The organism is Bacillus sp. 22475, assembly GCF_052044835.1.
Taxonomy (GTDB): domain Bacteria; phylum Bacillota; class Bacilli; order Bacillales; family Bacillaceae_G; genus Bacillus_A; species Bacillus_A cereus.
This window is the reverse complement of sequence record NZ_JBQENW010000006.1, coordinates 170,869-227,042: the sequence shown is the minus strand read 5'-3', so window position 1 is coordinate 227,042 and position 56,174 is coordinate 170,869. Positions and strand designations below refer to the sequence as shown.

Here is a 56,174-nt window from a genome sequence, read left to right as displayed (position 1 = left end):
TTTTGTTTTTTCAGCGATCTCATTTGGATCTACTTGACGGCGAGCTACTCCTGTCTCCATTGCTGCTTTTGCAACGTAAGCCGCTACTTGAGGCGCTACACGCGCGTCAAATGGTGCTGGAATGATATAGTCTGCATTCAACTCATCTTCTGCTACAAGCTCAGCAATAGCCTGTACAGCTGCCATCTTCATTTCTTCGTTAATTTGTGTCGCATGTACGTCAAGTGCACCGCGGAAAATACCAGGGAACGCCAGTACATTATTTACTTGGTTCGGGAAGTCAGAACGACCTGTTCCAACAACAGCTGCGCCCGCTGCTTTTGCCAATTCTGGCATAATTTCTGGAACTGGATTTGCCATTGCAAAAATAATCGCATTGTCATTCATTGTACGAACCATCTCTTCTGTTAATGCACCTTCTGCAGATACACCAATAAATACGTCCGCACCTTGTACAACATCAGCTAAAGAACCTTCTATACGATTCTTATTTGTATATTTTGCAACTTCATCCTTCACCGGATTCATACCTGTAGGACGACCATCATAGATTGCCCCTTTACGGTCACACATAATAATGTCGCGTACACCATAGCGATATAAAAGTTTAATAATTGCAATACCTGCTGCACCTGCGCCATTTGCGACAACTTTAATGTCAGACATTTTCTTTCCAACTAATTTCAGTGCATTTACAAGACCTGCTACTGTTACGATAGCTGTTCCGTGTTGATCATCATGGAAGATAGGAATATTTGTTTCTTTTTTCAAACGCTCTTCAATAATGAAGCAGTTTGGTGCTGCGATATCTTCTAAGTTAACGCCGCCAAAAGTTGGCTCCATTAATTTTACAGTTTCAACAATTTTATCTACATCGTTTGTATTTAAGGCAATCGGGAATGCATCTACACCAGCAAAGCTCTTGAATAATACAGCTTTACCTTCCATTACTGGAAGAGATGCTTCAGGTCCAATGTTACCAAGACCAAGTACAGCCGTTCCGTCTGTCACAACTGCTACCATATTTCCCTTCATCGTATATTCATATACCTTACTTTTATCGTCATAAATTTCTTTACAAGGTTCTGCAACCCCTGGAGAATATGCAAGACTTAAATCTTTTGCATTTTCTACTTTTACTTTTGATACAGTTTCTAATTTTCCTTGATGCACTTTATGCATGTGAAGTGCTTCTTCACGAAGTGTTGACAAACTATCCACTCTCCTCAAATTATTCTTGCTGATATCAATTTCTCCAAGTGGTCTGACCACGAACACTACTACTATAATAATCGAAGTGTAGGGAAATTGTCCATTATATTTTCACAACTACATTTTCTTCCCCGACAATTTCACGAAGTGCTCCTAAACATTCTTCACTTGGATGAATCGATAAACTCCGAGATAATTGTACCATTTTATGTTCCTTTTCATAATAAATTAGTACTTTCGCAAAACCTGAATAGTCGAACAATATTTTCGTAACCTGATTTAAAAGCTTTTTCTCATACTGAGACGGCCATTTCACGTAAACAGATGCGTCTTTCTTTTCTTCATAAACATCCATTTCCTCTAGCGGATATAGCCCATTTACAATCCATTGCAGCTTATGATTTCTTAGCTCAATCGTACCGTCAACTAAAACAATTGCTCCTTCTTGTAACTTGTCCGAGAAATGTATATACGTTTCCGGGAAGAGGACTGCTTCCATTTCATCATTTTGATCACAGAATGTAATAAATGCCATCTTTTGAAACTTTTTCGTACGAATCACTCTCACACTTGTTATATACACAATAGCTCTTTGTACTTTTTTCTTGTGTCGCATCGCCTGAGCGAGAGATGGAATTTCTAATTCTTTTGCTAACTTTACATACTGCGCTGTCGGATAACTTGATAAATAAAAGCCAAGTGCTTCTTTCTCTTTATTTAGTTGTTCAATAAAAGATAGCTCTTCTCCTTGTACGTATTTTGATTTTGGAACAGCATCTCCTAAATCACGTGCGAGATTCGCGTACTCTAATGCCCCTTTAATACTTTTCCATAAATTCGTTCTCGAAACACCAAAATCATCAAAACATCCCGACCAGACGAAAGCTTCTAAATTGCGCTCCGTTACAAACTTTGACGGCAAACGGAGACAAAATTCAAACAAATCTTCGAACATTTTTTTCTCTCGTTCTTCTAATAATGCCGTCACTGTAGCCATTCCAATATTTCGAATCGAAAGTAAACTGTAACGTATCGCATTCCCCTCTATTTGGAAGTTGTAACCACTTTTTTGAAGAGACGGCGGCAAAACGTGAAAACCTTTCCGCTTCGTTTCTCGTATATACTGTACAATTTTATCTTCATTTCCAATTGCACTTGATAATAGTGCCGTCATAAATTCCAGCGTATAGTTCGCTTTTAAGTAGGCAAGTTGATATCCGATCATACTGTAAGCTACAGCGTGACTTCGGTTAAAACCGTAATTCGCAAATCTTACAATTAAATCGTAAATTTTCTCAGCAGACGTCTCATCGTAACCATTTTGCAAACAACCTTGGACAAAATGCTTACGTTCCTGATCTAAAATATCACGATTCTTTTTACTCACTGCACGGCGCAGTAAATCTGCTTCACCAAGCGAAAACCCTGCTAACTTCGATGCAATTTGCATAATTTGTTCTTGGTATACAATGACGCCGTATGTTCTTTCTAAAATTGGCTTTAAATCCGGATGTAAATATTCAATTTTTCTTTTTCCATGTTTCGATTCAATAAAGGTCGGTATCTGTTCCATCGGTCCCGGTCTGTATAATGAGTTAACAGCTACGATATCTTCAAACTCATTCGGTTTTAACCCGCGAAGTACATTTCGCATACCACCTGACTCAAGCTGGAATACACCTGTTGTATCCCCTCTCCCTAATAATTGGAACGTCTTTTCATCTTGAAGAGGTAAGTTTCTTATATCGATTTCTTTCCCTGTTTTGTTCGCGATAAATTTTACAATATTTTCAAGTAACGTTAAATTACGTAATCCTAAAAAGTCCATCTTAAGCAACCCAAGTTCTTCTAGCGCATCGGCTGGATATTGCGTAACATAAACATCGTTATGTCCTTCTTGAATTGCTACACTGCCTGTTAGCGGTTCTTGACTCATAATAACGCCAGCCGCATGAATAGACGTATGACGTGGTAAACCTTCTACACGTTTTGCGATTTCAAACACACGCTCATGCAGAAGATTCCCTTGTATAAACTCACGAAGTGATTGTGATTCTTCATATGCATCTTTTAACGTTATACCAAGCTTTGATGGGATAAGTTTTGAAAATATATCAATATCTCGCGGCGGAAGCCCCATTACGCGGGCAATGTCTCTAATTGCCGCTTTTGCTGCAAGCGTACCAAACGTTACAATTTGCGCAACACGGAGCTGACCGTATTTATCTTTCACATAGCGAATCATCTCATCACGTCTTACGTCTGGAAAATCAATATCAATATCGGGAAGCGTCACACGTTCAGGATTTAAAAACCTTTCAAATAATAGATCGTATTCAATCGGATCAATATCTGTAATTTCTAATACGTATGAGACGAGTGAACCAGCTGCCGATCCACGACCTGGTCCTGTTAAAATATGATTTTCATGTGCATACTTCATAAAATCCCATACGATGAGGAAATAATCACTAAATCCCATACGAGAAATAACATTTAATTCATGATTTAAACGCTTTATATGCACTTCTTTCGGCGCACCATATCGTTTCCGCAAACCTTCTTCACAAACACGACGCAAGTATATATCACTCGTTTCATTAGACGAAACAGGAAACTTCGGAAGTTGATTTACATGGAACGGTATTTCTACTTGGCAACGCTCTGCAATTTTCATTGTATTTTGGATTGCTTCCGGCGCATGGGAAAATAGTGCTTCCATTTCATCCGATGACTTTAAATAATATTGATCTGTTTTCAGCCTCGGCCTATCTGGATCAGTCATTTTCGTTCCACTTTCAACAGATAGTAAACATTCGTGAACAAGTGCGTCACTTTGATTGATATAGCGCACATCGTTTGTTGCAACGACTGGAATATTAACCCTACTAATAAATTCAGGTAGTTTCTCTTGTAAAAGCAACTCATCTTGAATCGCATGATGCTGCAAACTCATATAAAAATGGCCGAACATATTTTGATATGTGCGAGCTACTTCTTCAGCCTGACTCTCATTGTCTTCTAGTAATAATTGCTCAATTTCGCCATCTTTACCTGGTGAAATAGCAATTAATCCTTTCGCATAATGCGCAAGCCACTTCTTAGGAATACCTTCTTTGGATTTTGTCATAATACTGCTAGAAATCTTTAATAAATTTTGGTAGCCTATTTCATTCTCAGCAAGTAATACAAGCGGATAAGACTTTTCTTCTTCTTCACTAAAAATAGAAGCGGTTAATCCAATAACAGGCTGTATACCATGTTTCTTACATGCTTTATAAAACGGAATAACGCCATACATAACATTTTCATCCGTAATAGCCAGCGATGAAAAACCAAGTTCTTTCGCCCTGACTACAAGCTCATCAATTTTACAAGCACTTTTTAATAAACTAAAAACGGTTTGACATTGTAAATGCACAAACTTCACTGTTGTACCCTCTCTTTACCTATTTGACTACTTTTATTATAGGTGATGAGGAAAGCGGAAATCAAAACATACTTCTTATACTTTGTCCATATATATGAAGAAGAAAGGGGAATGACGATGGATGTAAGAGAACATACTTTTTTCTCTCTGCTTATTATTAGTTATTTTATTGCCTTTGGGGTTATACTTGGCGGTTCATTAATTGGTGGATTTGGTGCGTTTCTTATCGGAAAACCAGCTCTAACTTACATTAATCAATTCGCCCAAAATTTAAGAATTTGGGCACTCGTTGCAGCAATCGGTGGAACATTCGATACCTTTTATAGCTTTGAAAGAAGTTTCTTTGGCGGAGATATGAAAGATATCGTAAAACAAATTCTCCTTATTTTTTTCGCAACTGGTGGTATGCAAACAGGTCTCATTATTATTAAATGGCTAACGCAGGAACATGTATGAGAGTACCAAGTGCCAATACAGCAAAAAGATGGTACTTAGTATTAGCTGGTGCTGCTGTTGGAGGCGTGTTGAGCTGGTTTATTTTTTTGTACATATACGGTGTTTTTCAAGAAGAACAAGCTAGTAAAATAGCAGAACAAAGAGAAATTATAGAAAAACAAGAAGCAAAACTCCACGTCCTTCTCGAAGATCAAGAAAAATTGAACACTGAAAATAAACGGCTCTTAACCATTCAAGAGATTAAAATAAAACTTATCAATCGAGAAAAATACGATTTAGACAATCTTACACTCGAAAATATGACTACATCTATCCATAATGATCTCCAGCATCTTTTAACGAAAAACATTCAAAGTATCGCAAAAAATAAAGACCTACTCAAAAAGGTAATCGAAAACAAAACGTACAAACATTACGATCGACTATACCGTTTTAAAGTCGATACAATATCTTTTGATACAGTGCTTGAAATTAGCATTACTATAGAAAAGGAAAAATAAAGAAGGAGGGCTTTAGCGCCGCTCCTTCTTTTCGTTCTAACATATAGTCCCTTATTTACAAATCTCACGTAAATCAGCAAAAAGACGATCCGCTTCTTCCCAAGAAGATGCCTTTGCACCAGAAGCCATCGGATGTCCTCCGCCGTTATATTGCATTGCCAATTTGTTTATAACTGGTCCTTTTGAACGAAGACGCACACGAATTACGTCGTCTTCCTCTAAAAATAGAACCCACGCCTTTAATCCATCAATATTGCCAAGCGCTCCAACAACACCAGATGCTTCAGAAGGAAGTACATCAAATTCTTCTAATACTTCTTTCGTTAATTTAATGTAAGCTGCTCCTTCTTCTACCATCGTAAAGTTTTGTAAAATATAACCGTTTAAACGAGCAATTTTTTCTTTTGTCTTATACATTTCATTGTATAAATCTGTGAATTTCACACCCATGTCAACAAGCTCACTTACGTAACGAAGTGTTTTTGCTGTCGTATTTGGGAATAAGAAACGACCTGTATCTCCAACAATTCCTGCTAAAATAAGGCGGGCTGCTTCTTTTGTTATTTTTAATCCTTTATCTTTTCCATAGTTATAAAACTCATAAATCATTTCACTTGTCGAACTCGCTGTCGTATCTACCCACGTAATATCTCCATATGGATCTTCATTTGGATGATGATCAATTTTAATTAACATCTTCCCTTTTGTATAGCGTTGATCGTCAACACGTTCTTGATTCGCAGTATCACAAACAATAACAAGCGCATTTTCGTATACACTATCTTCAATATCATCCATTACTCGTAAGTATGCTAACGACGGTTCATTGTACCCAACCGTATAAATATTTTTCTCTGGAAACGATTCTTTTAGAATTGTACCAAGGCCACCCTGTGAACCTAATGCATCTGGATCCGGACGTACGTGGCGATGAATAATAATTGTATCAAACTCTTTAATTGCTCCTAAAATTTGCTCATGCATATGTATAATCTCCTTTTTAATCAACTTCTTCACTTTATCTCTCATTATAACGGAAAGTATTTCATACATGCGAACAATTGCTTTATAATAAAAGTTAGAAAGTTTAGATATTTCTTTTTTCTCCACTATTTTTTTCATAAAACGATGGGAGTGTTCATTATGCCAGTATTAGTCTTCTGTATTATCGTCTCATTTATGTTGTACCTCTTTTACAAAACAAAATACTTTCGTACAAACCGCCCAATGGAAAAAGGTTGGCTCTCAGGAAAATCCGCAATGGCACTCGGTTCATTCGTTTTATTTTTCGGGATAAACCAATTCTTTTTAGAACTTTCAACCGCTCGTATTATCGTTGGTATCTTATTCGTTCTATTTGGTAGTGCAAGTGTATTTAATGGATTTCGCCAATACAAACATTTCTTACCATTAGCAGTTAAAGAAGCAGAAGTCTATGAAACAACGTAAAAAAGCATCAAAATTGTGATGCTTTTTTACGTCCTCTAACTTTTAAAATCATATATGCGACAAACGCAGATGGTATATTAAATGGGTTACCTTGTACGTGAAAATGTAATTGTTCTTCTCCAAAAGACATTTTTTCATATAGCTCTCGCTGAGATAATCCTGTCTTTTCCTTTTTTTCATGTAAACCTTGTAAATATAAATATTGGATCGGTATCATTACAAGAAAATAAAATAGTGCGATACTACCAAAAAAGAGTACGGCTGACGACATAATGTATACCACCTTTCATAAATCCATTTTCTTACAATATAATCATAACACAATATACAACCGAATTGAATTACTATTCTGTCTTTTCTTGCGTTACTTTTCCACTCCACCCCATACATATTTCACTAAAACTCTCATCTAAAATCATGCCTTTCAAATTTAAAACAACAAAAAAGATGGAACAAATCAAAACGATTTGTTCCATCTTTTTATTTATCAATTAACTGAACCATAAGTAATGCTTTTCCAACGACATTACCTTCATGATGCACCTCTACATCAACCTTACCAAATTTACGCCCAATTTCTAATACTTTCGGATGAACGGATACAACATTATCAATTTGAACCGGCTTTACGAAATAAATTGTTAAGTTTTCAACAATTAAATCGCTTTTCTTTTGCGCACGAATAACGCGATTTGTCGCTTCTGTCACAATTGTTGCAAATACACCGTACGATAACGTTCCGATTGAGTTCGTCATTTGCGGCGTCACCGAAAATTGATATAGATGCTCATTCTTCGCTTCTTTTGGCGTCATAAATTGATTCGTTACAATATCATCAATTGTTTCTCCAACTTGTGGCTGACGTTGAATCATTTGCAGTGCCTGAAGTACATCTTGACGGCTAATAATACCTTGCAGTTTATTTCCTTCCTCAACGACAGGAAGTAATTCAATTCCTTCCCACACCATCATACGTGCCGCAGCTGCGACAGACATTTTACCGTTCACTGTAATTGGGTGTTTTGTCATTACTTTATCAATTGATGTTTCTTTCGCTACACCGATCATATCTTTTGAAGTTACGATTCCTAGCACCTTTTTATTTTCATCAACAATTGGATATCTTCCGTGCATTGTCTCTTCGTTATATGCATGCCATTGCTGTACAGTATCATTTGGCTTCAAATATAACGTTTCTTCAATTGGCGTTAAAATATCTTCAACGAGTACAATTTCTTTCTTAATAAGTTGGTCATAAATTGCACGGTTAATTAACGTTGCAACCGTAAATGTATCGTAGCTACTTGAAATAATCGGCAGCTTTAATTCGTCTGCTAATTTCTTCACATGATCTTCCGTATCAAATCCGCCCGTAATTAATACAGCGGCTCCAGTTTCTAGCGCTAATTGATGTGCATTCGTACGGTTACCAATAATGAGTAAATTCCCAGCTTCTGTATAGCGCATCATCGCTTCTAATTTCATAGCTCCGATTACGAATTTATTTAATGTTTTATGTAGTCCTTCTCTGCCCCCAAGTACTTGACCGTCGACAATGTTAACGACTTCTGCATATGTCAGTTTTTCGATATTTTCTTTCTTCTTTTGTTCAATTCGAATTGTTCCGACACGTTCAATTGTACTAACATATCCTTTATTTTCTGCATCTTTAATTGCACGGTAAGCTGTCCCTTCACTTACACTCAAATCTTTCGCAATTTGTCTTACAGAAATTTTATGGCCTACTGGCAGGCTATTAATATGTTCTAAAATTTGGTTATGCTTGGTAGCCAAATGGTTTCACCATACTTTCTTTTCCCTAAATTCTTCATGTGTTGTACTTTCAGTATACTATATTTTCAAAACTGTTACACTCTCTCTTTGCATACCTGTACTATTTTTTTTATAACAAAATGACTTTTACATTCCACCAGTCATTCTATTACAACAATGTAATGCTATTGTCATCTCATTCGATAGTTCGCCCACTTGATTCCCTATACAATGAAGACAAGAAATAAAACAAAGGAGCGTACACATGATGAAAAAATTTTTAGAGGTTGTAGGTGCTGTATTTTTAGCTTTCGTAGATGGGAAAAAAGTTGCAATGGAATTGAATGAAACACCTGAACAACCACGTACAAAAAGAAAAGAATCACCAAAACAAATACAAGCATTAAAAGCTGTCCTACACACGTAAAAACCCTTCACTTTTCTTTTCAAATGAAGGGTTTCTTTTCTATAGTGTAATACTTTCTCCAGCTTCTAATACTTTCCCTGTACAATTTTGTAGCTTTTCTACAAATTGATATGGATCTTGTTCAATAACTGGGAACGTATTGTAATGCATCGGTACAACAGTTTTCGCATTAATCCATTTTGCCGCTAGTACAGCATCTTCTGGTCCCATTGTGAAATTATCACCAATTGGTAAAAATGCTAGATCAACTTTATTTAATTCCCCAATTAACTTCATATCAGAGAATAGTGCAGTATCTCCTGCGTGGTACACTGTTTTCTCTTCTGCTGTAAATAAAATACCTGCTGGCATACCTGTATATGTAATCGTCTTATTTGCTTCATCAATATAACTAGAGCCGTGGAATGCTTGTGTAAACTTCACTTTTCCGAAGTCAAATTCATGTGAACCACCAATATGCATCGGATGTGTATTTACACCTTGCCAACTTAAAAATGTTGCTAGTTCAAATGGCGCTACAACAACTGCATTATTTTTCTTCGCAAGTTCTACTGTATCTCCAACATGATCACCGTGTCCATGCGATAAAAGGATTGCATCCACTTTTACATCTTCAGCTTTTAAATCTGTTTTCGGATTACCTGTTAAAAACGGGTCAATTAAAATAACTTTTCCATTCGCCTCAATTTTCACAACTGAATGCCCATGATAAGATACTTTCATTATTACATTCCTCCCCTATTCACATTCTCACTTTTTATTCTACATGATTTTTCAATTCCCTGTCTTTTCTAACATCTATTTACTTGTCATAACGCTTTCTTCCGAGTTAAAGTTATATTTGTAATTAAATATCTCGGGGGTGCCAATCGATGAATGCTAGATTAGAAAATTTAATGCAATGGCTAAAAGAAAAAAACGTAGAAGCTGCGTTCTTAACTTCTACACCGAACGTCTTCTACATGACGAACTTCCACTGTGAACCGCATGAAAGATTACTTGGTATGTTTGTATTCCAAGAAAAAGAGCCTATTTTAATTTGTCCTAAAATGGAAGAAGGTCAAGCACGTAACGCTGGCTGGGCACATGAAATTATCGGATTTACTGATACTGACAGACCATGGGATATGATTGCAAAAGCAATTAAAGACCGCGGCATCAATGCAAATGCAGTTGCAATTGAAAAAGAACATTTAAACGTAGAGCGCTACGAAGAATTAACGAAATTATTCCCAAATGCAGCTTTCAAATCAGCTGAGGAGAAAGTTCGCGAACTTCGTTTAATTAAAGATGAAAAAGAACTTTCTATTTTACGCGAAGCAGCTAAAATGGCGGACTACGCTGTTGAAGTTGGTGTAAATGCAATTAAAGAAAACCGTAGCGAGCTAGAAGTATTAGCAATTATTGAACACGAATTAAAAACAAAAGGCATACATAAGATGTCATTTGATACGATGGTATTAGCGGGTGCAAACTCTGCTCTTCCACACGGTATTCCTGGCGCAAACAAAATGAAGCGCGGTGATTTCGTACTATTTGATTTAGGTGTAATCATTGAAGGTTATTGCTCTGATATTACACGTACAGTAGCATTCGGTGAGATTTCTGAAGAGCAAACTCGCATTTACAACACTGTACTTGCTGGACAACTACAAGCAGTTGAAGCATGTAAACCAGGTGTTACACTTGGCGCAATCGATAACGCTGCTCGTTCTGTTATCGCAGATGCAGGTTACGGAGACTTCTTCCCGCACCGACTTGGTCATGGACTTGGAATTAGCGTACACGAATATCCAGATGTAAAAGCTGGTAACGAGTCTCCATTAAAAGAAGGTATGGTCTTCACAATCGAACCTGGTATTTACGTACCAAACGTAGGTGGCGTTCGTATTGAAGATGATATTTACATTACAAAAGACGGATCAGAAATTTTAACGAAATTCCCGAAAGAATTACAATTTGTAAAATAATAAAAAGGCAGCGTGAATGCTGCCTTTTTTTATTCCTCTACTATTTCAAATTTCTCTACAATCATTCTTGCTGGATAGCTTTCAAGTATTTGAGAAAACCATACTTTTATTTTATCCCCTGTTTTTAACTGTTTATATGCGTTTTTTTCCTTAAAGCTCAAGACTATATGTGATGGATGCTCTTTATTCATTTGTTGTTCTATATAATTTTGTAACTCTACTTTTGTTTCAAACGTTTTATCATCGGCAAAAAACACCGTGTCATTTCTTAATATGATATACCCTTCTTTAGGGACTTCTTTTACCGTTACTTGCTCTACTTGTTTTGTAGTACACGCTGATAATATGACTAGAAATACACTTAAAAACATAACAATTTTCACATGCCTATTCATTTTTAACTCCTCACTCTAGGCTATTTCAAATTTAACACCATCTTCTCCTCATACTTATCATCCCATTTAATTACAACTTCTATCGGTTCATCTTTAGATAGAGGAGCACAACTTACACAAGAAGATTTTATTTCAACCCTTGCTCCTTTATGAACTTCTGACGTTTGTGTCATTGTACTAAAGGCTCCATTAATAGCAATCTCTAAGTTTTTAAATTCTGTCTTTCCATCCCCACCCTTATATTGAAACGTAAACATTCCATCTTCACTGTCATCCTTAATATGCCCTTTATATTGTCCAGTCCAACTTTTGCTCTCGCTAGAAAAATTAACATACGAAATGGAACAGCTTCCTAAAAAGAAAATACTAATGAAAAAGAATAATGCTCTCTTCATAATGCCCCCTCCATTCAAATGCACTTATTTATCCCGCATTTATGGACAGTAAGATCCCCACATCAAAATTCGGTGAAAGCAAAGAAGTTAGGTGGGGAATCCCCCCCACTAATTAAAGTTTCACTTCATTGCCTATTCCTTCCTTTTATTATACTATTAAAATACAGAATTTTCTAAAACAGGAGGATTTATATGTTACAACAACAATTAGAAGAAATTCGTAATAATAATTACATACTGGATAACACACTTAACATTGATTCTTTAAGTTCCAATATGCTTGAACATATTGGCGATACTGATAGCTATTTAAGGGACAAACTCATCTACTCTACTTTTTATCATCTCATCAAAAATCGCTACCTTTCACACACACAATTACAGAAACTATTATTAGAAAGCATCGGTGAAAAATATTTATTGTATAAGATTCATTCAGATGATGAAGATGCTGTATTTACTCGTGCATTTACGACCTTATTAATTGCGCTCATTATAGATGCAGATACAACTCATAATTTCTTATCACAGAATGAGATTTTAACTGTAAAAGATCAATTAATTCTATATATGAACAATGAACATGATTTCCGCGGATATGTGCAAGACCACGGCTGGGCACATAGTATAGCACATGCTTCCGATACATTTGAGGCGCTTGTTCATAGTCCTAAACTAGAAACTTTACATTACGAAGAGATATTAAAAACTTTGTTAAACAAAGTTTTTGTCCATTCTATTTACTATAAATACGAAGAAGACGAGCGTCTCGTTTATCCGATTGTCGCAATGCTGCAAAATGGCCTGAAAGAAGAAATACTCATATTAGCCCTTCGTGACTTAGTAGCTCAATTACCGGTCCAAAAACAAGCACTACCTATTGAATCGTACGAGTTTTTATATGGAAATACAAAATCTTTCTTACGTAGCTTATTTTTCACACTACGCACACTTTCTATATGTGAAGAAACCGAATTCGAAATTGAAAAATTGCTACAAGAGCTTCCAAAATATTATTAAAAAAGAAGGCCACTCAAAAAGTGCCTTCTTCTATTTCACTAATATTTAATTGAAATTTCACGATCCAAACTGAGAAAAGGTGGACAAGAAGCGCAAACGCCATACATGCTCCACTTAAAAAAGTTAGTATAGGATGCGAATACACGTGCCCCAACCCATAGGATATCGCCACGAAAAACATTGTTATGTAAATATAAATTGCTCCATGTATTTGCCTCATATAAACCTCCTTTTCCCATATTATAACATAAATTTTCTGATTATTCACATTAATTACTTGTAATCAATATTTCTCAACCGTTACACCTCTTACAGCAGCCTTAATATACGGTGACCCTTGTAAACTTTGTAAATCCTCTGTTTTTCCTGTTACGACTATACCGTATATTGGTAGGTCTTTTGGTTTGGTGTTTTTTATTTCTTTATAATATTGTTCAAAATAATCACTTGGTATACCTTCACTATTTTTTGTTAAATACTTCATTTGGTACAGAAACTCTTTTGAGTTTATTGTTAAATCGTTTTTCACATCTTCTTTTACTTTTGCATAACTTCCTTCAAATCCAAAAACATTTCTAGCCATTTCCGCATTTAATACTGCGCCATTTTTAGGATCTTTTAACCCTACATAAGAATCACTTTTCTTTTCATTATATGTATCTACCCAAAACCAAACTGGCTGTACACTTTTCGGAAGCATCTCAATAATTTGTTCAGCTGTATACGATTTATCAAAAGATAAGGCTACTTCTGCAACTTTATTTTGCAAATCTCCAATATTTTTCAGGTCATCCACATAATTTTTATAAGTAACGAAAGGTAAATAAAACCTCATTTCCCTCTGCATTGTTTGCACATTATAATCTGGTATCGTAACAGCCTCTTCACCCCTTTTTTCCTCATCTAGACTAACAAGTTCACCATTGTAATGCTTCATACTATAACTCCATATACCAGATTCGTATATATCATTTACCCATTTCACTGGTTGACCAGCTATATTTTTATAAGAGTTATATATTACTGTACTTCCTGTCATACCAAGACTTAAATACATGCTTCCGCTGAAACGGATATTAGGCCCTTGAACCATATGTAGTGCATTCATTTCTCTTTCCATTTTTCTAAATGTTTGCTGAGAAAAGTAAGTTGCACCCAAAAACAAAGTTACTATAACCATAATGGACGCACAAATAGAAATAAGCCAGTTTCTCCAAAACTGCTTCCTCTTCGCTCTCTTCATCAAAGTCTTCATCTGCTTATCATTCATATTCAAATCAAAGTCCTTCCGACTCATCATTTCTCCTCCTATACAGTTTTTTAAATTGATTTCTTGCACGGTACAAGCTTGTTTTTACTGTATCTTCTTTCATACTTAATAAAATGGCAATTTCCTTATAAGATAGTTCATACTCATATTTCAACAGTAAAATATGACGATATTCCTCCGTCATCGTCTCCAATATTTCTTGTACTTCTCCTTGTAACTCACTTGTTAAAAGCACTTCATCTAATGACTTTTGCCCAATAAGAACGACTGATTCAATTGCGATTGGATTTAGTCTTTTTTCTTTCCGGTGCAAATCTCGGTGCTGGTTGATTGCAACTCTAAATAGCCACGGTGCTAAATGTCCTAACGGTATTTCCTCCATAAGCAATAAAGCTTTATACAACGTATCTTGCACAATATCTTCTGCTTCTTTTCTATCTGCTCCAATCTTAATTAAGTATCCAAACACAGCTTTTGATTTCTCTATTAATAACGATTCAAACGTATCATGACTCATTCGGCTCTCCTCTCTATATACTCAACGTTTGAGAGCGTAAAATGTATACAGCTTTTCTAAAAAAATTTCCATAATAAAAAGCACATCCATTTTGATGCGCTTCTCTGAAATACTATTCTATTATTTCATCGCTTCCTTCACAACATCTTGAATCATAACAACTTCTGTTTTCATATCAATAGACGGTGCTTCTTCATCGATACATTCATACCAAAATGCTAAGTGCTTTTTATCAATTTCATGATGCGAATTTTCGACAAAAATACCACCTTCCCCTTGCACAGAATACCAATATAAGTACTCTTCTCCATCTCTTATTTCCCAGAAAATTGTCTCAACGTACATCTTTTCGTCGTTTAATGTCAAAAGCACTTCTTTCAAATTGTCATTAAGAAGCTGCATCCATTCATCTACTCGATGACTCTTACCAGGCTTAACTTTAAATCTCGTTAATTCTACATTCATTTTTATTCCCCCGTTTTCTTACGTACAAACAAACTATATTCTATTGGATGATAAAAACTTAATTTACTAGCTAATTTTCGCGAAGGAATATTGTCTACATAACAATCCCAGCTCGGTATAATATCATTTTGCATGCAATGTTCAATGAACCGTGTTGCAACAGCTTGAGCTAATCCTTTCCCTTGATGCGCTTCATGTGTTGCAATATCTATTTCAGCAAAACCATTCCCGCTAAATATTGAGACACATTCAGCTACAATTATCCCATCTTGTTCTATACAAAATCCAAAACCACTGTTCAAAAAAGTTTCTTTTGATCCCCAATATTCTTTGTAGTACTCCTCTTTAAATTCACTGCTTCGCTCTATATCTCTTCTATCAATACGCTTCACTTCATATGTATTTTTGTTAAAATCTCGTTGTCTCTCTTCAAAGGTTACGCTTTGAAATTTCATTCGCGGGATGTTCCGAAGTACATTACTAAAACGCTCTTCTATCATCATTTCCCACTCTTCACTCGAAGTGAAGAGTGTAAATCGCTTCTCTGTTTTTTCAATAGCCGTTTTTAAATATGAAAATAACTCTTCGTTATAATTTTGATCATCCGTATCACCAAATAAATAATAGATACCGTTAGCTGTAATAATTAATCCTGCTGTTAATTGCCCGTTTATAAAAACCTCACCATCTATCATTTGATCACATACCGCATAAGCAAACGTCGTCGTTCTTGTATTACCTTCTAAAACCGGAAGAACTTTTCTATAATCGGCTACAGATAATTTTTTCATAATTGCTCCACTTTAATCGTATCAGCCTCTATATGTTCAAAACAAAGATTTACCGTTCTCTTTAATGCTCTCGTTCTATGAATCGTACATACTGGAATTAAAATAGAATCATTTGGCTTTAAAACCGCTGTTTCTCCATCTTCAAAATCAATAAGTAATTCTCCCTCTAGCACAATAAATAATTCATCCGAATTAGAATGATAGTGCCAATCATATTCACCAGTAAATACAGCGATTCGTAAACAATGACTGTTTATATTTGAAACGACGAAGTTTTTATGTTGATCTTGAATGTCCTTTGTTAATTCTATTAAGTTCACAGTTTCCATCTTTCGTCTCATCCTTTCATTAGTCGTTCTTCTGAAAAATTAACTTAATCTCCACCATCACTTGAGCTACTACAATCACTGCTACTGTAGTGACCGAATCCACTTGATGAGCTTGAAGCGTATGAAGATTTTTTGCTTCTTTTTCTATCTTTTTTACTTTCATGACTAGGCCATACTGTAGCAAAGAGTATAACGAATAAGGCTAATTCTATTACAACAAGTATAAATTCTAGAATGCTCTCAATAATATTGGGAGTTATCCCAAAACTGTAAAACACTCCAAATGAATACATACACAAAATTACATACAGGGCCATACAAATATACCGGAATGTTTTTTCTATCATAATGACTACTTTTTGTGAAAAAGGTATGTTCTGTTCCTGTTTTTTCTTTATGTACTTTTGTCTTTTAGCTTGCTTTTGCTTCCTTTTTTTACTCCCCATTGAATCCCCTCTTTTATTATATAATTCTAAATTATCATAATAAAAATCGATTTACACCAATAAATAACAATTATTCACATGTTATTTCCCCATATAAAAAAGACCCTCCTTATGAAAAGGAAGGTCTCAAATGTATTTCTATTATGATAAAGCAGGAGCTTTTTCAAGTAGCTCTTTCGCATCAGCGTATTGTAAGCCGTGAGCTTCTGCAACTGCTTCGAATGTTACATATCCATCTAATGTGTTAATACCTTTTAATAATGCAGAGTTACCTAGGCAAGCATCTTTATAGCCTTTGTTAGCAATTTGTACTGCATATGGTACTGTTACGTTTGTTAATGCAAGAGTTGACGTACGTGGAACCGCACCTGGCATATTAGCAACTGCATAATGAACAACGCCATGTTTTTCGTAAGTTGGGTTGTCATGAGTTGTAATACGATCAGTTGTTTCGAAAATACCACCTTGGTCAATCGCAATATCTACAACGACAGATCCTGGTTCCATTGATTGAATCATTTCTTCAGTTACAAGTTTTGGCGCTTTTGCACCTGGAATTAATACTGCTCCAATAACAAGGTCAGATTCTTTAACAGCTTCTGCAATGTTGTATGGATTAGACATTAATGTTTTTACTTGGTTACCGAAAATATCATCTAATTGACGAAGACGTTCTGCACTTAAGTCAATGATTGTTACATCTGCACCTAAACCTACTGCAATCTTAGCTGCATTTGTACCAGCTTGACCACCGCCGATGATTGTTACTTTGCCGCGTTTTACCCCTGGAACGCCTGCAAGTAAAATACCTTTACCGCCTTTGTTTTTCTCAAGGAATTGTGCACCGATTTGTGCAGACATACGACCAGCTACTTCACTCATAGGTGCAAGTAATGGTAAAGAACGATTGTCTAATTGTACTGTTTCGTATGCAATTGATGCAACTTTGTTATCGATTAATGCTTTCGTTAATTCTGGTTCTGGAGCTAAGTGTAAGTATGTGAATAAAATTAAACCTTCACGGAAATAGCCGTATTCACTTGCTACTGGCTCTTTTACCTTCATAACCATATCTTGATTCCATGCTTCTTCAGCAGTTTCTACAAGTTTCGCACCAGCTTGTACGTATTCTTCATCCGTAAAGCCAGATCCTAAACCTGCTCCTTTTTGAACAAAAACTTCATGACCATTTTGTACTAAATGTACTGCTCCCGCTGGCGTCATTGCCACACGGTTTTCATTGTTTTTAATTTCTGTTGGAATACCGATACGCATGATTAGTTCCCCCTTGAGTTATGAAATGACCCCTGAATCATTTTTTAAAGCGCTTTCTACGCTCTTATATTTTAACATAATATCTCAATATTTGACAAAAAATAATACAAGTTTTCCGATAGATTTAATTTTATATTAAAAGACAGTATTATCCGCACCTCTCAGCACAATGGATAAACTGTCCAATTATTTGAAACTTCATCTTATTTTATTCTATCGATGTCTATGAATAACATCCACTGCACCAGTCACTTCAATAATTGTACCGGTAATCATATCGGAATCGTCCTCACATAAAAACGAAATGGTTCTTGCAATATCTTCACCTGTTCCAGATCTACCAATCGGTGTGTTATGCTCTTTTAGCTGACGTGCTTCTTGAATAGTCGCCTCTTTCATATCGCCAATAATATCACCAGGACATACCATGTTCGCAGTAATACCATACTCCGCTTCTTCATAAGCAACTGTTTTCGTTAATGAAACAAGTCCTACTTTCGCCGCTGCAAAAGCTGAACGATAAATCCATCCCGGTGCACTATCCGCCCCTTGAAATCCGTAATTAATAATACGGCCAAAGTTCTGTTTTCTCATGACCGGAACGACAAGTTTTAATAAATGAAATACCGCTGTTAAATTTCCCTGAATCATTTCATTCCATTCATCTTCTTCATAATCAACTAACTTTTTTCGTTCAAATACATATGGACCAGCATTATTAATTAAAAAGTCAATTTTGCCAAAACGGCTCATCGCTTCTTCTACTATTTTATGTAAATCTTCCTTCTTCGTGACATCTGCTTGCACGAATTGTAGACGCTCTTCCACATCTTTATATGTTTCTTTCATCGTTTCCATAGCCGTGATATCGCTATGGTACGTTACTGTTACTGAATAGCCTTTAGCCAATAACTTTTCTGTTACTTGCTTTCCTAAACCTTTCGTACCGGCTGTAATGAGCGCATGTCTCACAAAACTGCCCCCTTTTAAATTGCTATACTTCATATGTAACAAGTTCTCGCTCCAATTACAACTAAAATGAATTGAAACAGAGTTTTCAAAATTCTGTAACGTTTCTGGCAAGCACGTTACCAAAATTTGTTTTATAATTAAGTTGTAAACAGTTATAAAACAGATTGGGAGGAATTTACTATGAATAATACATATACAAATATTTTAATCGCGGTGGATGGTTCTAAAGAAGCAGAAAAAGCCTTTAAAAAAGCAATTCAAGTCGCAAAGCGCAACAATGCAACATTAACAATCGCTCATATCGTTGATGTAAAAGCGTACTCAGCAGTAGAGGCTTATAGCCGTGCAATTGCTGAACGTGCAAATCTATTTGCAGAAGACTTATTAGAAGACTACAAAAAAACTGCGCTTGAAGCTGGTCTTGAAAAAATTGAAACTGTATTAGAATTTGGTAATCCTAAATCTAAAATTTCAAAAGAAATCGCTCCAAACCATAAAGTAGATTTAATTATGTGTGGTGCGACTGGTTTAAATGCTGTTGAACGCTTCCTAATCGGTAGCGTCTCTGAACATATTATTCGCTATGCGAAATGCGATGTCCTTGTTGTTCGTGGTGATGAGGAGCAAGGTGAGCTTTAATTTATAGATAAAACACCAAGTCCACATATTTTACCGAAGGATAAGGAAAATTAAGTTCGAGGCTCGAATGAACAATAAACACATATTGTTAAACAATGATAATAAACTAAAAAAGGGGGTGGGAAATCCACTCCTTTTTTCACGACATGCCTTTATTTTTATTCATGGGAATAAATCTTCTCTGTTTTTCTCTACTCTTGTATGGATTTTAAAATATCAATCCACTCCACAAAATCAAAGAACACTTCAAAATCCCCATTTTCCAATTGATTATTTAATAAAATTTAAACTGTATTCTACTTAATTCTTTGAGCGATTGGATGGTCATCTTTTAGTTGTAACAAATCCCATAAATTCCCGTATAAATCTTTGAATACTGCAACTGTTCCATATTCTTGCTCTTGCGGTTCTCTCACAAATTCTATTCCTCTTGAGATCATTTCATTATAATCTCTCCAAAAATCGTCAGTATTTAAGAAAAGAAAAACTCTACCGCCTGATTGGTTACCGATAAAAGAATCTTGCTCAGGTTTAGATGCTCTAGCCAGTAGTATTGTCGTGCCGACTGAACCAGGAGGAGATACCACTACCCATCTTTTATTTTGCTCTGGCTGATATATATCTTGGACCAATGTAAAATTTAGTTTCTTTGTATAAAACTCTATTGCCTCATCGTAGTCTTTTACTACTAATGCGATATGAACTATTGATTGAACCATTATTATTCCTCCTATTATTACTAAACAAATTATAGTATAACATTTCTTACTTTAATCTATCTGTTAGTTTAATAACACTGGCTCTTGTTTTTCTTCTTATAACAATACATGAAAGACTGTATTCAGTAGCATGTAGTTATTAAATAGGTTATTCCTTTCTTAAATCATTACAGAAACGACTTTATTGTTACTTTGATGAATGTAGTGATAAAAAACAAGCGTATCAAGCTAAGTGTTTCTACACTTTAAAACTACATTGTTAAACAACATGTGTCTTCGTGTAGTATATCTTATATATTTTTAACTATTTTAAATTCAGTGTTACATATTAGGCTTCGTGTTTTCATTTTATAAACTTCACTATAAATACAAGACAAGCCACAATAACAACAGTAATTGCTAATACATAGGGAGGAAGAAACTTCAAAGACCATAATGCCATCATAATCGTCGCAACCGTTAAGTATGTTTGCTTTGCATCTTCTGTCATTTTTTTACAAAGTAAGAAGACGTACAAATAGCCAATTGGCGGCGTAATGAAACAAAGAACATATATGATTTTTGATTTTAAATACCATTTTTGTTCTCCAAGTTTCTTTATATCCCCTTCTATTCTCTTATGCTCTTGTTCTTTCGCTTCTTCTACAAGCGGATTTCCCTCTTCTCCTCGCTTTTCTTTCATATAAGGAAGAAAGTGCATAAAAAAATAGTATGCGAATACGAACGCTCCAAATCCAATATTTAATCTTTCTAATGGAATATGCTCACTAAAAAAAGCAGCAGTAAGCACTAAAGACAAACAGTACGTCATCATCCAAAATGAACGTTTTCTCTTTTTCCGTTCCATTTCTTTTTTACCTTGTATATCTTTTCTTTTCGAAAGCCATATAGAAATAAAGCAATCTACTACAAATAGAGAAAAGATAAATATCGCAACATGTACTGTTTCTACATTTCCAAATGAAATTACGTTTGGGAATGCAACATGCAATACAATTAGCGTGTACAAAATTAGCCCTATAAAATAAATACGTCTCATTTCTCATCCCTTTCTTATTTCCTAACATTACGTTAACATACATTTTTTAGAAATAGACGGACAAAATATATATGTATAAAAAAGGAGGATGCTATATGGATGATTCTGAACGCATTATTTTAGACGTAAACGGAAAAGAAATTGAAATGCTAGATACAATTCGCACTCATTTTAAAGAGAAACACGGCGTTGAACTAAGTAATGGTGCATTACTTCGTGATTTGATGGATATTGAGTATATTCCAATTACAGAAGATCGACATAAGTATAATTAAAAGAAAACGACTGCAGGCGAATGCCATCAGTCGTTTTCTTTCTTTATTTATTTAAGCTCTTGATGCTTCCCGCCCATACCACCTGGCTCATTACTATCTTGGTGTACAGTTAGTTTATTTGTTTTCGCATCTTTTAAAACTCTATATGTATATGATTCATTTGGTTCATCTTTAAACTGCACATTCATACCATACGAATCCATTTTGCTATAAAAGGCCGGTTTTATATATAAAATATCACTTTCTTTATATCCTTTATCTTGCAAATGCCACATCGTTGCGATAACCGCTTCTTCTCGCTTTTCTTTTTCACCAACATACATATATTTGTCCAAAAGAAACACTTTAGCATTTGCAATTAAACTAATTACCAGTACAATGATAAACACTATTTTTTTCATAGACTTCCCCTAAATTGTTATTTTTTACTATATTGTAACTTAAATATTAGTAAAAAACAAAGTACGCCAGACTTTACTAGACTGGCGTACTTCCCAACTCAATTCTTAATAAATTCTTTCGTTAACCCCTTCGCCTTCTCCAAAGCGTTTTTGATTTGTTCAAACCCTGTCCCACCAGCACTATTACGACGCTTTACAGCCGCATATGGTGAAAGAACTTCATACAAATCTTCTTCAAATAAAGAGCTCATTTCTTGATATGTTTCAAGCGGGACATCTAATAAATAAATTCCTTTTTGTGTGCAATGTAGCACTAACTTCCCAACAATTTCATGAGCTTGACGGAATGGTAGTCCTTTGTTCGCTAAATAGTCGGCAATTTCTGTTGCGTTGGAGAAATCTTGCGTCACAGCTTGCCCCATTTTTTCTTTGTTTACAGTCATCGTCTCTAACATGCCTGCCATAATATGAAGGCATCCTTCTACTGTTTTTACTGTATCAAACATTCCTTCTTTATCTTCTTGCAAGTCTTTATTGTAAGCGAGCGGTAATCCTTTCATTACTGTAAGTAAACTGAATAAATTACCGTATACTCTGCCTGTTTTACCACGGATTAGTTCCGCCATATCCGGATTTTTCTTTTGCGGCATAATGCTGCTTCCAGTTGCGTATTGATCGCTCATTTCAATAAATTGAAACTCTTGGCTACTCCATAAAATAAGTTCTTCACAAAAGCGCGATAAGTGCATCATAAGCATAGATGAGTTACTTAAAAACTCCAGGATGAAATCACGATCACTTACTGCATCTAAACTATTTTCATATATTCCATTAAATCCAAGAAGTTCCGCACTATATTCTCGGTCGATCGGGAATGTCGTCCCAGCTAACGCTCCTGCTCCTAATGGGGAGATATTAATACGCTTTAATGAATCTTCATAACGATTCACATCACGCTCTAACATCCAAAAGTAAGCAAGAATATGATGAGCAAATGAAATCGGCTGGGCACGCTGCAAGTGCGTATAGCCCGGCATAATGGTTTCAATATTATTTTCTGCTTGTTGAACAAGAACAGTTTGCAATTGTTTTGTAGCTTTTATAATATGTTCTACCTTTTCTTTTAAATACAAATGCATATCTGTCGCCACTTGATCGTTACGACTTCGGCCTGTATGAAGTTTCCCTCCTACTTCACCGATTTTTTCAATTAACATCTTTTCAATATTTAAATGAATATCTTCAGCTTCAACCGAAAAATGTAATTTATTTTGTTTCGCTTCTTCTAATAAATATTGAAGACCTATCTTTATTTTCTCTGCCTCTTCTTTCGTAACGATGCCTTGCTTTGCTAGCATCGTTACGTGTGCAATACTCCCATTTATATCTTGATTTACTAATTGTTGATCGAAGGAGATGGATGCTCCGAACTCTTCAACCCACGCTTCCGCTTCTTCTGTAAAACGTCCGCCCCAAAGTTTGCTCACGCTTCCACCTTCTTTTGATTCACTTGGCTGTATACTTTCGTCGGTAAACCAAATAATGAAATGAATCCAACCGCTGCATCATGATTAAATTCATCTTGAGCGGTATATGTTGCTAATTTTTCATCGTATAAAGAGTATTCAGATTTACGTCCTTCTACAATCGCATGACCTTTAAATAATTTTACACGCACTGTACCTGTTACATTCTTTTGCGTTTCTTGTAAAAATGCATGAAGCGCTTGTTTTAAAGGAGAGAACCATAAACCGTTATAAATAAGTTCTGTTATTTTCTGTTCAATCACTGGTTTAAAATGCGCTACTTCTTTTACGTGTGTTAAATCTTCCAACTCTTTATGCGCAGTGATTAACGTCATTGCTGCTGGGCATTCGTATACTTCACGAGATTTAATACCGACAAGACGATTTTCTACGTGATCAATACGTCCAACACCGTGTTTTCCAGCAAGCGCATTTAACGTTTTAATTAATTCTGAAAGTGAATATGCAGTACCATTTAAAGTAGTCGGTACGCCTGCTTCAAATCCGATTTCTACAAACTCTGGTTTATTCGGTGTATCTTCTAATGCCAATGTCATCTCATATGCATCTTCTGGCGGCGCTGCCCATGGATCTTCTAAAATTCCACATTCGTTGCTGCGTCCCCATAAGTTTTGATCGATTGAAAACGGGCTATCTAAATTAATCGGAATTGGTACATCGTTTTCTTTTGCATATGCAATTTCTTCTTCACGTGACCATTTCCATTCACGTACAGGCGCAATCACTTCTAAATAAGGATTTAATGCTTGGATAGAAACTTCAAAACGAACTTGGTCATTTCCTTTCCCTGTACATCCATGTGCAACTGCAGTTGCACCTTCTTGTTCTGCGATTTCTACTAATTTCTTCGCAATAAGCGGACGAGATAATGCAGAGACAAGAGGGTATTTCCCTTCGTATAATGTGTGTGCTTGCATCGCCATCAATGCATATTCGTTTGCAAATTCTTCTTGAACATCAATCATATATGATTTAATTGCACCTACTGAAAGTGCCTTTTCTTTTACAAATGCTAAGTCTTTACCTTCCCCTAAGTCTAAACAAAGCGCGATAATATCATAATTCTTCTCTTGTAACCATTTAATTGCAACGGAAGTATCAAGACCTCCGGAATATGCTAATACAACTTTTTTCTTCTCCATTTTGCATCCCCCTAAAGAATAAATATTCATTTTCTTTTATAATAATTCACACTTTAACACCTTTCACAAAATGTATCAAGAGTCATTTTCAATTTTTTTCAAACAATTCCGTCGAACTTCTTTCTGTTTTTCTGTACAATATAAGCAGGACAACGGGGGTGAACTTATGGAAAAGTATTTCTTATACGATGAACATCTAGGAATTGAAATTCCACATTTACAAGAAGACTGGGAAGAAATCCCCGAAAAAATGCAACATGCTATTTTACTAAAATGGGAACAAGTTCGCGGGAAAATTCCTGATCGTATAAAAGAACTTGAGCACTATATTAATACAAAACAACATTATTTAAATAACGAAGAAGACTTCGAAATTTCTTGTAAACTAAATTCGGAAATTGCCGACCTTGCTTCCATCATTAATGATCTTTGGCTTTGGTATCGACTCACTCAAAATGTATCTGAGGGAAAAGCACACCAATGAAAAAAGCATGCCCCTCTATTACTTTGGGTCATGCTTTTTTGTCGTAACACGATTTACAATATATCTCTTGTGCTGTTTTCGCCAAACACACATCAAATGGGCCAACTAATATACTTCTTTCTTTCGGCAACTTTACAAAAGCAACAAGCTCTTCTTCATATTGAATTTTTTTCTGACATGAAATGCATATTAACTCTTTTCTTTTGAACATGTCTTTTAGCATATCTTTCCCCTCCCCTTCATCTATCTATATTAATATACTCTCATAATAGTTAGAGATTGTAAAAAATTGACACATTCCGAACTGAATTATTCATATACTATGTACAAAAGGAGGTCTCAAACCTATGCGTGCTTTCGTTATTATCGCTTTAACTTTTTTAAGTGTAATTAGCTGGGATGCATTTTTTAAAGATAAAGGTGATGAGAAGAATACAACTGAATAAAACCCTTTTTTCCTTACTTATTGGACAAACCGTTAAAAACTGTCCAATCCTCCCAAATAACTTAGGCTTTTCTACAAAAATATTTAAACATAACAATTTTTGTAGATTCCCTCCGTTTATTGTCGGTTTCCATCCGCATACATTTTTTGAAAGTATGATATAATAGTATAAATCTTGAAGGAAGGGATTTTGATATCATGATCGCTCGAAGGAGCATGTGGCATCGTATTGACGAATCATACACGTAGCGTATTTTTCAGCTCAGATACTTTAGTCTAGCGAAAAAAATACGAGAGTGGGGAAATTATGATTGCCCGAAGGATAATTTGGCAAAAAAAAGACTCTTCTTACACATAGCGTTTTGTTTAGGACTTAATTGTTACTAGCTAAACAAAACAAAGAAGAGCAGGATTGCTAAATGACGAATCCTACTCCACGTTTTGTTTAGTCGTTTTAAGACTTAAACTAAAACGAAGGTAGGGAGAATTGATGGACGAGAGGATTATTCGTTATTTCTTCAGCGACATATAGCGTAGTTAGTTTTTTTCGTAAACTAACTGAAAGCTACATGTGAGCTCGTAGTTAGTTTACAACACAAAAAGGACTACTAACTACGGAAAGAAGGAATAACGATGAGGAACATCCAAAGTCGGCAAATTATTAAAGAAATTTTTATGGTTTTAATCGGTTCATTTATTTTAGCAGCAGCGCTATATCACATTCACTTCCAAAACCACTTAACAGAAGGTGGCTTTGTAGGGATTGCACTATTCATCCAAAATTTTTATGATATTTCACCATCTATTTCAACTGTATTAATGGATATCCCCATTATTTTACTGTGCGCTTCATTTTTAGGTAGAAAAATGGTTGGTTATTCATTCCTAGGTTCTATTTCATTCGGAGTATTTTATTCCTTAATGGAAAATTATTCTCCATTTACGGTAGATTTATCAAATAATTTATTTATAGCTGCGATAGTTGGCGGTGCGTTAGCTGGTATTGGACTCGGTTTTATATTGCGATTTGGCGGTGCAACCGGTGGAGACGATATTTTAACAATTGTATTAAGTAAACGAACTCGTTTTACAATTGGGCAAATTTTCTTCGTCTTTGACGCGATTGTTCTTGCGCTTTCATTATATTATTTAAATTGGACAGAAATTGCTTTTACTATTCTTTCTATTGCCGTACAGGCAAAAACATTGGATTTAATTTATTATCCAAAAACAGAAAAAACAGCAGAAAAGCAACCAGTATCTGTTCCAATGTCCAAAAAACATGCAACAAATTAAAAAAGCGAAAGGCTTCGGCCTCTCGCTTTTTTTACGCTCTTTTTTCTCTCTCAACTATATGGCGCACTTGATAAAATCTATTTGCAAATTCAGTAACATTTCTTGTTAAACGATAGTTCACTGTAGATCCAATTGCCATCCCAATCACCGGAATACCTTGGAATAATTTACGACGAAGAGCATAAATCGAAAATGTTTTCAAAATTTGTTTTAACACAACCTCAGTAGAAGCTGTTTGTAACACTGCTTCGTCTCCTTCGTAAAAGAATGAATCTTCTTGCTCCAGCTCTTGCAGTAAATTGTACCATGCGTATTGCTGAAGTCTTCCTGGTAGTAATGACGCATGAAATACCTTTAACGCAAGCATCATTTCATAAGGCTTGTTCACATCATGCCCAAATGATGTTGCAATAAGTTGAACAGCCTTCACATTTAACGCGATCATAACCGGAAAATCAGCCGTTAATAATAATAAACCTCCAGCACCTGTTGCCCCGCCTTGTACAAATGAATATAGACGATGACGTGCTGTTTGCTGCTCTGCTATGTATGTTAATTGATCAATAGATAATGCTTTCAAATCTTCAAGCTGTTCAATCGATTCATCAAATAATCTTGATGTTCCTAAAATCCGATTACGTGCATCTAACTGTGCTTGTGAACTTTGAATAAATGCATGCAAATGAAAGAGCCATCCATCTGCTTTCGTGAAGAATTCTTTTCGCTTTTTTTCAGGTAATTTCGCAACTGTAGTATGTAACCATTTATCAAACACTTTTTGAAAATCGGTCGCTTCTTGCTCAACTAATTGCGCTTCCCATTCTTTTATATTGTCTAAAATGGCTTGTTCTCGCTTCGATCGCATCGTAACAACCACCTCGTTCGATTTTTTTCTATTGTAACATATTTCTGCTTCTTCTTTACAAATATGCTTGTATATCTCTTTTCACATACCCTTTATGAGTGACATAAAATAATAGCAAAAAGGATGAGATACTTCACATGAATCTATCCAATCTAAAACAAAATTATAACGCAGTATTCAGCTTAGGACAAAACTGTTGGCCTGCTTGGGCATTATATCAATTAGAATTATCACCATTTTTTGGCGTTATTGATTTTATGCTAAGTCCTTCATTAACGAAAGTAAATTTATTATTACAAAATCGATTTGACCGTTTTTTAAATTTCGAAACTCTATCCTTCATCTCATTTTGGGATGATGATGCCAAATTAAGATTAAGGGACAACCTTTATGAAATTGACTCCTGTCATGACTTTAAAACAGATGTAAACACACCAACTTATTGGCCTTCTTATACAGAAATTAAGTTAAACTATGAACATCGAATTAATCGTTTTCTAACTACAATTGAAACGGCAGAATCCATATTGTTTATTCGAACTGGAGGAACATATGAAGAAGCATGTTCCCTAGAACAAATTTTATCTCAAATCGTTACACATACATTCTCTGTCCTATTACTAATTCCTGCCGATATACCAACTATCACCCAAGAAGATTGGGGATTACAACGTACTTGCGTTATGAAATGTCCTATTATGGATGTATACCAATACAATGAAGCATTTTGGAAAGACTTATTTGATGGAATTACAGTTAGACCACACACTTAAATACACGATACTTTTATCACACCATACATTATAATCGTCCTTATACAAAACAAATAAGGAGTGATTCTATATGTATCCACGTGCAAAAGCTTTCGGTCTTGCTGTACATCAAGATTGCCTTCTCGTACAAGAATATCATACAGAAGGCGAAACATATTATCGTCCTCTTGGCGGTTCCATTGAACTTAGTGAAAAATCAGCACATACTGTTATTCGGGAGTTTACAGAAGAGCTTCATACGGAGATAGAAATCATCAATTATTTAGGTTGTTTAGAAAATGTCTTTCATCTAGATGGGGGCATTGGTCATGAAATCATTCAACTATATTCTTTGCGCTTATTAGACATATCACTATATGAAATGAAAATATTAAATATACAAGATGAGCAAACAGTAGCGTATGCGAAATGGATTCCTATTACGGCATTCATTCAGAAAGAAAAAATATTATATCCGGATGGAATTTTAAAATACATCCAAAAGAAAAAAGACGAGATCCTATAAGATCTCGTCTTTCATTTCATATATTAACCAATATCTCCAAGACGTAGTACGTCACGAGCAATCATAACTTCTTCGTCAGTTGGAATTACGATAATTTTTACTGGAGAGTGTGGGAAGCTGATGAATGCTTCTTCACCGAATACGTTATTACGTTTTACATCGAAGTATACGCCCATGTACTCAAGGCCTTCTAATACGCGCTCACGAATAATCGCACTGTTCTCACCTACACCAGCTGTAAAGATGATTGCGTCTACACCTTTCATACGAGCTGTGTAAGAACCGATGTATTTGTGGATACGGCTTACGAATACATCAAGTGCTACTTTCGCACGGTGGTCGCCTTCTTCTTCTTTCGCAATGATGTCACGTAGGTCACTAGAGTAACCAGTAAGACCTAACATACCACTCTTCTTGTTTAATACGTTAACTACTTCTTCTACTGTTTGGCCTGTTTTTTCCATGATGTATGGAATTAACGCAGGGTCAAGGTTACCAGAACGTGTACCCATTGTTACACCAGCAAGTGGAGTGAAGCCCATAGAAGTATCGATAGATTTACCGCCTTCTACTGCTGCGATACTTGCACCGTTACCTAAGTGACAAGAAAGTAAGCTTAAGCTTTCAATTGGACGACCTAATAATTCAGCTGCACGCTCAGTTACATATTTATGAGAAGTTCCGTGGAAACCGTATTTACGGATGCCGAATTTTTCATAGTACTCATATGGTAAGCTGTATAGGAATGCAGATTCCGGCATTGTTTGGTGGAATGCTGTATCGAATACTGCTACTGCTGGTACGTTTGGTAATACTTCTTGGAATGCTTTAATACCAACAACGTTTGCTGGGTTATGAAGTGGTGCTAAATCGCTTAATTCTTCGATATCAGCTAATACTTCATCAGTAATTAAAACAGAGTCAGCAAATTTTTCGCCGCCGTGAACAACACGGTGACCGATACCGCCAATCTCATCTAGAGATTTAACGATTCCGTTTTCAGTTAATTTTTTTAGAAGCATATTAACTGCTACTGCGTGATCTGGAATGTTTGTAATTTCTTTTTGTTTTTCGCCATCTACAGTAATAGTGAAGATACTATCTTCTAAACCGATACGTTCTACTAAACCTTTTGTTAATACTGTTTCACTTGGCATTTCAAATAATTGGAATTTTAAGGAAGAGCTTCCTGCGTTAATCGCGATGATTTTTGACATCTAGTCTTTCGCCCCTTTTTCTCTTGGTAGTTGTGTGGATGTTTCCACAAACCGCTCGATTTTATCTGATCAAATTCACTAAATATGAAAACGTTTCATCATTAGCAAATTTTATACTCACGATTTTAATTTAAACATCGTCCGACATATATTTCAAGTGAAAAAATTGTAACACCAAGAAAAAATATATATTACAGATTTCAAAAAAATTCAGTTAAATCTAGTATATATTTAAAAATATGACATATTATATAAAACTGTACTACATGAATCACTAACTCTGTTACATATACCCAGCTTTATTTATGTGTTGCAAACCAAGTATTTAATTGATCCATAATGTTCTCCATCGCCTTCATGTTAGAGAATTTAGGCAACTCCACTAATAACGCCTGTTTTGGCATTGTTACATTAGAGCCTTTCTTTTGGAGAACAAATATACTTTTTGCATTTTTCTCGTTTTTAAACATGGAAACAGGTAGCTGTAATAACCCTTGAATAAAGCATGTTTCTTTAATAAATGCATGTAATTTTGGTGCCTGGTCACTTTCAAAAATGAAGTTTGGTACTAAGAAGAATAAGTACCCGCCCTCTTTCGTATGTTTCACACTTTGTTCAATAAATAAGTGATGAGCATACGACATTCCTTCATCTGCTTTTAATTTATATTCACTGGCACCGATTTCGTTTGGATAGTAACCAATCGGTAAGTCTGAAATGACTGCATCAACTGGATCGATATAAAGTGGTGCTAGTCCATCTTGATGGAAGAATTCGATTGCATGCTTTTGTAAATTTGCATTTACTAAAGCAAGTTTAATTAGCACTTCATCCACTTCTACACCAAATCCACTCATTGTTAGTCCTTCTTTGGCGCTATTAAACACTGTAGTCATTAAGTTACCTGTTCCAATTGCAGGATCTAAAACTGTAATTTCATTTTGACCTTGCATAAATTTATGGAATAAGTAACTCATGAACATTCCAACTGCATCAGGTGTCATTTCATGATTCGCTTGTACGCCTTCTTTCATTCCTTTTAAGATGGCTAACTGAAATGCTTTACGAATTTCTTCACCTTTATATGTTTCTTCATTAAACGTACTATATTCACGATTCAGCCTTTCAATTGCTGATTCGGATAATTCCTCTTGTAAAATCGCTCCCTCAAACAAGTTATCACCTGTCTCTACAAGCGCCTCTAAATATGTTACATCTAATTCTTTACGTAAAACTACCGCAGAAGAATCAAAAATAGAAAATAATGTTTCTACTGTCTGACTCACGTACACTCCTCCTTCTCTCTTTTACACATAACTTATATCATACCACAAAGTGATTTTTTCCAAAAAGAAAAAGCGACCTCCTGTAAAGAGCTCCCCTTTATTTATATATGATATAACGTTTTTTCTCATATATCGATGCTGTTACAGAGCAATATATGAGAAAAAACGACCTCTTTATAAGAGGTCATTTTCATCACATTACTTCGCAGATTTAGCTGCTTCTAATGCTGCTTCATAGTTTGGATGGCTTGTACCTTCGCTTACGTATTCTGCGTAAACTACTTTGTCATTGCTATCTACTACGAATACTGCACGAGCAAGTAAACGAAGTTCTTTCATTACTAAGCCGTAAGCTTCACCGAATGAAAGATCACGGTGGTCAGAAAGTGTTACAACATTTTCTAAACCGTTTGCTGCACACCAGCGTTTTTGAGCGAATGGTAAATCAGCGCTAATTGTTAATACTTTTGCGTTTTCAATACCTGCTGCATCTTGGTTAAAACGACGTGTTTGTGCATCACACACACCTGTGTCGATTGAAGGTACAACACTAATTAATTTTACTTCGCCTTTGTATGTTTCTAAACTTACTGGAGATAAGTCGTTTGCTAATACTTGGAAGTTTGGCGCTTGATCGCCAACTTTAACTTCTGTTCCAACTAAAGTCATTGGATTACCTTTAAAAGTTACGTTTGCCACTTGAAAATCCTCCCTTATTTAAACAAAATATGTACAATGTAAATGATAGTTTGTCCCTATCGATAATGCAAATAAAATCGCTTTATTTACAAAAAAATTAAAGAAGCTAACCTATTGATTAGCTTCTTTATTCGTTAAATTTGAAATTCAGGATCATCTTCTTTTCGTTTATCCATCATTTCTTTCACTTTATCAACAGCTTGTGGAGCTAATTCAATTATTTTATCGATGACGTGTGTTTGTTTATCTAAGTGCAATACTTTCACACCATCTCCATTTATAACAAGAAAGGCAACAGGATTAATAGAAACTCCTCCGCCACTTCCCCCGCCAAATGGATGGCGGCCTGAATGTTCTACTTTACCAAATTCACTTCCACCAGCAGCAAATCCAAAACTTACTTTCGAAACAGTAAGAATTACACTTCCATCTGCCGCTTTAATTGGGTCACCAACAATTGTATTTACATCAGTCATTTGTTTCAAATGCTGCATTGCGGTTGTCATTAAACCTTGAATTGGATGGTCCATTCTATATCCCCCCTATGCTTGAACAGATTTTTCTGTCATACCAGATTTTTGCTTCCTCATAAATATGAGCAATTTCACCGCTGTTTTTATAGTGCGGAATATACGAAAAGATGCTGTTAACTCACATCTTGACGCAAATCCTTTCCCTTGAAAAACAGGAGTAATTTCAAATTCTGGTACATCGACAATATGCATATATTGTCCGACAACTCCAGCAGCCATACCTTTTGTCCCCCATGCATATCCAGTGACAATTCCAGTACTAGCTGCGTCGCCTGCTCCAATTTGTGTATGCCATTTCCAACCATTGATTTTCACTCGTTTGAGAAAATCTTTAACAATAGTATGAACTTCTTGAAGCTTTTTTATCAGTTCACCAATGCTGTCAAGTTGCGCCATAATTTTATTATCGAGTCCGCCGTCCTCTTCAGCTTTTTCGATTTTCTGTCCTGTTTTTTTCTGCTGTTTTTCAATTCTTTCCAATACATCAAATGTATATCGAATCATCCATATTTTCACTTGAAATAAACATTGCTTTTCCATTTCTGAATATAAAAATGTCACCTTAAGCGATATTTTCGACAATAGTATAAGCAAAATAAAAAGGAGAAGAATTATTATTCCAATTACGAGCCACTTCATACGTATCATCCTTTCACTCCGTACCCATTATCGACAACTTTATTCATCATTAAACAGAGTTCCATAAGATTGAATATAAAAATTTTTCTAAAAATAAAAAGGTATTTTGACAATTTGTATCGAAATATATTATTTGAACATATCATCAGGGAACGGACTCTAATGATATGTAGCACGAAAAACAGAAAATTTAACTGCAGTGGAGGGATACATAATGGCAGATCGTCGCAATTTATTTTTCTTTTATGGTGATGACAAAGCAACGCTCGTTGAAAAAATGAAACCAATCTATCGTATTTTAGAAGAGAATGGATTTACCATATTAGATCATCCAAAAAATGCAAACGCTATCGTCAGTGTTGGAGATGATGCAACCTTCTTACAAGCCGTTCGTAAAACTGGTTTTAGAGAAGATTGCTTATACGCAGGGATTTCTACGAAAGATGAAACTTCGTTCTACTGCGATTTTCACATTGATCACATTGATACAGCCCTTCAAGAAATTACAAAAAATGAAATTGAAGTGCGAAAATATCCAACAATTCAGGTAGATGTAGATCATGGTACATCTTTCTATTGTTTAAATGAGTTCTCATTACGTTCTAGCATTATTAAAACATTCGTTGTAGATGTTCACGTTGATGATTTATATTTCGAAACATTTAGAGGGGACGGTTTAGTAGTTTCTACCCCAACAGGAAGTACAGCTTACAATAAATCATTGCATGGTGCAGTTGTTGACCCACTTATTCCATGTTTCCAAGTAAGCGAACTAGCATCTTTAAACAACAACACTTACCGTACGCTCGGTTCACCGTTCATTTTAAATCACGAACGTACATTAACTTTAAAACTAAGACCAGACGGTAACGATTATCCTGTTATCGGCATGGATAACGAAGCGCTTAGCATTAAACAAGTGGAAAAAGCTGTTGTACGCTTAAGCGATAAACAAATTAAAACAGTTAAATTAAAAAATAATTCGTTCTGGGAAAAAGTACAGAGAACGTTTTTATAGGATTAAAATAACCGCAGAATTATGGAATTCCATAATTCTGCGGTTATTTATTTATCCCGATTGGCGCGGACAATAATCTCTTACTATCCGACCGTTATTCTTGCCAGTTTTTGTCGGTAAGTCGATATATTCCGAAAATCGCTGATATATTTTTACACATCTTTTCTATAGACAACTCGGCCATCTATTACGGTCATTTCTGCTTGTACTTCTTTTATTTCTTCTGCCTCAATTTCAAAAATATTGCGGTCTAATATTGTAAAGTCTGCTTCATATCCTTTTGTAATTTGCCCTCGTTTCGCTTCTTTTCCGATTGCATAGGCACTTCCTGTTGTAAATAAAGAAACAGCCTCATATACCGTTAATCTTTCCTCAGGCATATAGCATACACCGTCAATAAAACTTCTACGTGTAACAGCGCTATATATGCCTAGAAATGGATTTACTTGTTCAATAGGAGCATCTGAACCACCATTACAATGTAGTCCTGCTTCCAGTAATGTCTTCCAAGCATACGCATAACGAAGACGGTGTTCTCCCAGTTTTTCAATGACTGATGGAAAATCTGATGAAAGAAAGACTGGCTGTATATCGATAATGGCTTGCAAGTTTTTCATTCTTTCTATCAACTCTTCACGAGCAAGCTGACAATGAATAATACGGTCACGTAACCCTTCTGCTGGTGGATATAATTCGAGTGCATCAATGACATATTCAAGCGACAAGTCACCGATAGTATGAATCGCAACTGGCATATGTAAGTCTCGTGCTTTCTTCACTAATTCTGCAAGTTCTTCACGCGAGAAAATTGCAACCCCATCCGTTTCCTTTGCATCTTCATACGGTTCACTTAATAATGCTGTTCTTCCTCCAAAAGAACCGTCAGAAAAAATTTTCATTGCCCCAAATTCAATATAATGTTCATTTTCATATTCTTTTCGTTCATGTGCTACTTCATGGTGAACGAGCAAATGTGCTTTAAATGGCATTTCTTTTATAACGTGAGAAAACGCATTATATGTTTTTCTAAAACCACCGTAGTAATTTAAATCTTCCGTATGCCCGCCTACAAGTCCGTATTTCCAGCAATCTTTAATCGCTGTTTGCAAAGCTCTTTGTAAATACGCTTCATCAATTTCAGGCTGAACATGTTTAATTAATTCTTGTCCTTGTTCATATAAAAGTCCTGTTAACTTATTTGATGAATCCCTACCGATTTTCCCGCCTTTTGGATTTTGCGTCGCTTCTGTTATGTTCGCTTCTTGCAATATGTATGAATTCACCCATGTAACGTGACGACAAACTCGCTTTAATAAAATGGGGTGTTCTTTCGAAATTTCATCTAAATCACGCGTGTGAACATCTTTCGTATCTGTAAAGTTATTTTCATTCCATCCTTCTCCAATAATCCAAGAGCCCTTTGGAGCTTCTTCCACTCGCTTCTGAACAAGAGTAAGCACTTCACCATAAGATGTACAATTTGATAAATCTAGACGGAGTAATCTCTCTCCATGCCCAATAAGATGCATATGACTATCAACGAGACCTGGAATCATTGTTTTTCCTTCTAAATTATACAATTTCCCCATCGAATATTGGGCTTCTAGCTCTTCTTTACTCCCAATATCAACGATTATGCCGTTTTCAACGTAAATCGCATCCGCTGTTTCAGTTTCTTCCTTCATCGTGTAAATAGTGCCGCCGTACCAAATTTCTCCCATATATTTCATCTCCTCTACTTTATTGTATAGAAAAAAGCACCATTTCAAAACATGGTGCTTTTCTAAAAATTACTTTTGTTCAGTAGTAGACGTTGTAACTTGCCATTCAATATTAAATTTATCTTTTACTTGTCCGTATGCTGGGCTCCAGAATGTTTCTTGAAGTGGCATGATAACTTCTCCACCTTCTTGTAACTTATCGAATACTTCTTTTGCTTTTTCTGCATTACTAATTTGAATTGCGATTGTTACTTGAGATCCGATTGCATGCCCTTGACCTGGGAATGTATCAGAAATCATAAGATCCGTATTACCAACTTTTAAAGTAGCGTGTAAAACGCGCTCTTTTGCTTCAGCTGGAATCGGGTATTCTGGATTTTCAGGCATGTCACCAAAAGTTTGCATGACTTCTACTTTTGCATCTAAAGCCTCTTTATAAAACTGTACAGCTTCTTGCCCACTACCATCTAAAACTAAGTACGGATTAATCCCTAAAATCATACGGACACCTCTTTTTTAAGTTTATAAAATCGAACTTGTGTTCGTTTTTATATTATCATTGTTTTGCATTTCATTCAACTATTTACTTCACTGTTTTCAAAATTATTTTGACGGAATCTCCATCTCTTGTTTTCTAAGTTCAATACGGCGAATTTTTCCAGAAATCGTTTTTGGTAGTTCATCTACAAATTCAATTTTGCGAGGGTATTTATATGGTGCAGTGAGTTCTTTGACATGTTGTTGGAGTGTTGGAATTAATGTTTCTTCGTTCTTTTCTATATTCTCTCTTAATACGATAAATGCCTTCACGACACTTCCACGAATTTCATCAGGACTTGCGACAACTGCACATTCTCTTACGTAAGGATGTTTTACAAGTGCATCCTCTACTTCAAACGGCCCGATTGTATAACCAGAGCTAATAATGATATCATCACCGCGCCCTTCAAACCAGAAGTAGCCGTCTTCATCTTTCTTCGCTTTATCACCTGTAATATAATAATCACCGCGGAATTGCATCGCTGTACGTTCATCGTCTTTGTAATATTGTTTAAAGAGGGCCGGCGTTTCAATGTGAACTGCAATATCACCAACTTCGCCTACTTTAACTGGAGTACCTTCCTCATTTACGATATCGACGTGGTTACCTGGCGTTGGTTTCCCCATTGAACCTGGTCTAATATCCATCCCTTTCATTACACCAACAAGTAATGTATTTTCCGTTTGCCCATACCCGTCTCTCACTGTAATATGAAAGTGCTTTTGGAACGTTCCAATGACTTCTCTATTTAACGGCTCACCTGCTGATACAGCGCTATGTAATGCCTCTAAATTGTACTGGCTTAAATCTTCTACCTTTGCCATTAATCTATACTCAGTCGGTGTACAACAAAGTACATTCACCTTATTATCGTCTAATAAGTTCAGGTACGTTTTCGGTTCAAACTTACCGTGATATACAAACCCTGTTGCCCCTGATCCTAGCGTTGCTAAAAACGGGCTCCAAATCCACTTTTGCCAGCCTGGACTAGCTGTTGCCCATACAATATCATTCTCTTCAATTCCGAGCCAATTTGGAGCGCTCGTACGTAAATGAGCGTATGCCCACGCATGTGTATGAACGACACCTTTCGGATTCCCTGTCGTTCCTGACGTGTAAGATAAAAAGACCATATCTTCTTTATCTGTCTTCGCCATTTCTAACATGTCACTCTCTGTTTCTAACGCTGTTTTTAAATTGATCCATCCGTCTACTGACTGCTCGCTCAGGACGAATTTTTGAAGAGATTCCATTGCTTCTATATCATCAAACTGTCCAATGTACGGCTCATAACTTACTATCGCTTTTACTTCTCCATGTCCAATTCGATATTCGATATCTTTTTTACGTAACATTTCCGAACTCGGAATTACGACAAATCCTGCTTTAATCGCAGCGATATACGTCATGTAAGCTTCGATTAAACGTGGCATCATAATAAGGAGCTTGTCCCCTTTTTGTAAGCCACTTTTTATAAAAGCGTTTCCAATTTTATTTGCACCTTGCATTAATTCAAAATATGTAACTTCTCGTCTATTCCCTTTATCATCTTGCCAAATTAAAGCAAGCTTCTCTTTATCGTCTGTATATTTCTCTATTTCTGAAACTAAATTATAAGATGATGGTGCCAACAATTCCTCTCTCTTCATAAACATCCTCCTTTTTCTTTATGCCTCCCTTATATAATAAAGAATTTTCAGTAAATTTTGAACCCTCTTCTTTTGACAATTTTTTTATGCTTTTGTCGAAATGAATTTATACTAATATGAACAACAAAAAGAAAGAGCGGGAGAACCCGCTCTTTCTAAGCCATCATATGGGATTATTTTTGGTAACCGCCTAATTGTTGCTCAGCTAGTGAAACTAGACGTTTTGTAATTTCGCCACCAACAGAACCGTTAGCGCGAGATGTTGCATCCGCTCCAAGTTGAACACCAAACTCTTGAGCGATTTCGTATTTCATTTGGTCTAATGCTGATTCAGCACCAGGAACCGCTAATTTATTTGTGCTACGTGCCATGTTATATCACCTCCTTGTGAGTATAGAGTGTGATAAATAACATGACTTCATACACATTTTAGATATGGTAATTTATGGTTTTAGAAAAGTTCTTCGAATTTTTCTTCTTCCGCCACTACTTCAACTGTTTGTAATACCATTGTTTCTTTGTTCGCTACAGCTTCTTCGATTAACGGTGTGAAATCGTATTTCGCTTCAAATCGATTTGCTTTTTCACGCTTCGGTTTCGTCGCCGGGCTAGCTGGTGTGAATACTGTACAGCAATCTTCGTATGGACGAATTGAAATATCATACGTGCCGATTTCTTCAGCAATTTTAATAATTTCTAATTTATCCATCGTAATAAGCGGACGAATAACTGGGTAGTTTGTTACTTCGTTAATCGTATGCATGCTATCTAATGTTTGGCTTGCTACTTGTCCAAGACTTTCACCAGTTGTGATTGCAAGTGCGTTACGCTCCTCAGCAATCTGCTCTGTAATACGCATCATCATACGGCGCATAACCGTCATTGAATAGCTAGATGGGATTTCTTTATTAATCGTTTTTTGCACTTCTGTAAACGGAATAAGGTGAAGCGTTACACGTTTACAGTATTTCGTTAACTCTTGTGCTAAATCGATTACTTTTTGTTTTGCACGCTCACTTGTGAAAGGTGGGCTATGGAAGTGAACTGCTTCCACAGATACGCCGCGTTTCATCGTTAAGTACGCTGCTACTGGGCTATCAATACCACCAGAAAGAAGTACCATTACTTTTCCGCCAACGCCAACTGGTAAACCGCCAGCTCCCATGTGCTCACCACACATAATATAGCTGTAACCACTGCGAATTTCTACACGTACATTCACATCTGGATTATGGACGTCTACTGTGATATCCTCTGTATTTTCTAAAATGTGCCCACCGATTTCTGGAAGTAACTCCATCGTCTTCATTGGGAAGCGCTTATCAGAACGGTGCACTGTAATTTTAAATGTTTTCACATCATCTTTTACTTGTAAGAACGCTGCTAATGCACCTTTTTTAATGTCTTCTAATTCTGATGGTACTTTCATCGCTAAGTTAAACTTATGAATACCAAATACGTCTTTCAATCTTTCAGAGATTGCTTCATGATCTTCACCATTTAACTGGATGTACATACGGTCATGCGTTGCATCAATTTTAATATTTGGGAACTTTTTCAGTTTGAACTTCACGTTATCTTTTAATGTGCTTACAAATTTAGAACGGTTTTTACCTTTTGTCGTCATTTCTCCGTAACGCACTAAAATATATTCATATGTCATCATATTTCTTTACCTCATCACTTCATATAATTTTGGCATTGTCTCTTTTACAATACCTTCAAATTGTTTTACTTCTTCCATCGTGTTGTCTGGTGCCAAACTAATACGAATAGCGCTTGCAGCTACTGCATGCGGCACTCCCATTGACACTAACACTCTGCTCACTTCATTTGCTTTTGAAGAACAAGCTGATTTCGTTGATACATATACACCGTGTTCTTCTAAAGCATGAACGACTACTTCTGGTTTTAAACCAACAAATGATACATTTAAAATGTGCGGTGCTGCATATGCAAGCGATGTATTAATTGTCACATCTTCCATCTCTTTAAAGAAGCTGACAAGCTCTGCTTGTAAACTTTGCAAATGAGCTACCTTTTCTTTCACTTGTTCCATTGTCATGCGAAGAGCTTTCACCATCGCTACAATGCCAGGTAAATTCTCTGTACCAGAGCGATACTTAAGCTCTTGTTGACCACCTGATAAAATCGGATCTAATCTTACGCCATCACGTATATAAAGAAGACCCGTTCCTTTTACACTGTGGAATTTATGTCCAGATATTGAGCAAAGATCAATATGAGAAGCATACAAATCAAGCGGTACTTTTCCTATCCCTTGTACATGATCTACATGGAATCTTATTTTCGGATGATTCGATAATAACGTTCCAATTTCAGCAACGGGCTGAATTGCTCCAGTTTCGTTGTTCACATGAATAATTGATACAAGAATCGTATCTTCACGAAGTGCTCGTTTTACATCCTCTACCGATACAACACCATGCTCGTTAACCGGTAAATATGTTACATCAAATCCGAGTTCTTCTAATTGCTTATATGCCTCAAACACAGACGCGTGTTCAATATTTGTTGTAATGATATGTTTGCCGCGCGAACGATTCCTCATCGCTATCCCTTTAATCGCAAGGTTGTTCCCTTCCGTTCCACCTGATGTGAAAATAATTTCAGAAGGTTTAACGTGAAGAAGCTGCGCTGCAATCGTTCTTGATTGTGTTAATAGACGCTCTGCCTCTCCTCCAAGCGAATGAATAGAAGAAGGATTACCAAAATATTTCCCAGCAACCGTCACGTACGATTGAAGAGCTTCTGGATATGGCTTCGTCGTCGCACTATTATCAAAATAGATCATCGTTCTTCCCCTTTCAGCGCTATCACATCATATAATCATATCATAAATACGTGTCATTACGCTAAGACTACGCAAAGGTTCCGTTTTATCCCGATTAGTGAATAATAATTAGTGAGATACCCCCACTGATTACAGTTTCACTTTACCCCGCATTAACGGGCAGTAAGACTCTCACCTCAAAGTTCAACTAGAGCAAAGAAGTTAGGTAGGAGATCAACTGCCCGTAAATGCCCGATTGGTTCAACTAGTAATCAGTGGAGGATGAATCCCCCCACTGATTACAGTTTCACTTTATTTTGAAACGAATAACCTTACTGTATTCCGCTATTCATTATAGCAACATCGCCTGCAAAATTACACAAAAAAACAAACCCTTTTATGAAAGGGTTTGTTCATTGTCTACATATTCAGCTATTTTTTGAACAACACCAGGTTCAAGTTGCTCTAGTACAGAAGCGGCTTGTTCTAAAGCTGCATCGTATTGATATTCACGGAATAATTTCTCCGCATAATTTAAGCTTTCTGCAAGGCTTTCATCATGACTGCGGTAACGGTTACCGTATTGAATTAATTTTTCAACTAAATACGCTTGTCCAATTAAATCTTCTGTCATTTCAGCTACACCGTTCACAGTTGTGTATGCTTCTTCTAAACTGCTATTTACAGCGTTCATATTTAACGGCTTCACTTCTAATTGTTCATATACAGCTTGCATTGCCATTTGCCCTCTTTTTAAATCTTCCATAATACTCTCTGGGAGACCTGGCAAATTCGACTTTTGCATAAAGCGTTTCGTTTCAAAAATAGTATTTCGCATTTCTTGTAACTTCTCACGCGCTTCAAATTCTTCTTTACGCATCGTTTGCAGCATTTCTTTATATTCTGCATGAAGTACTTTTAACGTTTCACATTGCTCATAAACCTCTTCTAGTTCCTCACGAATAATAGAGAAGGCAATATCTTGTTCAGCAACGCGTAATTGTAGCATTTCAAAACGTTTCGTTAAAATGTGCATTTGCTTTTCAATTACTTTTTGAGATTCAATATCCTTATCTTGCAATTGATAGCTTTGTTTCACAAGTTGTGTTTCTGTTTTCGTTTCAATCGTTTCGATACGTATTTCTTCTAAGTCTTCATAAACAGAAAGTGTTTTTTGCTCCACATAATGTCTCGCATGCACCTCTTGCTCAAGTTGATCATAGAAACCATCTAAACGAGTTTTTAAGTCTTCCACTTTTTCAGCCGCTTCTGTTATATGAAGCTCCTGTATATCCATTAAACATGTGTTTAGTTGTGTCGTCATATCACGAACTTCTTTAGGGATTTCCAAATACTCTAATACATAACCTTGTCTTACCATATCATTATGACCCTGTAATAAATCTTCCAGTTGAACTGGTAGCGTCGCTTGACACTCTACTAATAAATCTGGAATTTGGTGAATAATGATTTCTAAACTTGCTAAACCTTCTTCTAAACTAATAACAATTTCTCTCGCTTTTAAGTAGTCACCATTATCTGTTGCTTCTTCAAAGCTTTTAAATTTATTAGATTCAGCGTCTAGCATCTCTTCGATTTTCTGCTCTGCTGCTCCATACATATGTCTATGAGCAAGAACACTCTTTTTCATACTACGATATGTATCACGTAACCCTTCAATTTCCGAGCTATTTTTCTCATGGCTTTCTAACAATTGCTGTAATTCATTTAAAACACCTGTAATACGATTATCAGCGTCATCTAAACCACTTATGGATTCGTTCATCGCATGCTTTGCTTTTCGGAAGGAGAATTGCGAGGCGAATTTTCGCGCTTGCGCTAAATCTTTGTCAGCTTTCGGAAGGGTTGTTGATACAATTTCATCCCATTCTTCACGCCATTTACCAAACAGTTCTTCTGTTTGACCCGTCATGTTTAAATCTTTTACCCGTTTTAGTTCATCTGCCACAGGTTTATCTTTTATCTCTTGTTTCCACTGCTCCAGTGCTTCAATATCTTTATATGAACGATTTCTTATCACAAGCTCTATCATGAGCAGCACTAGAATAGAGCTTACTACAATGATAACGATCGTCAGGATAGAATCCATGCAAAAAAGCCTCCTAGTTATATCTCTTTTTTTGTCCGTTCCGTTTATGAAATGGAAGGCATTATGTATAAAAAGGGAATTCCCCTATATTTAACAACTAACAATGTACTAATCATACCATGTAATGGCTTGTTTTTGACCTAGTTTTTTTTAAAATTTCATGTTTCTTTCAATGCGATTGTAATCTTTCTCAATATTCCGCCTACCTCACTACCTATCCTCAAATGATTGTAATAACAAACAATCTTTCGTATGAGATACGAAATAAATTTTCCGCATGAGTGGTGGTTCAACAGAAATTCCATGTACATTTCCCTGCCTTACAGACTGCTCTACTGCCCTTTCTGGAAGTAAAGTGATGCCAAGGCCAGCTTTTACCATTGCAAGCATCGGTTCTGCGTAAGATGTTTCCACAGCTATAGTTGGTTTTACACCTATCTCATGAAACATGTTCATAATCATTTTCCTTACATCACATATTTCTGGATATACAATTAATTTTTCATTTTGCAGCTCTTCTATTTGAATGACTTTCTTCTCTTTATACGGATGATTATTTGAAATGACACAAACAATTTTCTCTTGTTGCACTTCTTTTATATACGTAGCACCTTCTACTACTGAATCGATGAACATCGCGTCAATCTCCCGCGCTTTAAATAAATCTCTTAATACTTCCGTATGTCCGATTTGCCACTCTACTTCGAACTCATCACCTAATACATCTTTACACTCTAATATGTAATGCTCTGCTAAACTCGGTAGTATACCAATTGAAAACTTTCGGTTCTCTTGATACCCCCTCATTTCTGTTTTTGCTTCATTTATTTGTTCCAAAATCGGTAGCATTCTTTTTATAAATAACTCTCCTGCCTCCGTTAACTCCACTCCTTGCGCAGAACGCTTAAGTAAAGTAACCTCTAAATCCGCTTCTAACTTTTGAATTTGCTTACTAAGCGCTGGTTGAGATATATGTAAAATCTTACTTGCCTTTGATAAACTTCGCGTATGCTTCACTTCGATAAACGATCGTACTGCCTCCAAATCCATCGTACACACCTCTAACAAAAAGTTATAACCGTTATAAGAAATCGATATTTCCTCCTATAAACAATTACTCTTTATACTTATTTCATCAACTTACTATAACGAAATGTAAAGGGGAAAGATACTCTTGAACAAAAAACAAATGCTACTCGGATCCTTTCTGTGCTTACTCGCCGTAACTGCCTGGGGATTTATGTTTCCTGTAATGGCAAATGCCCTGCAATTTATCGATCCGTTCTTCTTCACAACGATTCGCTATGGATCAGCAGCTATTATTTTTCTTATTTTGCTATTAATTACTGAAGGGAAGACTTCACTCCGCTTAGAAAAAAGAACACTTTCTCTGTTCTTTTACGGGACATTCGGTTTCGCGGGATATGGTTTTCTCGTTTTCTACGGACAACAACTTGCCGGGCCTTCTGGAGCAATCCATGCAGCGATGATTCAGTCTCTCATGCCACTAATTGCCTTATCATTACAATGGATAACAAAAAACAAGCGCCCACAAAACTACACATTCCTTTGTATGTTCGTTGCATTACTCGGTGTTATGCTTGTCATTTCAAAAGGAAATATCCACTTATTATTTGGAGCTGCAAGCCACTTATCGACAAATATATTGATGCTATGCGGCGTTACTTGCTGGGTCATTTATACAAACGGGGGTGCTCGTTTTCAATCTTGGTCACCACTTCGATATACGACATTAACTTGTTTATTTGGCTCAATTTCACTCATCGTTATTGTTACTTTCTTAACGTACACAAATATAGTTACTATGCCGTCACTGCGTACAGTTGTGAGCGTTCGTTTTGAGCTCCTTTATATGTCGATTATCGCAGGAGTTATCGCTGTATTTTGCTGGAATATGGGAAATCGCTATATTTCATCTATTAACGGCATATTATTTATGAATTTAGTCCCTATCCTTGCACTGATTGGTTCTATGTTTCGAGGTTATACAGTCGATAAAATCGAAATCGCTGGAGCTGCATTAACAATTATCGCGCTATTATGTAACAATTTATGGCAAAGAAAAGTAAACATAAAAATCCCCACCTCAGTTCGTTAGGTGGGGATTCTTCACATATGAACAGCTCTTGGCCATTCATGGTACATATTTGCTTTACATAATGCTTGTTCCATCCATTGCTCAATCTCTTTCGTGTACATTTCTATGAAAAATGTCTCAGACGGGAAAGAATGCAGTACTTCTGATATATATTGTGGATATAAAAACGGCATATTTATCATGCCTTTTAATTGCGTCATAAACATTGTAAATGATACTTTCTGAAATTCTTGTTTCATTTGTCCTTGTCTAATAATTTGCTCTATATAATATCTTTCTTTAGAAAAATAAACGGTCATCACTTCACGAATTAATGTCGTATCAAGCGAAAGCTCTCGGTAGAAGAAACGTGTTAGTTCTCTATTTTCAAATTGATATCGTAACATCCCACGCACCATTTGCACCATCACATCTTTAGCCGACAAATACTCTCTCTGTTCAAACGAAATTTCAATCACATGAATATACCCTTCTAAAAAATCAGTAATAAGCTGTTCTAATAAACCTTGCTTCCCAGCAAAATAATATGAAATATTCGCTACATTCACATCCGCTCGCTTTGCAATGTCTCGCACCGACGTTCCATCATAACCTTTCGTATTAAACAACGATATTGCCGCATCAATTACTTTTTGTTTCGTCTGCTTCATGCGCTCACTTCCTCTCAATGAACAGCTATAGTTTAAATTTCTTGACTTTTAAGACAAATTCCTTTAATTTTCTATCGACAAAGTCATGTGAAATACATCGTATTTTGCTAATATTTTACACATCTCGATAAAAAAGGAGCTGTTTCCATGTTTACTAAAGAAAGTTATGCAGGATCTCGCGTGCAGCAATATGAGACAGTAATTAAACAACTGGATGCGTTATTAACTGGCGAATCAAACGTAGTCGCAAACTTATCAAATGCGTCCGCATTATTAAACCAATTTTTAGATCGCGTTAATTGGGTTGGCTTTTACGTAACAGAAGGAAATCAGCTTGTCCTTGGACCGTTCCAAGGAATGCCTGCTTGCGTACGCATTCCATTTGGACGAGGCGTTTGCGGCGTAGCAGCTGAAACGAAAACAACGCAGCTTGTAGCGGACGTTCACCAATTCCCAGGTCACATCGCTTGCGATAGTGCTTCTAATTCAGAAATCGTTGTACCGATTGTGAAAGAAGGAGCTGTCATTGGTGTACTTGACATTGATAGTCCTGAAAAGAATCGTTTTGATGAAGTAGATCAGCGCTATTTAGAAAAGTTTGTGGAAACACTCCTAAAACATATGTAAAAAGAAAAGAGCGAGTTATCGATTTAGTACGTCCTGTACAAAATCGATAGCTCACTCTTTTTTTATTGATTAACAGTAGATATTTTCTTTAATGCTTGCTCTAAATCAGAAACGATATCCTCCCAAGATTCTAAACCAACCGATAAGCGTATTAAATTATCGAAAATGCCCATTTCTTTTCTTAGTTCAGCTGGAATCGCAGCGTGCGTCATCGTTGCTGGATGCTGAATTAACGTTTCTGTATCTCCTAAACTCACCGCAATTGTAATAAAGTGGAGGTCATTAATAAATGCTTGCGTCTCTTCTTTTCCGCCTTTTACTGAAAAAGAAATAACACCGCCCCCGCGCTTCATTTGACGAGATGCTAACTCCCCTTCTGGATACCAAACACTTTCTAACGCATCATGTTTTCTTAAGAACGATACAATTTTTTCTGCATTATCACAATGACGATCCATTCTTACCGCTAACGTCTTTAACCCACGTAATAATAACCACGCATCAAACGGCGCCATAATGCCGCCGATATCTTTTCGCATCGGACGAATTTTTTCAGTTAACGCTTTCGTTTTACAAATCGTTACACCCGCCACAACGTCGCCATGACCACCAATATATTTTGTCGCACTATGCACAACAGCGTCACAGCCAAGCTCAAGCGGTCTTTGTAAATAAGGTGAACAAAACGTATTATCAACAATGACAAGTAAACCATTTTGCTTCGCAACCTGAATAACTTGTTTTAAATCGATTAATTTCATTGTCGGATTAATCGGTGTTTCAACGAAAATAAGCTTTGTATTTGGACGAATTTTATTTTCAATATCAACCTCTGTCTCCATCTCACAAAACGAATGCGTAATCATAAATTTTTCTTCTAACACTTCTAAAAAACCGTACGTACACCCATATAATCCATTTGAACAAATAATATGATCTCCAGCCTTTAAAAAACCGATTAAAGTTGCTGAAATAGCTGCCATACCAGATCCGAAGGCAAGTGCTTCTTCTCCTCCTTCTAACACCGCCATACGTTCTTCAAATAATTTCACAGTCGGATTTCCAAGCCTTGAGTAAATATAAGATGGATCCACTCCCGCAAAACTCGCCTCTCCTTGCTGCGCAGTCTCAAATGTAAACGTAGAGGTTTGAAATAAAGGTGGTGTTAAACTTCCTTTATGTTCCTCAGGTGTATAACCGTGATGAATTAACGCTGTCTCCATATGCTTCTTTTTCATAAAAACATCCCCTTTATGTTTTTATTACCGCATATTCACCAGTAAAAAACTGATGAACGTTTTTACTACATTTTATGTAAGCGTTTTATTTGTGTTTCTATCTCTTCTTTTATATTGTTTTAAATTCCTTCTTATATTAATTTCCAAAATTTATATGCATAAAACAAAAACGTACTCGCTTGACGAAACTCTGGGTAAAAGATATAATAGCGTTTGTGTAAAATAAAAAGGCAGCCTTGTAATGTGAGTTTATCGTTTGTATTTTGTTCCTCTACGGAGGTGTATCTCGTAACTCCCTGCTGCTGGAGCGAAGGTACATGAAAACAAAATGCCCGTAAATATCGATTACGTCTGTTTTTATTTTACGTAAATAAAAACATTTTTAAAGGAGGAGTCAACTATGGCTCGTTATACAGGTCCAGCTTGGAAACTGTCTCGTCGTCTTGGAATCTCTCTAAGCGGCACAGGAAAAGAATTAGAAAAACGCCCTTACGCACCAGGTCCTCACGGTCCTAACCAACGTAAGAAACTTTCAGAATACGGTTTACAATTACAAGAGAAACAAAAACTTCGTCACATGTACGGCATGACTGAGCGTCAATTCCGTCGCACATTTGACCAAGCAGGTAAAATGCCTGGTAAGCACGGCGAAAACTTCATGATCCTTCTTGAAGCTCGTCTTGACAACTTAGTTTACCGTATGGGCTTAGCTCGCACTCGTCGTGCAGCTCGCCAATTAGTAAACCACGGTCACATCATGGTTGATGGCGCTCGCGTAGATATCCCATCTTACCGTGTAAAACCTGGTCAAACTATCAGCGTTCGCGAAAAATCTAACAGCCTTGTTGTTGTTAAAGAAGCGATCGAAGTTAACAACTTCGTACCAGAATACTTAACTTTCGATGCTGACAAATTAGAAGCTACTTACACTCGTCACGCTGAGCGTGCTGAGTTACCAGCTGAAATCAACGAAGCATTAATCGTAGAGTTCTACTCTCGTTAATGACAAAAAGCCAATCCTGTGGATTGGCTTTTTTCAATTCCCCCATTATTTTTATATCCTACATAACATAAAAATCCCAATACCCTATACTCCCATCTAAAACAAAAAGAATAACCTCCCTGTTTCCATAAAGAACTCTGTTATATTATGAATTTTCACGGAATAACAATAATATTAAAGATTTTTAAACTTTATAACGAGGAGACATTGATATGGAATTCAGAAATGACATAAACAAAATAGCTAACCAAATTTTAGAACGAACAGAGTACATAACTAATGAAGAAATGACCAAGCAATCATTAATTATTCCTTTTCTTCAAAAACTAGGTTATGACGTTTTTAATCCTTTAGAAGTTAGACCTGAGTATGTTGCAGACTTCGGAACTAAGAAGGGAGAAAAAGTCGATTATGCGGTTTTTAAAAATGGGGTTCCAATTATTTTAATCGAGGCAAAATCTGTAACAGAAAATCTCCTTAAACACGATGCGCAACTATCTAGATATTTCAATGCCTTACCTGATGTCAAAGTAGGGGTACTAACTAATGGTGTAGAATACAAGTTTTATACTGATTTAACAAATGACAATGTGATGGATGAAAAACCTTTCTTCACATTCAGCATGGATAATTTAACTAATTTAGATATTGAAACGATTGAAACTTTTACAAAAGAAAATTTTGAAGCTGAAGAAATCGTAAAATATGCTGAAGAGCTTATTTATATGACCAATTTAAACTCTACAATTAAAGAACTATTTAAAAATCCTTCAGATGACTTCCTTCGTTTTCTAATTAGAGACTTTAGCTCAACTAGAATTACAAATAACGTTTTAGAGCGATTCCGACCAATCGTTAAAAAAGCAATTAATCGAACACTATTAGAAATAATCAGTGATGGTTTAACACCAAAAGAAACAAAAACATCGGAGAAAATAGAAACAAGCCTAGTTGCAGCTGCTTCTACCGAAATAATTGAAGACATTAACAAAGAAGACAAAACAGATAGAGTTTTCACTACAGAAAATGAACTAACCGCATTTAACATTGTTAAAGAGATTTTAACTGAGCATCAAAGAGATATCAGTAACCTCAAATATAAAGATACCATTAGTTATTTTTGTATCATGAATCGTGTAATCACAAAATGGTTTATACGTCTCTTCCTTGATGGCGATGCAAAATCCTTAGTTGTAAGACTCGATTTAGAAGCTACTAAACAGCTATGCCCTAATTTTGTGGTTGAACAAGCCCCAAAATCACAGGGAGTGAGTAGAATTTTTATTGATAACGTTAATGACTTAAAAGATCTGGAAGCACTTATTACTTCGTGCTATGATCAAATTTTAGCTAATGTTTAAAAGAGAAAAATGTACGCTCTTTTTCCAACAACCTGACAAAAAGCCAATCCAATGGATTGGCTTTTGAAGTTTATATATAAAATAAAGTTATTTATTTTCCTCTTTTTGAACATATACATAAGCATCTTTCTGCTCTTTATGTATATCAACCTTCGAATTCTCTGCAAGCTGACCCGCATTTAGCAAAGAAAAAATAATCAACGCTTCTAGTGACATTTCGTTTTACCACTCCTTTCTAATTGTTATACGTTTATCATACCGCTTACATGTGATTTCCGTATGAACTCGAAAAGGAGATTAAAACAAAAAAAGCTTTGAGGAATTTCCCCAAAGCTTTTTATTTATTAGTAACGAATTAAGAAATATTTCTTCTTACCGCGGCGAATGATTGTAAATTTACCTTCGATGCGGTCGTTTTCTGTTACAACGTAGTCTAACGCTTGTGTACGCTCACCGTTTACGTAGATTGCGCCGTTCGTTACATCTTCACGTGCTTGACGTTTTGATGGAGAGATTTTGCTTTCTACAAGTAAGTCGATTAATACTGTATCTTCTGCAGTACGTTCTACAGATGGTACGTCTTTGAATCCTTGTTCAATTTCGCTTGCAGTTAGTTCTGCTACAGAACCGCTGAATAGTGCAGCTGAAATTTTGATTGCTTGCTCTAATGCTTCTTCGCCGTGAACAAGTTTTGTCATTTCAGAACCTAATGCTTTTTGTGCTGCACGTTTTTCTGGCGCTTCAGCTACTTGCTTTTCAAGCTCAAGAATTTCTTCATGAGATAAGAATGTGAAGTATTTTAAGTATTTAACAACATCGCGGTCATCTGTGTTAATCCAGAATTGGTAGAACTCGTAAGGAGTTGTTTTCTCTGGGTCTAACCAAATTGCTCCGCCTTCTGTTTTACCAAACTTCGTACCGTCAGATTTAGTAACAAGTGGAATTGTTAAACCGAATGCTTTCGCATCTTCTTCTGATTTACGGATTAATTCAAGACCCGCTGTAATGTTACCCCATTGGTCACTACCACCGATTTGTAGGCGACAATTATGGTGTTGGTATAAGTTTAAGAAGTCGTATGATTGTAAAATCATGTAACTGAACTCAGTGAATGAAATACCAGTTTCTAAACGAGATGCTACTGTATCTTTTGCTAACATATAGTTTAAACCGAAGTTTTTACCGATATCGCGTAAGAATGAAATTACATCTAAGCTACCAAGCCAGTCATAGTTGTTAGCCATCGTTGCTGGGTTGTCCACGTTTTCGAACTCTAAGAAGTTTGAAAGTTGGTTTTTAATGCTTTCTGTGTAGTAAGCAACTGTATCTTTCGTATTTAATGTACGCTCTGCTTTTTTACCACTTGGGTCACCGATCATACCAGTACCACCGCCAACAAGTGCGATTGGTTGGTGACCAGCTAATTGGAAACGACGTAACATTAATACTGGTAACATATGACCGATGTGTAAGCTATCTGCTGTCGGATCGAAACCACAGTATAATTTAACGCTTTCTTTTTCTAATAATTGCTCAAGGCCCTCAGCATCTGTTTGCTGATTAATTAGACCGCGAAATTCAAGATCTTGTAAAATACCCATATCCTACATACTCTCCTTTAAGTTCATTACTGGCGTGAAGGTTGAAAACATAAAAAAATCGCCCCTTCAAATAAGGGACGATTTTGATTATCGCGTTACCACCCTAGTTGCAGGCAAAAAAGCCTACCACCTTATTTACATAACGGCTTAGCACCGTCTTTTCCCTTTTGAATACAATTCAATCGAAAAAAGATGCTCTAGGGGCGTAATTCGCGATCATCTATGTGCTGATTTCCACCGACCATCAGCTCTCTAAAACAGGGAAATGATCACTACTTCTCCCTTTCCACGCTCAATTATTCATATACTTTTCTTTATACCATCATTTATATAGGCGTGTCAAATAGAGGTCGGGTTTCTCTTCTTGTCAATCCTTTACAACGCCGCAAAGAGTATCGTAATAAGAGAAAGAATTGGAATACCAACTAATAACGATACGTGAAACACAACTGATAAATCATTCCCAATGGTCGCCTCCACAGGATCTTTCGCCGGGGAACCAAGAAACCCGATTAATCGATCGAATCGACTTACTGTTTTTGGAAAGTCTGGTATTTCTACATGATCACTATCTAAATGTTGCTTTAACTTATATTCACTCTTAAAGGGATTTTCGCTCAATTTCGTCCACCTCCAGCAATTGTTTCAATTTCTTTATTCCATTATGAAGTCTCGATTTCACTGTTCCAATCGGAATGTTTAATATTTCTGCAATTTCTTTTTGCTGCATATCATGATAATAAGAAAGGATTAGGACCGCTCTTTGCTCTTCTGGAACTTTCAAAATTGCTTCTCTTACTGTGAGCCGATCTTCGTGAGAAAATTCTTTTTCCGGAATCGGCACTAAAAATGGCAAAAGCGTACGCCACTTTTTTCTCCTATTTAATTTATTAATCATAAGACGATAACCAATTTGAAATAAATACGTTTTTATTTTACCTTTTTCAATTTCATACATATGTTTCTTACGCTCTAGCGTCAAAAACGTATCTTGCACAAGATCGATACTTAATTGTTCATCTCGGTTAAATCGATATAAAAATGTGTATAGCGCTGGTTTGATTAAAATATATAGTCTTTCTCCCGCTTGTTTATCTCCACTTTGATACGCAAGCATGAGCTCCTCCTCAGTCCCAATCTGCGCCATGATTTTTGATCTCCTTTATTCCTTTTAACGTTAATGAAATACGGGAAATTAAATATGCAATCGCAATAAAAATCCACAATTGTGATTGATTTGTAAAAAATTGCACATATGGGTTTTGAATCGTAAATCCCATTGCAACTAAAATATTTAACGCTTGCACACATATGCATGCATACAACGCAAGGCAGACAGAAATAGTATCAAATACATTCCAGCGAAAATACACTTTTGTTTTTGTAAAATCAATTTTATATCCATTTTTCCGTACTATATGTTTTCTATCAAATGGAATAATTATTGAAAACAGAACACCCATTATAGCTCCAGCTGTAAGCATTGATACTCTATATCCAATTGGTATCGGTAAGAAAAGACCACAAGAAAATACAACTATAATTCCAATTAAAGCAAAAGCAAGAAGTAATTTATTAGACATAAAAAAGCCTCCCTCATCTATTCTTTCACAAATGTATACAGACGAGGAAGACACTTCGTTCAAATATTATTTTAATTTTTTTATAATCTTTGCGGGATTCCCGCCAACTACTACATTATTAGGCACATCTTTCGTTACGACAGCACCAGATGCGATCACCGCATTGTCTCCAATTGTTACACCTGGATTAATAATTGCTCTTCCGCCAATCCATACGTTATCGCCAATTGTAACTGGTTTTCCGTATTCTGATCCGCTTATACGCTCTACTGGATCAAGCGGGTGCGTTGCTGTATAAATGTGAACACCTGGAGCTAACATACAGTTCACTCCGATTGTTACCGGGCATACGTCTAAAATCGTACAGTCAAAGTTCGCGTAAAAATTTTCACCGACATGAATGTTATAGCCGTAATCACATCTAAAAGAAGATTCAAGATGAATGTTATCTCCAGTCGTTCCAAATAATTCTTTTACGATTTCGCTACGCTCTTTTAATTGCTCTTCTGGCGTATCATTTAATTTTCTCGTTAATATACGTGCTTGCTCTCTTTCTTGTACTAAAACTGGATCAGCCGGTATGTACATTTCTCCATGTATCATCTTTTCTTTTTCTGTTTTCATCATACTCCCCCCTTTAACTTATATATATAAGTTAATAATAACATAAAAAAAGGTCTGAACATTTTTCGTTCAGACCTTTCTCTCTTAATCTTCCATCGTTGATAAGTCACCTGTTGGTAAGTTTAACTCCCACGCTTTTAATACGCGGCGCATAATTTTACCACTTCTCGTTTTCGGTAATTTATCTCTAAATTCAATTTGCCTTGGCGCTGCATGAGCTGCTAGGCCTTTCTTTACAAATTGACGAATTTCTTCTTTTAATTCATCAGATGGTTCGTATCCTGCTCGAAGTGCGATAAATGCTTTAATAATTTCGCCGCGCACTGGATCAGGAATACCAATTACACCTGCTTCTGCAACAGCAGCATGCTCGATTAATTTACTTTCTACTTCAAACGGACCAACGCGCTCACCTGACGTCATAATTACATCGTCAATACGTCCTTGGAACCAGAAGTATCCATCTTCATCCATATAGGCAGAGTCACCTGATACGTACCAATCTCCCGGCATGAAATAAGATTCATACTTTTGCTGGTTATTCCAGATCCCGCGCATCATAGATGGCCAACCTTTCGCAATTGCTAAGTTACCCATTGTGTATGGAGGCACTTCATTTCCTTCATTATCAACAATCGCTGCTTTCACACCTGGAATTGGTTTACCCATTGAACCTGGACGGATTTCCATACAAGGGTAGTTACAAATTACTTGTCCACCTGTTTCTGTCATCCACCACGTATCATGAATACGAAGTCCAAATGCATTCATACCCCAGCGAATTACTTCTGGATTTAACGGCTCACCAACGCTTAATACGTGACGAACTTGTGATAAGTCATATTTTTTAATTGCGTCTTGTCCAGCTCCCATTAACATACGGAATGCTGTTGGTGCGCTGTACCAAACCGTCACACCGTAATCTTGCAGTGCTTCATACCAAGCTTCTGGACTAAAGCGTCCACCTAAAATAACATTTGATGCTCCGACTAACCACGGTGCGAAAATACCGTAAGCTGTTCCAGTTACCCAGCCCGGGTCAGCAGTACACCAATATACATCGTCTTCTTTTAAATCTAATACCCACTTCGCCGTTTGATAGTGCTGTACCATTGCATTTTGCGCATGTAGCACGCCTTTTGGTTTACCAGTAGAACCAGACGTGTAATGTAAAATTAAACCGTCTTCACGGCCTAACCATTCAATATGTAATTCTTTTGAAGCTTGTTCAAATAAAGGATTGAACGCTACCGTTTTACCACCTTCTTCTACATTATCTCCAACAAGGAAGACTGTTTTTAAAGCAGGTAAATCATTTAATGGTACGCGCTCTAACAATTCAGGCGTTGTAATTAACACCTTCGCTTCGCTATCTTCTAAACGATCGCGAACTGCGCCTTCCATGAACGCTTCAAATAGTGGACCTACGATTGCCCCTAATTTCACTGCACCAAGAAGTGCGAAATATAATTCTGGAGAACGCGGCATAAAAATAAAAACGCGATCGCCTTTTTCTACATCGCCATAATTTTTCAGGACGTTTCCTGCTTTATTAGAAAAATCCTTCATTTCCTTAAATGTATACTTCTCTTTTCGCGATCCATCTTGATAATAAAGAGCTACTTTATTCTTTCGATCGGATTTCGCATGCTTATCAATTGCCTCATACGCCATATTTACTCGGCCTGTCTCATTCCAAGTAAAGTTTTTATTAACCTCTTCCCAGTTAAAATTCGCGTATGCCTCATCATAATTCGGCAAATTATTTTCTCCTTTAATGACAGGAAGCGTTTCTACTTTCATACTTTACATCCCCCTCCTATGTATTCTATTATCTATTATAATAACATTATTTAAAATTTTCAGTATATTTGTTGATTTTTAGACAAATTTTTAATGACAAATTTCGATTCACATCGCATATATTATAAAGTACGAT

General features: G+C 36.2%; 63 protein-coding genes and 1 other annotated feature (1 of these 64 running past the window's edge). Of the genes, 17 read left to right on the top strand and 46 right to left on the bottom strand.

Annotated features, from left to right (window positions below):
• Window positions 1-1,182: the 5' portion of an NAD(P)-dependent malic enzyme gene (locus ACTJJY_RS12820; protein ID WP_161114790.1), read on the bottom strand. 27 nt of this gene lie to the left of the window's left edge; only the first 1,182 of its 1,209 coding nucleotides appear in the window; its start codon is at window positions 1,180-1,182; its stop codon lies off the left edge, out of view.
• A 133-nt stretch (window positions 1,183-1,315) separates the two neighbouring features.
• Window positions 1,316-4,642 (bottom strand): DNA polymerase III subunit alpha, encoded by a 3,327-nt coding sequence (gene dnaE, locus ACTJJY_RS12815; protein WP_440605657.1) that lies wholly within the window; start codon window positions 4,640-4,642, stop codon window positions 1,316-1,318.
• 42 nt (window positions 4,643-4,684) lie between these two features.
• Between dnaE and ACTJJY_RS12810 the strand changes: the two genes are divergently transcribed.
• Both ACTJJY_RS12810 and ytrI read left to right on the top strand, forming a co-directional pair.
• Window positions 4,685-5,098 (top strand): YtrH family sporulation protein, encoded by a 414-nt coding sequence (locus tag ACTJJY_RS12810; protein ID WP_002005839.1) that lies wholly within the window; start codon window positions 4,685-4,687, stop codon window positions 5,096-5,098.
• A complete protein-coding gene (gene ytrI, locus ACTJJY_RS12805; protein ID WP_001265736.1) occupies window positions 5,095-5,598 on the top strand; it encodes a sporulation membrane protein YtrI in 504 nt (167 codons plus the stop codon). The genes ACTJJY_RS12810 and ytrI overlap by 4 nt, the downstream gene beginning before the upstream one ends.
• 51 nt (window positions 5,599-5,649) lie before the next feature.
• Here ytrI and ACTJJY_RS12800 read toward each other — a convergent pair whose 3' ends face one another.
• On the bottom strand, window positions 5,650-6,582 hold the full coding sequence (locus ACTJJY_RS12800) for a DHH family phosphoesterase (RefSeq protein ID WP_000545129.1): 933 nt from the start codon (window positions 6,580-6,582) through the stop codon (window positions 5,650-5,652).
• A 159-nt stretch (window positions 6,583-6,741) separates the two neighbouring features.
• On the opposite strand from ACTJJY_RS12800, the gene ACTJJY_RS12795 reads away from it, so the two are divergent.
• Window positions 6,742-7,047 (top strand): YtpI family protein, encoded by a 306-nt coding sequence (locus ACTJJY_RS12795; protein ID WP_001144766.1) that lies wholly within the window; start codon window positions 6,742-6,744, stop codon window positions 7,045-7,047.
• Between the two features lie 7 nt (window positions 7,048-7,054).
• On the opposite strand, the gene ACTJJY_RS12790 is transcribed toward ACTJJY_RS12795, so the two are convergent.
• Window positions 7,055-7,318 carry a DUF3949 domain-containing protein gene (locus ACTJJY_RS12790; RefSeq protein WP_000093046.1) on the bottom strand — a complete coding sequence of 88 codons (264 nt, stop codon included), beginning with the start codon at window positions 7,316-7,318 and terminating at the stop codon, window positions 7,055-7,057.
• 209 nt (window positions 7,319-7,527) lie between these two features.
• A complete protein-coding gene (locus ACTJJY_RS12785; RefSeq protein ID WP_069356286.1) occupies window positions 7,528-8,841 on the bottom strand; it encodes a DRTGG domain-containing protein in 1,314 nt (437 codons plus the stop codon).
• 244 nt (window positions 8,842-9,085) lie between these two features.
• On the opposite strand from ACTJJY_RS12785, the gene ACTJJY_RS12780 reads away from it, so the two are divergent.
• Complete coding sequence (locus ACTJJY_RS12780; protein WP_000976017.1) at window positions 9,086-9,247, top strand: hypothetical protein; 162 nt, start codon at window positions 9,086-9,088, stop codon at window positions 9,245-9,247.
• A 39-nt stretch (window positions 9,248-9,286) separates the two neighbouring features.
• Here the strand turns inward: ACTJJY_RS12780 and ACTJJY_RS12775 are convergent, their stop codons facing one another.
• Window positions 9,287-9,970: a metal-dependent hydrolase gene (locus ACTJJY_RS12775; RefSeq protein ID WP_000868922.1), complete on the bottom strand. Its 684-nt coding sequence runs from the start codon at window positions 9,968-9,970 to the stop codon at window positions 9,287-9,289.
• Between the two features lie 149 nt (window positions 9,971-10,119).
• Between ACTJJY_RS12775 and pepQ the strand changes: the two genes are divergently transcribed.
• Window positions 10,120-11,217 (top strand): Xaa-Pro dipeptidase, encoded by a 1,098-nt coding sequence (pepQ, locus tag ACTJJY_RS12770; protein ID WP_000994037.1) that lies wholly within the window; start codon window positions 10,120-10,122, stop codon window positions 11,215-11,217.
• A 29-nt stretch (window positions 11,218-11,246) separates the two neighbouring features.
• Here pepQ and ACTJJY_RS12765 read toward each other — a convergent pair whose 3' ends face one another.
• Window positions 11,247-11,612: a DUF3221 domain-containing protein gene (locus ACTJJY_RS12765; RefSeq protein WP_440605656.1), complete on the bottom strand. Its 366-nt coding sequence runs from the start codon at window positions 11,610-11,612 to the stop codon at window positions 11,247-11,249.
• Between the two features lie 20 nt (window positions 11,613-11,632).
• Window positions 11,633-12,007 carry a hypothetical protein gene (locus ACTJJY_RS12760; protein WP_000816700.1) on the bottom strand — a complete coding sequence of 125 codons (375 nt, stop codon included), beginning with the start codon at window positions 12,005-12,007 and terminating at the stop codon, window positions 11,633-11,635.
• A 192-nt stretch (window positions 12,008-12,199) separates the two neighbouring features.
• On the opposite strand from ACTJJY_RS12760, the gene ACTJJY_RS12755 reads away from it, so the two are divergent.
• On the top strand, window positions 12,200-13,027 hold the full coding sequence (locus tag ACTJJY_RS12755; RefSeq protein ID WP_440605655.1) for a DUF2785 domain-containing protein: 828 nt from the start codon (window positions 12,200-12,202) through the stop codon (window positions 13,025-13,027).
• A 13-nt stretch (window positions 13,028-13,040) separates the two neighbouring features.
• Here the strand turns inward: ACTJJY_RS12755 and ACTJJY_RS12750 are convergent, their stop codons facing one another.
• From ACTJJY_RS12750 to ACTJJY_RS12710, 9 genes are all read right to left on the bottom strand, one after another.
• Complete coding sequence (locus ACTJJY_RS12750; protein ID WP_001248905.1) at window positions 13,041-13,247, bottom strand: hypothetical protein; 207 nt, start codon at window positions 13,245-13,247, stop codon at window positions 13,041-13,043.
• 63 nt (window positions 13,248-13,310) lie between these two features.
• Window positions 13,311-14,324 (bottom strand): anti sigma factor C-terminal domain-containing protein, encoded by a 1,014-nt coding sequence (locus ACTJJY_RS12745; RefSeq protein ID WP_071731420.1) that lies wholly within the window; start codon window positions 14,322-14,324, stop codon window positions 13,311-13,313.
• Entirely contained in the window at window positions 14,305-14,814 is a 510-nt protein-coding gene (locus tag ACTJJY_RS12740; protein WP_089171831.1) for an RNA polymerase sigma factor, read from the bottom strand. Before ACTJJY_RS12740 ends, ACTJJY_RS12745 begins: the two co-directional genes overlap by 20 nt.
• A 120-nt stretch (window positions 14,815-14,934) precedes the next feature.
• Complete coding sequence (locus ACTJJY_RS12735) at window positions 14,935-15,279, bottom strand: DUF6176 family protein (RefSeq protein WP_440605654.1); 345 nt, start codon at window positions 15,277-15,279, stop codon at window positions 14,935-14,937.
• Between the two features lie 2 nt (window positions 15,280-15,281).
• Window positions 15,282-16,070, bottom strand: coding sequence for a GNAT family N-acetyltransferase (locus tag ACTJJY_RS12730; RefSeq protein WP_423115089.1), 789 nt, complete (start codon window positions 16,068-16,070; stop codon window positions 15,282-15,284).
• Complete coding sequence (locus ACTJJY_RS12725) at window positions 16,067-16,399, bottom strand: cupin domain-containing protein (RefSeq protein WP_440605653.1); 333 nt, start codon at window positions 16,397-16,399, stop codon at window positions 16,067-16,069. Before ACTJJY_RS12725 ends, ACTJJY_RS12730 begins: the two co-directional genes overlap by 4 nt.
• Before the next feature lie 44 nt (window positions 16,400-16,443).
• Window positions 16,444-16,845: a hypothetical protein gene (locus tag ACTJJY_RS12720; protein WP_017763649.1), complete on the bottom strand. Its 402-nt coding sequence runs from the start codon at window positions 16,843-16,845 to the stop codon at window positions 16,444-16,446.
• 141 nt (window positions 16,846-16,986) lie between these two features.
• The gene (gene ald, locus ACTJJY_RS12715) at window positions 16,987-18,120 is read right to left on the bottom strand and encodes an alanine dehydrogenase (protein WP_001219401.1); all 1,134 of its coding nucleotides are present in this window, start codon (window positions 18,118-18,120) and stop codon (window positions 16,987-16,989) included.
• 213 nt (window positions 18,121-18,333) lie between these two features.
• Window positions 18,334-19,125 carry an SDR family oxidoreductase gene (locus ACTJJY_RS12710; RefSeq protein ID WP_002024902.1) on the bottom strand — a complete coding sequence of 264 codons (792 nt, stop codon included), beginning with the start codon at window positions 19,123-19,125 and terminating at the stop codon, window positions 18,334-18,336.
• Window positions 19,126-19,272: 147 nt separating this feature from the next.
• Between ACTJJY_RS12710 and ACTJJY_RS12705 the strand changes: the two genes are divergently transcribed.
• Window positions 19,273-19,731, top strand: a complete 459-nt coding sequence (locus ACTJJY_RS12705) for a universal stress protein (RefSeq protein WP_001066673.1) — start codon at window positions 19,273-19,275, stop codon at window positions 19,729-19,731.
• Between the two features lie 296 nt (window positions 19,732-20,027).
• Here ACTJJY_RS12705 and ACTJJY_RS12700 read toward each other — a convergent pair whose 3' ends face one another.
• Window positions 20,028-20,450 carry a VOC family protein gene (locus tag ACTJJY_RS12700; RefSeq protein ID WP_000250791.1) on the bottom strand — a complete coding sequence of 141 codons (423 nt, stop codon included), beginning with the start codon at window positions 20,448-20,450 and terminating at the stop codon, window positions 20,028-20,030.
• A gap of 343 nt (window positions 20,451-20,793) precedes the next feature.
• On the bottom strand, window positions 20,794-21,489 hold the full coding sequence (locus ACTJJY_RS12695; protein WP_440605652.1) for a hypothetical protein: 696 nt from the start codon (window positions 21,487-21,489) through the stop codon (window positions 20,794-20,796).
• 95 nt (window positions 21,490-21,584) lie between these two features.
• Here ACTJJY_RS12695 and ACTJJY_RS12690 point away from each other — a divergent pair, with 95 nt between their 5' ends.
• The gene (locus ACTJJY_RS12690; RefSeq protein ID WP_440605651.1) at window positions 21,585-21,764 is read left to right on the top strand and encodes a ProA domain protein; all 180 of its coding nucleotides are present in this window, start codon (window positions 21,585-21,587) and stop codon (window positions 21,762-21,764) included.
• Between the two features lie 47 nt (window positions 21,765-21,811).
• Here ACTJJY_RS12690 and ACTJJY_RS12685 read toward each other — a convergent pair whose 3' ends face one another.
• The 3 genes from ACTJJY_RS12685 to ACTJJY_RS12675 form a co-directional block, all read right to left on the bottom strand.
• Window positions 21,812-22,165, bottom strand: a complete 354-nt coding sequence (locus ACTJJY_RS12685) for a DUF3139 domain-containing protein (RefSeq protein ID WP_106823889.1) — start codon at window positions 22,163-22,165, stop codon at window positions 21,812-21,814.
• Window positions 22,166-22,263: 98 nt separating this feature from the next.
• Complete coding sequence (argH, locus tag ACTJJY_RS12680) at window positions 22,264-23,652, bottom strand: argininosuccinate lyase (RefSeq protein ID WP_063548758.1); 1,389 nt, start codon at window positions 23,650-23,652, stop codon at window positions 22,264-22,266.
• Window positions 23,649-24,854: an argininosuccinate synthase gene (locus tag ACTJJY_RS12675; RefSeq protein WP_000412317.1), complete on the bottom strand. Its 1,206-nt coding sequence runs from the start codon at window positions 24,852-24,854 to the stop codon at window positions 23,649-23,651. The genes argH and ACTJJY_RS12675 overlap by 4 nt, the downstream gene beginning before the upstream one ends.
• A 166-nt stretch (window positions 24,855-25,020) precedes the next feature.
• Here ACTJJY_RS12675 and ACTJJY_RS12670 point away from each other — a divergent pair, with 166 nt between their 5' ends.
• Complete coding sequence (locus tag ACTJJY_RS12670; RefSeq protein WP_440605650.1) at window positions 25,021-25,338, top strand: radical SAM protein; 318 nt, start codon at window positions 25,021-25,023, stop codon at window positions 25,336-25,338.
• A gap of 28 nt (window positions 25,339-25,366) precedes the next feature.
• Here the strand turns inward: ACTJJY_RS12670 and ACTJJY_RS12665 are convergent, their stop codons facing one another.
• Entirely contained in the window at window positions 25,367-25,561 is a 195-nt protein-coding gene (locus ACTJJY_RS12665; RefSeq protein ID WP_000910273.1) for a hypothetical protein, read from the bottom strand.
• Window positions 25,562-26,416: 855 nt separating this feature from the next.
• On the opposite strand from ACTJJY_RS12665, the gene ACTJJY_RS12660 reads away from it, so the two are divergent.
• On the top strand, window positions 26,417-27,079 hold the full coding sequence (locus tag ACTJJY_RS12660; RefSeq protein WP_098611412.1) for a YitT family protein: 663 nt from the start codon (window positions 26,417-26,419) through the stop codon (window positions 27,077-27,079).
• Between the two features lie 31 nt (window positions 27,080-27,110).
• Here the strand turns inward: ACTJJY_RS12660 and ACTJJY_RS12655 are convergent, their stop codons facing one another.
• On the bottom strand, window positions 27,111-27,944 hold the full coding sequence (locus ACTJJY_RS12655; RefSeq protein ID WP_061666056.1) for an EcsC family protein: 834 nt from the start codon (window positions 27,942-27,944) through the stop codon (window positions 27,111-27,113).
• A 137-nt stretch (window positions 27,945-28,081) separates the two neighbouring features.
• On the opposite strand from ACTJJY_RS12655, the gene ACTJJY_RS12650 reads away from it, so the two are divergent.
• Together ACTJJY_RS12650 and ACTJJY_RS12645 are read left to right on the top strand one after the other, a co-directional pair.
• Complete coding sequence (locus ACTJJY_RS12650; protein ID WP_440605649.1) at window positions 28,082-28,717, top strand: DUF1796 family putative cysteine peptidase; 636 nt, start codon at window positions 28,082-28,084, stop codon at window positions 28,715-28,717.
• Between the two features lie 70 nt (window positions 28,718-28,787).
• The gene (locus ACTJJY_RS12645; RefSeq protein ID WP_440605648.1) at window positions 28,788-29,222 is read left to right on the top strand and encodes an NUDIX hydrolase; all 435 of its coding nucleotides are present in this window, start codon (window positions 28,788-28,790) and stop codon (window positions 29,220-29,222) included.
• Between the two features lie 23 nt (window positions 29,223-29,245).
• Here the strand turns inward: ACTJJY_RS12645 and ackA are convergent, their stop codons facing one another.
• The 5 genes from ackA to ACTJJY_RS12620 all read right to left on the bottom strand — a co-directional run bounded on the left by ackA (window position 29,246) and on the right by ACTJJY_RS12620 (window position 33,605).
• Window positions 29,246-30,439: an acetate kinase gene (ackA, locus tag ACTJJY_RS12640; RefSeq protein ID WP_053563553.1), complete on the bottom strand. Its 1,194-nt coding sequence runs from the start codon at window positions 30,437-30,439 to the stop codon at window positions 29,246-29,248.
• Between the two features lie 299 nt (window positions 30,440-30,738).
• Complete coding sequence (locus ACTJJY_RS12635; RefSeq protein WP_071731414.1) at window positions 30,739-31,725, bottom strand: class I SAM-dependent methyltransferase; 987 nt, start codon at window positions 31,723-31,725, stop codon at window positions 30,739-30,741.
• 198 nt (window positions 31,726-31,923) lie between these two features.
• Complete coding sequence (gene tpx / locus ACTJJY_RS12630; protein WP_000024525.1) at window positions 31,924-32,424, bottom strand: thiol peroxidase; 501 nt, start codon at window positions 32,422-32,424, stop codon at window positions 31,924-31,926.
• A 134-nt stretch (window positions 32,425-32,558) separates the two neighbouring features.
• Window positions 32,559-32,954 (bottom strand): GerW family sporulation protein, encoded by a 396-nt coding sequence (ytfJ, locus tag ACTJJY_RS12625; RefSeq protein ID WP_000350003.1) that lies wholly within the window; start codon window positions 32,952-32,954, stop codon window positions 32,559-32,561.
• Between the two features lie 12 nt (window positions 32,955-32,966).
• On the bottom strand, window positions 32,967-33,605 hold the full coding sequence (locus tag ACTJJY_RS12620; RefSeq protein WP_440605647.1) for a DUF2953 domain-containing protein: 639 nt from the start codon (window positions 33,603-33,605) through the stop codon (window positions 32,967-32,969).
• Window positions 33,606-33,810: 205 nt separating this feature from the next.
• Here ACTJJY_RS12620 and ACTJJY_RS12615 point away from each other — a divergent pair, with 205 nt between their 5' ends.
• Window positions 33,811-34,614: an NAD kinase gene (locus ACTJJY_RS12615; protein ID WP_000785183.1), complete on the top strand. Its 804-nt coding sequence runs from the start codon at window positions 33,811-33,813 to the stop codon at window positions 34,612-34,614.
• Window positions 34,615-34,766: 152 nt separating this feature from the next.
• Here ACTJJY_RS12615 and ACTJJY_RS12610 read toward each other — a convergent pair whose 3' ends face one another.
• From ACTJJY_RS12610 to ACTJJY_RS12575, 8 genes are all read right to left on the bottom strand, one after another.
• On the bottom strand, window positions 34,767-36,335 hold the full coding sequence (locus tag ACTJJY_RS12610; RefSeq protein WP_440605646.1) for an amidohydrolase: 1,569 nt from the start codon (window positions 36,333-36,335) through the stop codon (window positions 34,767-34,769).
• Window positions 36,336-36,404: 69 nt separating this feature from the next.
• A complete protein-coding gene (locus tag ACTJJY_RS12605; protein ID WP_000600350.1) occupies window positions 36,405-36,836 on the bottom strand; it encodes a VOC family protein in 432 nt (143 codons plus the stop codon).
• A gap of 102 nt (window positions 36,837-36,938) precedes the next feature.
• Window positions 36,939-38,525, bottom strand: coding sequence for an acyl-CoA synthetase MbcS (gene mbcS, locus ACTJJY_RS12600; protein ID WP_440605645.1), 1,587 nt, complete (start codon window positions 38,523-38,525; stop codon window positions 36,939-36,941).
• Between the two features lie 173 nt (window positions 38,526-38,698).
• On the bottom strand, window positions 38,699-38,896 hold the full coding sequence (locus tag ACTJJY_RS12595) for an alpha/beta-type small acid-soluble spore protein (RefSeq protein WP_000124491.1): 198 nt from the start codon (window positions 38,894-38,896) through the stop codon (window positions 38,699-38,701).
• Window positions 38,897-38,976: 80 nt separating this feature from the next.
• On the bottom strand, window positions 38,977-40,191 hold the full coding sequence (gene thiI / locus ACTJJY_RS12590; RefSeq protein ID WP_000989274.1) for a tRNA uracil 4-sulfurtransferase ThiI: 1,215 nt from the start codon (window positions 40,189-40,191) through the stop codon (window positions 38,977-38,979).
• A 6-nt stretch (window positions 40,192-40,197) separates the two neighbouring features.
• Window positions 40,198-41,340, bottom strand: a complete 1,143-nt coding sequence (locus ACTJJY_RS12585; protein WP_440605644.1) for a cysteine desulfurase family protein — start codon at window positions 41,338-41,340, stop codon at window positions 40,198-40,200.
• A 376-nt stretch (window positions 41,341-41,716) separates the two neighbouring features.
• Window positions 41,717-43,429, bottom strand: a complete 1,713-nt coding sequence (gene ezrA, locus ACTJJY_RS12580; protein ID WP_440605643.1) for a septation ring formation regulator EzrA — start codon at window positions 43,427-43,429, stop codon at window positions 41,717-41,719.
• A gap of 210 nt (window positions 43,430-43,639) precedes the next feature.
• On the bottom strand, window positions 43,640-44,479 hold the full coding sequence (locus tag ACTJJY_RS12575) for a LysR family transcriptional regulator (RefSeq protein WP_095690138.1): 840 nt from the start codon (window positions 44,477-44,479) through the stop codon (window positions 43,640-43,642).
• 124 nt (window positions 44,480-44,603) lie between these two features.
• Here ACTJJY_RS12575 and ACTJJY_RS12570 point away from each other — a divergent pair, with 124 nt between their 5' ends.
• Entirely contained in the window at window positions 44,604-45,548 is a 945-nt protein-coding gene (locus tag ACTJJY_RS12570) for a DMT family transporter (protein ID WP_440605642.1), read from the top strand.
• An 11-nt stretch (window positions 45,549-45,559) separates the two neighbouring features.
• On the opposite strand, the gene refZ is transcribed toward ACTJJY_RS12570, so the two are convergent.
• Window positions 45,560-46,198 carry a forespore capture DNA-binding protein RefZ gene (gene refZ / locus ACTJJY_RS12565; RefSeq protein WP_000814914.1) on the bottom strand — a complete coding sequence of 213 codons (639 nt, stop codon included), beginning with the start codon at window positions 46,196-46,198 and terminating at the stop codon, window positions 45,560-45,562.
• A 147-nt stretch (window positions 46,199-46,345) separates the two neighbouring features.
• Between refZ and ACTJJY_RS12560 the strand changes: the two genes are divergently transcribed.
• Window positions 46,346-46,825, top strand: a complete 480-nt coding sequence (locus tag ACTJJY_RS12560) for a GAF domain-containing protein (RefSeq protein ID WP_000494340.1) — start codon at window positions 46,346-46,348, stop codon at window positions 46,823-46,825.
• A gap of 62 nt (window positions 46,826-46,887) precedes the next feature.
• Here ACTJJY_RS12560 and megL read toward each other — a convergent pair whose 3' ends face one another.
• Complete coding sequence (gene megL / locus ACTJJY_RS12555) at window positions 46,888-48,063, bottom strand: methionine gamma-lyase (RefSeq protein ID WP_440605641.1); 1,176 nt, start codon at window positions 48,061-48,063, stop codon at window positions 46,888-46,890.
• Between the two features lie 400 nt (window positions 48,064-48,463).
• Here megL and rpsD point away from each other — a divergent pair, with 400 nt between their 5' ends.
• Both rpsD and ACTJJY_RS12545 read left to right on the top strand, forming a co-directional pair.
• On the top strand, window positions 48,464-49,066 hold the full coding sequence (rpsD, locus tag ACTJJY_RS12550) for a 30S ribosomal protein S4 (RefSeq protein WP_000135315.1): 603 nt from the start codon (window positions 48,464-48,466) through the stop codon (window positions 49,064-49,066).
• A gap of 212 nt (window positions 49,067-49,278) precedes the next feature.
• Entirely contained in the window at window positions 49,279-50,427 is a 1,149-nt protein-coding gene (locus ACTJJY_RS12545; RefSeq protein ID WP_000395711.1) for a type I restriction endonuclease, read from the top strand.
• An 87-nt stretch (window positions 50,428-50,514) separates the two neighbouring features.
• Here ACTJJY_RS12545 and ACTJJY_RS12540 read toward each other — a convergent pair whose 3' ends face one another.
• The 7 genes from ACTJJY_RS12540 to acsA all read right to left on the bottom strand — a co-directional run bounded on the left by ACTJJY_RS12540 (window position 50,515) and on the right by acsA (window position 56,038).
• Entirely contained in the window at window positions 50,515-50,643 is a 129-nt protein-coding gene (locus tag ACTJJY_RS12540) for a hypothetical protein (RefSeq protein WP_000050940.1), read from the bottom strand.
• 128 nt (window positions 50,644-50,771) lie between these two features.
• Window positions 50,772-52,028 (bottom strand): tyrosine--tRNA ligase, encoded by a 1,257-nt coding sequence (tyrS, locus tag ACTJJY_RS12535; protein WP_063675844.1) that lies wholly within the window; start codon window positions 52,026-52,028, stop codon window positions 50,772-50,774.
• A gap of 70 nt (window positions 52,029-52,098) precedes the next feature.
• Window positions 52,099-52,326, bottom strand: a binding site (T-box leader).
• Between the two features lie 77 nt (window positions 52,327-52,403).
• Window positions 52,404-52,649: a hypothetical protein gene (locus ACTJJY_RS12530; RefSeq protein ID WP_440605640.1), complete on the bottom strand. Its 246-nt coding sequence runs from the start codon at window positions 52,647-52,649 to the stop codon at window positions 52,404-52,406.
• Window positions 52,630-53,175 carry an RNA polymerase sigma factor gene (locus ACTJJY_RS12525; RefSeq protein WP_440605639.1) on the bottom strand — a complete coding sequence of 182 codons (546 nt, stop codon included), beginning with the start codon at window positions 53,173-53,175 and terminating at the stop codon, window positions 52,630-52,632. Before ACTJJY_RS12525 ends, ACTJJY_RS12530 begins: the two co-directional genes overlap by 20 nt.
• Window positions 53,156-53,611 (bottom strand): hypothetical protein, encoded by a 456-nt coding sequence (locus tag ACTJJY_RS12520; RefSeq protein WP_000066427.1) that lies wholly within the window; start codon window positions 53,609-53,611, stop codon window positions 53,156-53,158. Before ACTJJY_RS12520 ends, ACTJJY_RS12525 begins: the two co-directional genes overlap by 20 nt.
• 66 nt (window positions 53,612-53,677) lie before the next feature.
• Complete coding sequence (locus ACTJJY_RS12515) at window positions 53,678-54,238, bottom strand: maltose acetyltransferase domain-containing protein (protein ID WP_440605638.1); 561 nt, start codon at window positions 54,236-54,238, stop codon at window positions 53,678-53,680.
• Window positions 54,239-54,319: 81 nt separating this feature from the next.
• The gene (acsA, locus tag ACTJJY_RS12510) at window positions 54,320-56,038 is read right to left on the bottom strand and encodes an acetate--CoA ligase (protein ID WP_000862049.1); all 1,719 of its coding nucleotides are present in this window, start codon (window positions 56,036-56,038) and stop codon (window positions 54,320-54,322) included.
• Window positions 56,039-56,174: the final 136 nt, after the last annotated feature.

What these genes read in the sequence shown, in the direction of transcription:
- ytrI (WP_001265736.1), top strand. Translation starts at nt 5,095, where the DNA reads ATGAGAGTACCAAGTGCCAATACAGCAAAAAGATGGTACTTAGTATTA.
- ACTJJY_RS12800 (WP_000545129.1), bottom strand. Translation starts at nt 6,582, where the DNA reads ATGCATGAGCAAATTTTAGGAGCAATTAAAGAGTTTGATACAATTATT.
- ACTJJY_RS12795 (WP_001144766.1), top strand. Translation starts at nt 6,742, where the DNA reads ATGCCAGTATTAGTCTTCTGTATTATCGTCTCATTTATGTTGTACCTC.
- ACTJJY_RS12790 (WP_000093046.1), bottom strand. Translation starts at nt 7,318, where the DNA reads ATGTCGTCAGCCGTACTCTTTTTTGGTAGTATCGCACTATTTTATTTT.
- ACTJJY_RS12780 (WP_000976017.1), top strand. Translation starts at nt 9,086, where the DNA reads ATGATGAAAAAATTTTTAGAGGTTGTAGGTGCTGTATTTTTAGCTTTC.
- ACTJJY_RS12775 (WP_000868922.1), bottom strand. Translation starts at nt 9,970, where the DNA reads ATGAAAGTATCTTATCATGGGCATTCAGTTGTGAAAATTGAGGCGAAT.
- pepQ (WP_000994037.1), top strand. Translation starts at nt 10,120, where the DNA reads ATGAATGCTAGATTAGAAAATTTAATGCAATGGCTAAAAGAAAAAAAC.
- ACTJJY_RS12765 (WP_440605656.1), bottom strand. Translation starts at nt 11,612, where the DNA reads ATGAATAGGCATGTGAAAATTGTTATGTTTTTAAGTGTATTTCTAGTC.
- ACTJJY_RS12760 (WP_000816700.1), bottom strand. Translation starts at nt 12,007, where the DNA reads ATGAAGAGAGCATTATTCTTTTTCATTAGTATTTTCTTTTTAGGAAGC.
- ACTJJY_RS12755 (WP_440605655.1), top strand. Translation starts at nt 12,200, where the DNA reads ATGTTACAACAACAATTAGAAGAAATTCGTAATAATAATTACATACTG.
- ACTJJY_RS12750 (WP_001248905.1), bottom strand. Translation starts at nt 13,247, where the DNA reads ATGAGGCAAATACATGGAGCAATTTATATTTACATAACAATGTTTTTC.
- ACTJJY_RS12745 (WP_071731420.1), bottom strand. Translation starts at nt 14,324, where the DNA reads ATGAGTCGGAAGGACTTTGATTTGAATATGAATGATAAGCAGATGAAG.
- ACTJJY_RS12740 (WP_089171831.1), bottom strand. Translation starts at nt 14,814, where the DNA reads ATGAGTCATGATACGTTTGAATCGTTATTAATAGAGAAATCAAAAGCT.
- ACTJJY_RS12735 (WP_440605654.1), bottom strand. Translation starts at nt 15,279, where the DNA reads ATGAATGTAGAATTAACGAGATTTAAAGTTAAGCCTGGTAAGAGTCAT.
- ACTJJY_RS12730 (WP_423115089.1), bottom strand. Translation starts at nt 16,070, where the DNA reads ATGAAAAAATTATCTGTAGCCGATTATAGAAAAGTTCTTCCGGTTTTA.
- ACTJJY_RS12725 (WP_440605653.1), bottom strand. Translation starts at nt 16,399, where the DNA reads ATGGAAACTGTGAACTTAATAGAATTAACAAAGGACATTCAAGATCAA.
- ACTJJY_RS12720 (WP_017763649.1), bottom strand. Translation starts at nt 16,845, where the DNA reads ATGGGGAGTAAAAAAAGGAAGCAAAAGCAAGCTAAAAGACAAAAGTAC.
- ald (WP_001219401.1), bottom strand. Translation starts at nt 18,120, where the DNA reads ATGCGTATCGGTATTCCAACAGAAATTAAAAACAATGAAAACCGTGTG.
- ACTJJY_RS12710 (WP_002024902.1), bottom strand. Translation starts at nt 19,125, where the DNA reads ATGAAGTATAGCAATTTAAAAGGGGGCAGTTTTGTGAGACATGCGCTC.
- ACTJJY_RS12705 (WP_001066673.1), top strand. Translation starts at nt 19,273, where the DNA reads ATGAATAATACATATACAAATATTTTAATCGCGGTGGATGGTTCTAAA.
- ACTJJY_RS12700 (WP_000250791.1), bottom strand. Translation starts at nt 20,450, where the DNA reads ATGGTTCAATCAATAGTTCATATCGCATTAGTAGTAAAAGACTACGAT.
- ACTJJY_RS12695 (WP_440605652.1), bottom strand. Translation starts at nt 21,489, where the DNA reads ATGAGACGTATTTATTTTATAGGGCTAATTTTGTACACGCTAATTGTA.
- ACTJJY_RS12690 (WP_440605651.1), top strand. Translation starts at nt 21,585, where the DNA reads ATGGATGATTCTGAACGCATTATTTTAGACGTAAACGGAAAAGAAATT.
- ACTJJY_RS12685 (WP_106823889.1), bottom strand. Translation starts at nt 22,165, where the DNA reads ATGAAAAAAATAGTGTTTATCATTGTACTGGTAATTAGTTTAATTGCA.
- ACTJJY_RS12675 (WP_000412317.1), bottom strand. Translation starts at nt 24,854, where the DNA reads ATGGAGAAGAAAAAAGTTGTATTAGCATATTCCGGAGGTCTTGATACT.
- ACTJJY_RS12670 (WP_440605650.1), top strand. Translation starts at nt 25,021, where the DNA reads ATGGAAAAGTATTTCTTATACGATGAACATCTAGGAATTGAAATTCCA.
- ACTJJY_RS12665 (WP_000910273.1), bottom strand. Translation starts at nt 25,561, where the DNA reads ATGCTAAAAGACATGTTCAAAAGAAAAGAGTTAATATGCATTTCATGT.
- ACTJJY_RS12660 (WP_098611412.1), top strand. Translation starts at nt 26,417, where the DNA reads ATGAGGAACATCCAAAGTCGGCAAATTATTAAAGAAATTTTTATGGTT.
- ACTJJY_RS12655 (WP_061666056.1), bottom strand. Translation starts at nt 27,944, where the DNA reads ATGCGATCGAAGCGAGAACAAGCCATTTTAGACAATATAAAAGAATGG.
- ACTJJY_RS12650 (WP_440605649.1), top strand. Translation starts at nt 28,082, where the DNA reads ATGAATCTATCCAATCTAAAACAAAATTATAACGCAGTATTCAGCTTA.
- ACTJJY_RS12645 (WP_440605648.1), top strand. Translation starts at nt 28,788, where the DNA reads ATGTATCCACGTGCAAAAGCTTTCGGTCTTGCTGTACATCAAGATTGC.
- ackA (WP_053563553.1), bottom strand. Translation starts at nt 30,439, where the DNA reads ATGTCAAAAATCATCGCGATTAACGCAGGAAGCTCTTCCTTAAAATTC.
- ytfJ (WP_000350003.1), bottom strand. Translation starts at nt 32,954, where the DNA reads ATGGACCATCCAATTCAAGGTTTAATGACAACCGCAATGCAGCATTTG.
- ACTJJY_RS12620 (WP_440605647.1), bottom strand. Translation starts at nt 33,605, where the DNA reads ATGATACGTATGAAGTGGCTCGTAATTGGAATAATAATTCTTCTCCTT.
- ACTJJY_RS12615 (WP_000785183.1), top strand. Translation starts at nt 33,811, where the DNA reads ATGGCAGATCGTCGCAATTTATTTTTCTTTTATGGTGATGACAAAGCA.
- ACTJJY_RS12610 (WP_440605646.1), bottom strand. Translation starts at nt 36,335, where the DNA reads ATGGGAGAAATTTGGTACGGCGGCACTATTTACACGATGAAGGAAGAA.
- ACTJJY_RS12605 (WP_000600350.1), bottom strand. Translation starts at nt 36,836, where the DNA reads ATGATTTTAGGGATTAATCCGTACTTAGTTTTAGATGGTAGTGGGCAA.
- mbcS (WP_440605645.1), bottom strand. Translation starts at nt 38,525, where the DNA reads ATGAAGAGAGAGGAATTGTTGGCACCATCATCTTATAATTTAGTTTCA.
- ACTJJY_RS12595 (WP_000124491.1), bottom strand. Translation starts at nt 38,896, where the DNA reads ATGGCACGTAGCACAAATAAATTAGCGGTTCCTGGTGCTGAATCAGCA.
- thiI (WP_000989274.1), bottom strand. Translation starts at nt 40,191, where the DNA reads ATGATGACATATGAATATATTTTAGTGCGTTACGGAGAAATGACGACA.
- ACTJJY_RS12585 (WP_440605644.1), bottom strand. Translation starts at nt 41,340, where the DNA reads ATGATCTATTTTGATAATAGTGCGACGACGAAGCCATATCCAGAAGCT.
- ezrA (WP_440605643.1), bottom strand. Translation starts at nt 43,429, where the DNA reads ATGGATTCTATCCTGACGATCGTTATCATTGTAGTAAGCTCTATTCTA.
- ACTJJY_RS12575 (WP_095690138.1), bottom strand. Translation starts at nt 44,479, where the DNA reads ATGGATTTGGAGGCAGTACGATCGTTTATCGAAGTGAAGCATACGCGA.
- refZ (WP_000814914.1), bottom strand. Translation starts at nt 46,198, where the DNA reads ATGAAGCAGACGAAACAAAAAGTAATTGATGCGGCAATATCGTTGTTT.
- ACTJJY_RS12560 (WP_000494340.1), top strand. Translation starts at nt 46,346, where the DNA reads ATGTTTACTAAAGAAAGTTATGCAGGATCTCGCGTGCAGCAATATGAG.
- megL (WP_440605641.1), bottom strand. Translation starts at nt 48,063, where the DNA reads ATGAAAAAGAAGCATATGGAGACAGCGTTAATTCATCACGGTTATACA.
- rpsD (WP_000135315.1), top strand. Translation starts at nt 48,464, where the DNA reads ATGGCTCGTTATACAGGTCCAGCTTGGAAACTGTCTCGTCGTCTTGGA.
- ACTJJY_RS12545 (WP_000395711.1), top strand. Translation starts at nt 49,279, where the DNA reads ATGGAATTCAGAAATGACATAAACAAAATAGCTAACCAAATTTTAGAA.
- ACTJJY_RS12540 (WP_000050940.1), bottom strand. Translation starts at nt 50,643, where the DNA reads ATGTCACTAGAAGCGTTGATTATTTTTTCTTTGCTAAATGCGGGTCAG.
- tyrS (WP_063675844.1), bottom strand. Translation starts at nt 52,028, where the DNA reads ATGGGTATTTTACAAGATCTTGAATTTCGCGGTCTAATTAATCAGCAA.
- ACTJJY_RS12525 (WP_440605639.1), bottom strand. Translation starts at nt 53,175, where the DNA reads ATGGCGCAGATTGGGACTGAGGAGGAGCTCATGCTTGCGTATCAAAGT.
- ACTJJY_RS12520 (WP_000066427.1), bottom strand. Translation starts at nt 53,611, where the DNA reads ATGTCTAATAAATTACTTCTTGCTTTTGCTTTAATTGGAATTATAGTT.
- ACTJJY_RS12515 (WP_440605638.1), bottom strand. Translation starts at nt 54,238, where the DNA reads ATGATGAAAACAGAAAAAGAAAAGATGATACATGGAGAAATGTACATA.
- acsA (WP_000862049.1), bottom strand. Translation starts at nt 56,038, where the DNA reads ATGAAAGTAGAAACGCTTCCTGTCATTAAAGGAGAAAATAATTTGCCG.